47 protein-coding genes, 1 tRNA gene and 1 other RNA gene (1 of these 49 running past the window's edge) are annotated in these 57,671 nt (G+C 44.1%); 29 read left to right on the forward strand and 20 right to left on the reverse strand.

Annotated features, from left to right (window positions below; genetic code table 11):
* Window positions 1-67: transfer RNA gene (locus tag R7P67_RS06905), tRNA-Tyr, on the reverse strand.
* A gap of 292 nt (window positions 68-359) precedes the next feature.
* Here R7P67_RS06905 and R7P67_RS06910 point away from each other — a divergent pair.
* The 3 genes from R7P67_RS06910 to R7P67_RS06920 all read left to right on the forward strand — a co-directional run bounded on the left by R7P67_RS06910 (window position 360) and on the right by R7P67_RS06920 (window position 4,986).
* Complete coding sequence (locus R7P67_RS06910; RefSeq protein WP_005389959.1) at window positions 360-1,454, forward strand: efflux RND transporter periplasmic adaptor subunit; 1,095 nt, start codon at window positions 360-362, stop codon at window positions 1,452-1,454.
* Window positions 1,454-4,567, forward strand: a complete 3,114-nt coding sequence (gene vmeF / locus R7P67_RS06915) for a multidrug efflux RND transporter permease subunit VmeF (protein WP_053349418.1) — start codon at window positions 1,454-1,456, stop codon at window positions 4,565-4,567. The genes R7P67_RS06910 and vmeF overlap by 1 nt, the downstream gene beginning before the upstream one ends.
* Before the next feature lie 221 nt (window positions 4,568-4,788).
* Window positions 4,789-4,986, forward strand: a complete 198-nt coding sequence (locus tag R7P67_RS06920) for a type II secretion system protein (RefSeq protein ID WP_031781369.1) — start codon at window positions 4,789-4,791, stop codon at window positions 4,984-4,986.
* 90 nt (window positions 4,987-5,076) lie between these two features.
* Here the strand turns inward: R7P67_RS06920 and R7P67_RS06925 are convergent, their stop codons facing one another.
* The gene (locus R7P67_RS06925) at window positions 5,077-5,652 is read right to left on the reverse strand and encodes a porin family protein (RefSeq protein WP_053349419.1); all 576 of its coding nucleotides are present in this window, start codon (window positions 5,650-5,652) and stop codon (window positions 5,077-5,079) included.
* Window positions 5,653-5,866: 214 nt separating this feature from the next.
* Between R7P67_RS06925 and R7P67_RS06930 the strand changes: the two genes are divergently transcribed.
* The gene (locus tag R7P67_RS06930) at window positions 5,867-6,184 is read left to right on the forward strand and encodes a DUF1244 domain-containing protein (RefSeq protein ID WP_005378586.1); all 318 of its coding nucleotides are present in this window, start codon (window positions 5,867-5,869) and stop codon (window positions 6,182-6,184) included.
* A gap of 60 nt (window positions 6,185-6,244) precedes the next feature.
* Here the strand turns inward: R7P67_RS06930 and R7P67_RS06935 are convergent, their stop codons facing one another.
* Window positions 6,245-7,339, reverse strand: coding sequence for a PLP-dependent cysteine synthase family protein (locus R7P67_RS06935; protein ID WP_005389952.1), 1,095 nt, complete (start codon window positions 7,337-7,339; stop codon window positions 6,245-6,247).
* 138 nt (window positions 7,340-7,477) lie between these two features.
* Here R7P67_RS06935 and R7P67_RS06940 point away from each other — a divergent pair, with 138 nt between their 5' ends.
* Together R7P67_RS06940 and R7P67_RS06945 are read left to right on the forward strand one after the other, a co-directional pair.
* Entirely contained in the window at window positions 7,478-7,942 is a 465-nt protein-coding gene (locus R7P67_RS06940; RefSeq protein WP_053307491.1) for an Lrp/AsnC family transcriptional regulator, read from the forward strand.
* Between the two features lie 456 nt (window positions 7,943-8,398).
* Window positions 8,399-11,440 carry a cadherin repeat domain-containing protein gene (locus tag R7P67_RS06945; protein ID WP_318085925.1) on the forward strand — a complete coding sequence of 1,014 codons (3,042 nt, stop codon included), beginning with the start codon at window positions 8,399-8,401 and terminating at the stop codon, window positions 11,438-11,440.
* Window positions 11,441-11,508: 68 nt separating this feature from the next.
* Here R7P67_RS06945 and tesB read toward each other — a convergent pair whose 3' ends face one another.
* Window positions 11,509-12,369 carry an acyl-CoA thioesterase II gene (tesB, locus tag R7P67_RS06950; RefSeq protein WP_005378575.1) on the reverse strand — a complete coding sequence of 287 codons (861 nt, stop codon included), beginning with the start codon at window positions 12,367-12,369 and terminating at the stop codon, window positions 11,509-11,511.
* A 240-nt stretch (window positions 12,370-12,609) separates the two neighbouring features.
* Between tesB and R7P67_RS06955 the strand changes: the two genes are divergently transcribed.
* Window positions 12,610-13,044 (forward strand): YbaY family lipoprotein, encoded by a 435-nt coding sequence (locus R7P67_RS06955; RefSeq protein ID WP_262652538.1) that lies wholly within the window; start codon window positions 12,610-12,612, stop codon window positions 13,042-13,044.
* A 30-nt stretch (window positions 13,045-13,074) separates the two neighbouring features.
* Here R7P67_RS06955 and R7P67_RS06960 read toward each other — a convergent pair whose 3' ends face one another.
* Window positions 13,075-13,377: a DNA base-flipping protein gene (locus tag R7P67_RS06960; protein ID WP_005378570.1), complete on the reverse strand. Its 303-nt coding sequence runs from the start codon at window positions 13,375-13,377 to the stop codon at window positions 13,075-13,077.
* A 257-nt stretch (window positions 13,378-13,634) separates the two neighbouring features.
* Here R7P67_RS06960 and R7P67_RS06965 point away from each other — a divergent pair, with 257 nt between their 5' ends.
* From R7P67_RS06965 to udp, 7 genes are all read left to right on the forward strand, one after another.
* The gene (locus R7P67_RS06965) at window positions 13,635-14,378 is read left to right on the forward strand and encodes a hypothetical protein (protein ID WP_005378568.1); all 744 of its coding nucleotides are present in this window, start codon (window positions 13,635-13,637) and stop codon (window positions 14,376-14,378) included.
* Between the two features lie 152 nt (window positions 14,379-14,530).
* A complete protein-coding gene (locus R7P67_RS06970) occupies window positions 14,531-16,534 on the forward strand; it encodes a GGDEF domain-containing protein (protein ID WP_262652537.1) in 2,004 nt (667 codons plus the stop codon).
* 137 nt (window positions 16,535-16,671) lie between these two features.
* Window positions 16,672-16,768, forward strand: an RNA gene (gene ffs, locus R7P67_RS06975) — signal recognition particle sRNA small type.
* A 212-nt stretch (window positions 16,769-16,980) separates the two neighbouring features.
* Window positions 16,981-17,715 (forward strand): RNA methyltransferase, encoded by a 735-nt coding sequence (locus R7P67_RS06980; protein ID WP_005378485.1) that lies wholly within the window; start codon window positions 16,981-16,983, stop codon window positions 17,713-17,715.
* Between the two features lie 244 nt (window positions 17,716-17,959).
* Window positions 17,960-18,379: a CBS domain-containing protein gene (locus tag R7P67_RS06985; RefSeq protein WP_005378483.1), complete on the forward strand. Its 420-nt coding sequence runs from the start codon at window positions 17,960-17,962 to the stop codon at window positions 18,377-18,379.
* A 172-nt stretch (window positions 18,380-18,551) separates the two neighbouring features.
* Window positions 18,552-20,858: a zinc/cadmium/mercury/lead-transporting ATPase gene (locus R7P67_RS06990; RefSeq protein ID WP_262652536.1), complete on the forward strand. Its 2,307-nt coding sequence runs from the start codon at window positions 18,552-18,554 to the stop codon at window positions 20,856-20,858.
* A 314-nt stretch (window positions 20,859-21,172) separates the two neighbouring features.
* A complete protein-coding gene (udp, locus tag R7P67_RS06995; protein ID WP_005378479.1) occupies window positions 21,173-21,931 on the forward strand; it encodes a uridine phosphorylase in 759 nt (252 codons plus the stop codon).
* Between the two features lie 157 nt (window positions 21,932-22,088).
* Here udp and R7P67_RS07000 read toward each other — a convergent pair whose 3' ends face one another.
* Together R7P67_RS07000 and R7P67_RS07005 are read right to left on the reverse strand one after the other, a co-directional pair.
* On the reverse strand, window positions 22,089-23,249 hold the full coding sequence (locus tag R7P67_RS07000) for a DUF1887 family protein (protein ID WP_005378476.1): 1,161 nt from the start codon (window positions 23,247-23,249) through the stop codon (window positions 22,089-22,091).
* A 163-nt stretch (window positions 23,250-23,412) separates the two neighbouring features.
* Window positions 23,413-25,404 (reverse strand): methyl-accepting chemotaxis protein, encoded by a 1,992-nt coding sequence (locus R7P67_RS07005; RefSeq protein ID WP_262652535.1) that lies wholly within the window; start codon window positions 25,402-25,404, stop codon window positions 23,413-23,415.
* Window positions 25,405-25,673: 269 nt separating this feature from the next.
* On the opposite strand from R7P67_RS07005, the gene hinT reads away from it, so the two are divergent.
* The 7 genes from hinT to R7P67_RS07040 all read left to right on the forward strand — a co-directional run bounded on the left by hinT (window position 25,674) and on the right by R7P67_RS07040 (window position 31,887).
* Window positions 25,674-26,024: a purine nucleoside phosphoramidase gene (hinT, locus tag R7P67_RS07010; protein ID WP_262652534.1), complete on the forward strand. Its 351-nt coding sequence runs from the start codon at window positions 25,674-25,676 to the stop codon at window positions 26,022-26,024.
* 69 nt (window positions 26,025-26,093) lie between these two features.
* Entirely contained in the window at window positions 26,094-27,491 is a 1,398-nt protein-coding gene (locus R7P67_RS07015; protein ID WP_025766940.1) for a COG3014 family protein, read from the forward strand.
* Window positions 27,491-27,883 (forward strand): YcfL family protein, encoded by a 393-nt coding sequence (locus R7P67_RS07020; protein ID WP_005378469.1) that lies wholly within the window; start codon window positions 27,491-27,493, stop codon window positions 27,881-27,883. The genes R7P67_RS07015 and R7P67_RS07020 overlap by 1 nt, the downstream gene beginning before the upstream one ends.
* Window positions 27,884-27,949: 66 nt before the next feature.
* Window positions 27,950-28,540: a penicillin-binding protein activator LpoB gene (lpoB, locus tag R7P67_RS07025; RefSeq protein WP_005378467.1), complete on the forward strand. Its 591-nt coding sequence runs from the start codon at window positions 27,950-27,952 to the stop codon at window positions 28,538-28,540.
* Window positions 28,541-28,564: 24 nt separating this feature from the next.
* The gene (gene thiK / locus R7P67_RS07030; RefSeq protein WP_213870119.1) at window positions 28,565-29,446 is read left to right on the forward strand and encodes a thiamine kinase; all 882 of its coding nucleotides are present in this window, start codon (window positions 28,565-28,567) and stop codon (window positions 29,444-29,446) included.
* Between the two features lie 75 nt (window positions 29,447-29,521).
* Window positions 29,522-30,064 (forward strand): alpha/beta hydrolase YcfP, encoded by a 543-nt coding sequence (gene ycfP, locus R7P67_RS07035; protein ID WP_258658692.1) that lies wholly within the window; start codon window positions 29,522-29,524, stop codon window positions 30,062-30,064.
* A 533-nt stretch (window positions 30,065-30,597) separates the two neighbouring features.
* Window positions 30,598-31,887: an NAD(P)/FAD-dependent oxidoreductase gene (locus tag R7P67_RS07040; protein ID WP_005378463.1), complete on the forward strand. Its 1,290-nt coding sequence runs from the start codon at window positions 30,598-30,600 to the stop codon at window positions 31,885-31,887.
* A gap of 76 nt (window positions 31,888-31,963) precedes the next feature.
* Here R7P67_RS07040 and R7P67_RS07045 read toward each other — a convergent pair whose 3' ends face one another.
* The 4 genes from R7P67_RS07045 to R7P67_RS07060 form a co-directional block, all read right to left on the reverse strand.
* Window positions 31,964-32,512 (reverse strand): GNAT family N-acetyltransferase, encoded by a 549-nt coding sequence (locus tag R7P67_RS07045; RefSeq protein ID WP_005387823.1) that lies wholly within the window; start codon window positions 32,510-32,512, stop codon window positions 31,964-31,966.
* A 160-nt stretch (window positions 32,513-32,672) separates the two neighbouring features.
* Window positions 32,673-33,440, reverse strand: a complete 768-nt coding sequence (locus R7P67_RS07050) for a peptidoglycan binding protein CsiV (RefSeq protein ID WP_021707672.1) — start codon at window positions 33,438-33,440, stop codon at window positions 32,673-32,675.
* Window positions 33,441-33,447: 7 nt separating this feature from the next.
* A complete protein-coding gene (gene mfd, locus R7P67_RS07055; protein WP_262652533.1) occupies window positions 33,448-36,909 on the reverse strand; it encodes a transcription-repair coupling factor in 3,462 nt (1,153 codons plus the stop codon).
* Window positions 36,910-36,914: 5 nt separating this feature from the next.
* Window positions 36,915-37,484, reverse strand: a complete 570-nt coding sequence (locus tag R7P67_RS07060; RefSeq protein WP_017634743.1) for a hypothetical protein — start codon at window positions 37,482-37,484, stop codon at window positions 36,915-36,917.
* Between the two features lie 249 nt (window positions 37,485-37,733).
* On the opposite strand from R7P67_RS07060, the gene lolC reads away from it, so the two are divergent.
* From lolC to lolE, 3 genes are read left to right on the forward strand one after another with little or no spacing between them, the layout of a single operon-like run.
* The gene (lolC, locus tag R7P67_RS07065; protein ID WP_175413435.1) at window positions 37,734-38,942 is read left to right on the forward strand and encodes a lipoprotein-releasing ABC transporter permease subunit LolC; all 1,209 of its coding nucleotides are present in this window, start codon (window positions 37,734-37,736) and stop codon (window positions 38,940-38,942) included.
* The gene (gene lolD / locus R7P67_RS07070) at window positions 38,935-39,642 is read left to right on the forward strand and encodes a lipoprotein-releasing ABC transporter ATP-binding protein LolD (RefSeq protein ID WP_054700735.1); all 708 of its coding nucleotides are present in this window, start codon (window positions 38,935-38,937) and stop codon (window positions 39,640-39,642) included. Before lolC ends, lolD begins: the two co-directional genes overlap by 8 nt.
* Before the next feature lie 2 nt (window positions 39,643-39,644).
* The gene (lolE, locus tag R7P67_RS07075) at window positions 39,645-40,889 is read left to right on the forward strand and encodes a lipoprotein-releasing ABC transporter permease subunit LolE (protein ID WP_033905042.1); all 1,245 of its coding nucleotides are present in this window, start codon (window positions 39,645-39,647) and stop codon (window positions 40,887-40,889) included.
* A 148-nt stretch (window positions 40,890-41,037) separates the two neighbouring features.
* On the opposite strand, the gene R7P67_RS07080 is transcribed toward lolE, so the two are convergent.
* Window positions 41,038-41,547, reverse strand: coding sequence for a DUF2062 domain-containing protein (locus tag R7P67_RS07080; protein WP_005387834.1), 510 nt, complete (start codon window positions 41,545-41,547; stop codon window positions 41,038-41,040).
* 8 nt (window positions 41,548-41,555) lie between these two features.
* On the opposite strand from R7P67_RS07080, the gene R7P67_RS07085 reads away from it, so the two are divergent.
* Genes R7P67_RS07085 through kdsB form a run of 5 tightly spaced genes read left to right on the forward strand, consistent with a single transcriptional unit; the run spans window position 41,556 to window position 47,519 of the window.
* Window positions 41,556-43,811, forward strand: coding sequence for a DNA internalization-related competence protein ComEC/Rec2 (locus R7P67_RS07085; protein ID WP_262652531.1), 2,256 nt, complete (start codon window positions 41,556-41,558; stop codon window positions 43,809-43,811).
* Window positions 43,812-43,842: 31 nt separating this feature from the next.
* Complete coding sequence (msbA, locus tag R7P67_RS07090) at window positions 43,843-45,591, forward strand: lipid A ABC transporter ATP-binding protein/permease MsbA (RefSeq protein ID WP_042522131.1); 1,749 nt, start codon at window positions 43,843-43,845, stop codon at window positions 45,589-45,591.
* Window positions 45,592-45,596: 5 nt separating this feature from the next.
* Window positions 45,597-46,604 carry a tetraacyldisaccharide 4'-kinase gene (lpxK, locus tag R7P67_RS07095; protein ID WP_053303249.1) on the forward strand — a complete coding sequence of 336 codons (1,008 nt, stop codon included), beginning with the start codon at window positions 45,597-45,599 and terminating at the stop codon, window positions 46,602-46,604.
* A complete protein-coding gene (locus R7P67_RS07100) occupies window positions 46,585-46,764 on the forward strand; it encodes a Trm112 family protein (protein ID WP_005378451.1) in 180 nt (59 codons plus the stop codon). The genes lpxK and R7P67_RS07100 overlap by 20 nt, the downstream gene beginning before the upstream one ends.
* Entirely contained in the window at window positions 46,764-47,519 is a 756-nt protein-coding gene (gene kdsB, locus R7P67_RS07105; protein ID WP_017820020.1) for a 3-deoxy-manno-octulosonate cytidylyltransferase, read from the forward strand. Before R7P67_RS07100 ends, kdsB begins: the two co-directional genes overlap by 1 nt.
* A 78-nt stretch (window positions 47,520-47,597) precedes the next feature.
* On the opposite strand, the gene R7P67_RS07110 is transcribed toward kdsB, so the two are convergent.
* The 8 genes from R7P67_RS07110 to pflB form a co-directional block, all read right to left on the reverse strand.
* Window positions 47,598-49,157 carry a SpoVR family protein gene (locus tag R7P67_RS07110; RefSeq protein ID WP_005378449.1) on the reverse strand — a complete coding sequence of 520 codons (1,560 nt, stop codon included), beginning with the start codon at window positions 49,155-49,157 and terminating at the stop codon, window positions 47,598-47,600.
* 11 nt (window positions 49,158-49,168) lie between these two features.
* Window positions 49,169-50,440, reverse strand: a complete 1,272-nt coding sequence (locus tag R7P67_RS07115) for a YeaH/YhbH family protein (protein ID WP_005378448.1) — start codon at window positions 50,438-50,440, stop codon at window positions 49,169-49,171.
* Between the two features lie 47 nt (window positions 50,441-50,487).
* On the reverse strand, window positions 50,488-52,422 hold the full coding sequence (locus R7P67_RS07120) for a PrkA family serine protein kinase (protein WP_005378447.1): 1,935 nt from the start codon (window positions 52,420-52,422) through the stop codon (window positions 50,488-50,490).
* 492 nt (window positions 52,423-52,914) lie between these two features.
* Window positions 52,915-53,415: a YfbU family protein gene (locus R7P67_RS07125; RefSeq protein ID WP_005378446.1), complete on the reverse strand. Its 501-nt coding sequence runs from the start codon at window positions 53,413-53,415 to the stop codon at window positions 52,915-52,917.
* Window positions 53,416-53,551: 136 nt separating this feature from the next.
* Window positions 53,552-54,217, reverse strand: coding sequence for an energy-coupling factor ABC transporter permease (locus R7P67_RS07130; RefSeq protein ID WP_193843899.1), 666 nt, complete (start codon window positions 54,215-54,217; stop codon window positions 53,552-53,554).
* Window positions 54,218-54,371: 154 nt separating this feature from the next.
* Window positions 54,372-55,112: a pyruvate formate lyase 1-activating protein gene (gene pflA / locus R7P67_RS07135; protein WP_005378444.1), complete on the reverse strand. Its 741-nt coding sequence runs from the start codon at window positions 55,110-55,112 to the stop codon at window positions 54,372-54,374.
* 211 nt (window positions 55,113-55,323) lie between these two features.
* Complete coding sequence (locus tag R7P67_RS07140; protein WP_213970504.1) at window positions 55,324-56,301, reverse strand: lipid A deacylase LpxR family protein; 978 nt, start codon at window positions 56,299-56,301, stop codon at window positions 55,324-55,326.
* A 153-nt stretch (window positions 56,302-56,454) separates the two neighbouring features.
* Window positions 56,455-57,671 carry the 3' portion of a formate C-acetyltransferase gene (pflB, locus tag R7P67_RS07145; RefSeq protein ID WP_005378442.1) on the reverse strand. Its footprint extends 1,060 nt past the window's final position, so the window shows 1,217 of its 2,277 coding nt (coding positions 1,061-2,277); the start codon falls outside the window, past its right edge — the gene reads right to left on this strand; its stop codon occupies window positions 56,455-56,457.

Genomic DNA, 57,671 nt, shown 5'->3' on the forward strand with positions numbered 1-57,671 from the left:
GGACGGATTCGAACCATCGAAGGCAGTGCCGGCAGATTTACAGTCTGCTCCCTTTGGCCACTCGGGAACCCCTCCAGAGGATTTTTATACTTAGTAAGATGTTTTCCCAACTCATCTCCCAAGTGCGGAGCGAATCATAGCAAACTCGCTCAGGCTGTAAAGCGTTTTTCTTACGTTTTTACGTTGAATGCTGTCTTTTTGGGCAAAGATGGTAGAAAGTCAGCGTTTTGTTTGTCCTTTGAACAGAAGAGAAGCGCGCTTTTTACTTGAATTTACACTACTTGACGTTAAACACCGTATCTACTGATAAACTGTAAGCAGTTTAATGACATAAGTTTATTCGTTTAGAAGTCAATATCATGAGCATGAAAGCCACGTTATCGTTATCTGTTTTAACGCTTTCTATATTACTGAGTTCTCCATCGGTTTGCGCTGCGATGCGAGGAGGCTCAGCGGTTACCGTTGTGACTGAACAAGTAGAAACGCACGAGATCAATCAATCCTTAACTCTTATCGGCAAATTAAAGGCAGCGGAGTCTGTGGTTGTCGCATCGGAAGTCGCCGGCAAAGTGAATCAAATCGCTGTTAAAGCGAATCAAAATGTTCAGCAAGACCAGTTATTAATTAAGTTAGATGACGATAAGGCTCAAGCCGCTTTGATTGAGGCAAAGGCGTATCTAAAAGATGAACAGCGTAAGTTAAAAGAGTTCCAACGTTTGGTTAAGCGGAATGCGATTACTCAAACTGAAATCGATGCACAAAAAGCCAGTGTTGAAATAGCACAAGCGAGGCTAGATGCTGCTCAAGCCAATTTAGCTGATCTCCATATTACTGCTCCATTTTCTGGCACTGTTGGTTTTATCGATTTTAGCCGCGGCAAAATGGTCAGTGCGGGTACTGAACTTTTGACGTTGGATGATCTTTCCGTCATGGAACTGGATTTACAAGTACCGGAGCGCTATTTATCGATGCTTTCTATTGGTATGGAAGTCATCGCTAAAACCAGTGCATGGGGTAGCCAGATCTTTACTGGTCAAGTCACAGGTATTGATACGCGTATCAGCGCCGAAACACTGAATCTTCGCGTGCGTATTGAGTTTGATAACCCAGAAAATCAATTGAAGCCGGGCATGTTGATGAACGCTTCACTAGCATTTCCTGCTATTAAGGCGCCAATCATTCCTGTTCAAGCGCTTGAATACTCCGGAACTAAACGTTTTGTATATGTAATTGATGAAAACAACAAAGCTACTCGTCAAGAAGTGTCGCTAGGTGCTCGTGTTGGTAACGAGGTGGTGATCGAATCTGGTGTTGAGATTGGTGACAAGATTGTGGTTCAAGGCATTGTTAACATGCGTGATGGTGTCGAAGTGAAAGAAATTGTCGCGCCACTAAAAGCGAACACCACGGATGTGACACGCAATGACAGTGAATCGGATGAGGAAGAAAACTAATGTTACTGTCCGACGTTTCAGTTAAACGCCCTGTCGCGGCGTTGGTTCTGAGCATGCTGTTGTGTGTGTTTGGCTTTGTGTCATTCACCAAATTAGCCGTTCGTGAAATGCCTGATATAGAAAGCCCAGTCGTTTCTATCAGTACGCGTTATGAGGGTGCATCGGCGACTATTATTGAAAGCCAAATTACCTCCGTTTTGGAAGACCAGCTTTCTGGGATCAGTGGAGTTGATGAAATTAGCTCCACTACTCGTAACAGCATGTCGCGTATCACGATCACGTTTGAATTAGGTTACGATCTCAACACAGGTGTGAGCGACGTGCGTGATGCTGTGGCTCGTGCTCAGCGCTCGCTACCTGATGAAGCGGATGACCCTATTGTTTATAAGAACAATGGCTCGGGAGAGGCGTCGCTCTATATCAATCTCAGTTCTGCAGAGATGGACCGTACTCAATTAACCGATTATGCCGAACGTGTATTGATGGACCGCTTTAGCCTGATCTCTGGGGTTAGCTCCATTGATCTCTCCGGTGGTTTGTACAAGGTAATGTACGTGAAGCTTAAGCCAGAACTAATGGCTGGACGTTCAGTTACAGCTTCGGACATTACATCAGCTTTGCGAAGTGAGAACCTAGAAAGCCCAGGTGGTGAAGTTCGCAACGACTCAACGGTAATGTCCGTGCGTACGGCTCGTACTTATAACACGCCTGAAGATTTTCAATATCTTGTCATTAAACGCGCAAGCGACAATACACCTATCTATTTAAAAGATGTAGCAGATGTCTTCATTGGTGCAGAAAACGAAAACTCAACCTTCAAAAGTGATGGTGTAGTAAACATCAGTCTTGGTGTGGTACCGCAGTCAGACGCAAACCCGTTAGAGGTTGCGAAGCTGGTTAGGTCTGAAGTCGATAACATCCAGAAGTTCTTACCAGAAGGTACACGTCTTGCGATAGATTACGACGCGACAGTATTTATCGAGCGTTCAATCGAAGAGGTGTACAGCACGCTATTTATCACGGGCGGCTTGGTGATTTTGGTGTTGTACATTTTCATCGGCCAAGCTCGTGCAACCTTAATTCCTGCGGTTACGGTACCTGTTTCTCTGATTTCTTCGTTCATTGCCGCGTACTACTTTGGGTTTTCTATCAACTTGATCACCTTGATGGCGTTGATATTATCGATTGGTTTGGTGGTGGATGACGCAATTGTGGTTGTAGAGAATATCTTCCACCATATTGAACGCGGTGAATCGCCATTACTCGCCGCATATAAAGGCACAAGAGAGGTTGGTTTTGCTGTTATAGCAACAACATTAGTGCTGGTGATGGTGTTCTTACCGATCTCCTTTATGGATGGCATGGTAGGTCTACTATTTACAGAGTTTTCTGTATTGCTGGCTATGTCGGTCATATTCTCCTCTTTGATTGCCCTGACGCTGACTCCTGTATTAGGTAGTCAGATTTTGAAAGCGAATGTAAAACCAAATCGATTCAATGAAGCGGTTGATCGCTTGTTTAGCAAGCTTGAGAGTGGTTATCGCGCATTATTGAAAGGCACATTGAAAGTACGTTGGGCTGCTCCGCTGGTGATTCTAGCTTGTTTGGGCGGTAGCTATTTCTTGATGAATCAGGTACCGGCCCAACTGACCCCACAAGAAGATCGCGGTGTGATATTCGCGTTTGTGCGCGGTGCAGATGCTACGTCATACAATCGTATGTCAGCCAATATGGATATTGTCGAAGACCGATTGATGCCATTACTAGGGCAAGGTTATCTGAAGTCATTCAGCATCCAAACGCCAGCGTTTGGTGGCCAGGCAGGAGACCAGACAGGCTTTGTGATCATGATTCTAGAAGATTGGAACGAACGTGATATCACGGCTCAGCAAGCCCTTAACAAAGTACGTAAAGAATTGGCAGGTATCCCAGATGTTCGAGTGTTCCCATTTATGCCAGGTTTCCAAGGTGGTTCGAGTGAGCCAGTTCAGTTCGTATTAGGCGGCTCTGATTACGATGAGCTCGTTGTTTGGGCTGAAATGCTAAAGAACAAAGCAGAAGAATCACCAATGATGGAAGGAGCAGAGATAGATTACTCGGAAAAAACGCCTGAGTTATTGGTTACAGTTGACCGACAGCGTGCCGCAGAGCTAGGAGTCAGTGTTCAAGACATTTCTGACACCCTAGAAATCATGCTCGGTGGTAAAAGCGAAACGACTTATGTTGAGCGTGGCGAAGAGTACGATGTGTATCTTCGCGGTGATGAAAATAGCTTTAATAATGCTGCAGATTTAAGTCAGATTTATCTGCGCACGAATAGCGGTCAGCTAGTGACGTTAGATGCGGTCACAAAAATTGAAGAAGTGGCGGCCTCTATTCGTCTTTCTCACTACAACAAACAGAAGTCCATCACTATTACTGCCAACCTGTCGGAAGGTTATACATTAGGAGATGCGCTGAATTACCTAGACCAGGAAGCCATCGACAACTTACCGGGTGACATTTCGGTGAGTTATTCGGGGGAGTCGAAAGACTTTAAAGAGAACCAAGCGAGTGTTGCTGTTGTGTTTGCATTGGCACTACTAGTGGCGTATCTCGTGTTGGCGGCTCAGTTTGAAAGCTTCGTAAACCCGTTAGTGGTCATGTTTACGGTGCCGATGGGTGTATTTGGTGGCTTCCTTGGTTTGGTTATTATGGGCCAAGGTATGAACATTTATAGCCAGATTGGCATGATCATGTTGATTGGTATGGTGACGAAAAACGGTATTTTGATCGTAGAATTTGCCAATCAGCTACGTGATCGTGGCGTTGGGTTTGAAAAAGCGATCATTGATGCAGCTGCGCGACGTCTACGTCCAATCTTGATGACTGCGTTTACCACACTTGCTGGCGCAATTCCGTTGATCGTATCGACAGGGGCGGGTTATGAGAGCCGTATTGCCGTGGGTACGGTTATCTTTTTCGGGATGGGGTTTGCGACATTGGTGACCTTGTTTGTTATCCCGGCAATGTACCGATTGATTTCGGCGAAAACACAAGCACCAGGTCATGTAGAAGCAGAGTTAAACAAAGCAATTAGCCATGATACGAAGGGCCGTGTTGCCCACCCCTAGCAGTAGCACGTAAAGCTTTGATTGAAAACGCCGGGCAATTTTTGTTCGGTGTTTTTTTATATAGATAGTGATTACTTATAGATTTAATGATTATTTTTGTTTATTATTTCGTCACTTCTTCGAGGGGCACAGGACTCGCTCATCGTTTTGACTGAATGTTGGGTCTTGTTAGGTTTAATGCTAGGAAAGCAGCCTATGCCTATTATTATTGAGGTGTTTCCTTGAAAAAAGTACGTGGTAGTTACATGGTCGAAATGGTTTTAGTTGCAGGTGTTATGGCGTTGCTAGCAACTACCGCACTTCCAACGTTGACGAATGCATTAAAAGATCGTCAAGATGGTATTTTACATTCTCTCGATGCTGGTCAACCAAGCAACCATGTGAACAAAGAGGCAACAGAAACGTTCTCTGTTCAGTAAGTGACGACATACTATAGAATCTAAAAGAAGCCGAGGCAAAACTCTCGGCTTCTTTGTTTTTCAATTATGGAAACTTGGTGCTATCTAATGTTAGAAGCGTTTCCCTAGGCTGATTTGTACACCTTCGTAGCTGTCGTAAAAATCTTCAAAACCCATATCCGCGACATTATAAATGTACTCTGCGCGTAGCCAGATATCTGTACTCATATCCCAATGGACACCAGCACCGATGTTGAATAGTGCGCCTGAGTCATCTGTGACTTTTTGTTCGTTTGGTACGTACATTTCGGCTTGAGTGCCAAGCGCTGTTACGCGACCGAATAGTGATAGGGGCGTATCGCCTAAGTCATCACTCGTTACAACAGCAGACATACCTGCTTGGTAATAGTGAAGATCTAAGTCAGTTTTTAGAGCATCGTTCTTAAGTTCATTTTGTGAATAGCGCAGAACCCCTTCAAACGCGAGGTATTGGTTTACATGGTAACCCCAGCCAACTGTGATATGTGGTGTTGACCACTCATTGTCTCTATCCGAGCCGAAGTACGGTGTATCAAAACCAACGTTACCAGTACCCAGATAAAAATAAGATTGATGAGCTTGTTCTTGAGCAGCTAAAGTTGGCACGCTAATGGCCAAGGCAGACAATAATAGAATGGCGTTTTTCATAACTAGACGATAACCTTGGTAAAAGACCGTTGTAATGATTTGTTTAAATGTTAATTTAATCAATAGGATGGATGGTAATTATCATATCAGCTTTTATCAAAGGTAGTGATTTTAGAATGGGAATTGTTGCGCTAAAGCATACTTCTTACTCATGACTACCGACTAACTAGATATGGTGACGAAAGCTAGCTAAATAAGAGAGAAGGAAAGGAAAGTGGCTGAATTCAAATACAAAAACTTGACTCAAGAAGAACAAGATAAGTTAGACGCGGCGACATTTCGCCGTTTATTGGCGCATTTAGATGCCAACAAAGACGTACAAAACATCGACCTGATGATCCTTGCGGGCTTCTGTCGCAACTGCTTTAGCAAATGGTATAAATCTGAGGCTGAAAATCTCGGTTTGGATTTAGATATTGATGACGCTCGCGAACGTGTTTACGGCATGACTTACGATGAATGGAAACAAAATCATCAACCAGCGGCAACGCCAGAACAATTGGCTGCGTTTGAAGCGCGCCAGAAAAAGTAAAGCCCAGCGATAAAAACAGCCCGCATGAAGTTGGGCTGTTTTTAAAGTCCAGTTTGCACGTTAAGCGTTAGTTGAGCCGCAACAAGCTGGCTCAACGCAACCTTTTGCTTGAATGACTTCGAGTTGAGCTAAGTAAGGTTGAATATCGCCGATGTTCTCTTTTACCCATGTTAAGTCATAATACGTATCTAGGTAACGCTCTCCAGAATCACATAGAAGCGTCACGATAGAACCCTTCTCACCGCGTTGTTTCATCTCACAAGCCAATTGCAGCACACCGTAAAGATTGGTGCCTGTTGATGCGCCGACTTTACGCCCAATCAGCTGAGATACCCAATGGGCAGTTGCCACACTGGCTGCGTCTGGAATTTTGCGCATTTCATCAATGACACCAGCAATAAAGCTTGGTTCGACACGTGGTCGCCCGATACCTTCAATTTTGCTGCCAGTATCGCCTTTCAATGAGTGATTTCCTGACTGGAAAGCATCGTAAAACACTGAGTTTTCAGGGTCTACCACGCAAAGCTTGGTGTCGTATTTTTGGTAACGAATAAAACGGCCAATGGTTGCTGATGTGCCGCCTGTTCCAGGACTCATCACTACCCAGCTAGGAATCGGGTGATCTTCTAACTCCATTTGGCTAAAGATAGAGTTCGCGATGTTGTTGTTACCGCGCCAGTCAGTAGCGCGTTCAGCATAAGTAAACTGGTCCATGTAGTGACCATTTAGCTCTTGAGCCAAGCGTCGAGACTCGTCATAAATCTGATCTGATCGTTCAACAAGGTGCGCTTTACCACCGTAAAATTCAATTTGTTCGATCTTTTTACGTGCAGTGGTTTTCGGCATGACGGCAATGAACGGTAAGCCAAGTAAACGCGCAAAATACGCTTCCGAAACGGCAGTGCTGCCTGAGGACGCCTCGATTACAGTGGTTTCAGGACCAATCCATCCATTACAAATAGCGTAAAGAAATAATGAGCGCGCCAATCGATGCTTAAGAGAGCCTGTAGGGTGCGTACTCTCATCTTTTAGATAGATATCGATACCATCAAGAGAAGGTAGTTCGAGTTTAAATAAGTGAGTATCAGCAGAACGTTGGAAGTCTGCTTCAATTTTACGCACTGCATTGTTGATCCAATTGTGGTCAGTACACATGGCGTCTCTCCTTGGAAATCGATAGATAAGCATTAGATGGGAATAATTTACCTATAATACGAGAGAAAAACTTTGCTATAGTTGCCGGTAATGACTATTTTGATAGAAAAGTTTTCTACACTTCGTGGGTTTTATAGGATGAGTTTGGATCGGGTCGATAAACAGCTGCTTGCGTTGTTACAAACCGACAGCACCTTGTCATTAAATGAGTTAGCAGAGCAGGTAAATCTGACAACGACGCCATGTTGGAAGCGTTTGAAAAGGTTGGAAGAAGAGGGCTACATCGAAAAACGCGTGGCGTTGTTAAGTGCAGAAAAGCTCGAGCTATCTTTCATTGCATTTGTTCAGTTAAAAACGATTGATCATTCCGAAGGTTGGTATCACCATTTTGTTACAACTGTGAGTGACTTTCCTGAGGTAATGGAGTTTTATCGTATGGCTGGCGAGTATGACTACATGATGAAAGTACTAGTCAAAGATATGAAGTGTTTTGACGAATTCTATAAGCGGTTAGTTAATAGCGTAAAAGGGCTATCTAATGTGACTTCAACATTTGCTATGGAGTCCATTAAATACACAACAGAGTTACCAATCCTAAAATAACTCGCCCTATAAGAATTCTATCTAATGTTAATTCTACCTTTTAGTATTTTAAATGTTAAAAGGTAGTTTGATTATGCTTTTAAAACTATTTCCTACCAGATTTTTATAAATATAAACGATATTTATTCTCTCTTCTATTTTTCATTAACCATTTGTTTTTGCAGTCCATTAATCCTATACATCATAATGAAAGAAAAAATAACGCAATTTTTTCTCTTTATTTTTCATGTTTTATTTTATTGAATATTAATTTTTACTAAATTAATGGAAGAGTTTGATTTAAACGTTTGCTTTTTGTGTTTTCATGTAATTTGGTCGCTATTTTTGAGTATTTATTTTTAGGATTAATACAGTAGCAATTACTTAAGTAATAAAGTACTCAAAAATGGGGATAGTGATTAATAAAACATCGTATTATTATCGCCCCATCTTGTATGTAACAAAGTATTACTAAAAATGAACAGAAATTACTATTTGCTTTTTCTCGCAGCTTTACTCGCTGGCTGTGGCGGTGGGGGAGACTCTAAGCCGAACAATACGAAGACACCAACTACGATAACAAAGCAGAACCGTCCGCAATTAAAAGTTGAAGACACGGTATTGAAGTTTGAAGGAGTGGGAACGGTTACTGAAGCAAAACTGAGCAATGTACATGGGTCGGTATCTTACCAAGTCATTGACTCTAATCCGCCAAATGTCGTGAAAATTAATGACTCAGGAATACTACAAATTCTGCGCCCAGGAACGGCGACTATTCTTGCTACAGATAGTAGCTCTGCTTATGAGTCTTCTGAAGCAAGATTTTCTGTCACTGTAGAGCGAGGCATCAATACTGAATTTTCAGTGAGTGATCTGAATTTCAATGCGATTGAGTCAGAAGGAAAAGCGTTGATCGTCCGTGGCCAAAAAGGCGAACTGAGTTATGAGGTAGAAAGTGGTCATAACTTGATTCGTGTTGATGAGAACGGTTCGGTATATTCATTAGGTTCAGTTGGTCAGGCATCGGTGCTGATTACTGATTCAGGTAACGACTTTTACTTGCCGAAACAAGTTCGCGCTACGGTTAAACTGCATGCAGTAGCTCCGGGGCAATTACAGTTCGCTTTGCTTGAAGACGAGTATCGAGAAGGGTTGACGTTAGAACCAGTGCGTCTAGATAAAGCTCAAACGCAACGTATTTCTTACAAAATTATAAATAGCGTACCAGACAGCAAGGTGGCCGAGTTGCTAGATCCTGAAACGGGTTTGCTTCTTGTTCATAATGTTGGTCGATTAACGGTTGAAGCGACTGCAACTTACAGCGACGCGTTTCTGGATAAACAGCAAACAGCGCAATTTTTTGTGGATATAAAACAAGGCAAGCGTCAAGAAATCAGCGCAGCGGATATCGTCACAACTTATGAGGAAGGTGGACGAATTTTCCCTAAGGTGACGAACGCCTACGGTGACTATGAGCTGAGAATCATTCGTGGTGAAGACGTTGTCGCTAAAACTGAAAATGGTGAAGCATTACTGATCAAAGGTGTTGGTGCTGCTGAAGTGGAAATTTACGAGCATGACATGCGTAATTATCCTGCAAGCAAAACTCGTTTTGATCTTGAAGTTAATCGCGCGCCTCATCCCGTTATAAAAGACATTGAAATGCCGCTTACCTATCAACCAAATCTTTCAATCCCTCTGGCGTTTAAAGGGCAAAAAGGTAACGTAAATCTAGTTAGCAGCTTACCTAATGGCTTACGAATGACTGACGGCAAGTTGGAGGTAGTGACTGCGGGTGAGTACGACCTTAAGTTTGAAGACGATGGTGGGGAGTTCTACCAACCTATTCAATTTAATGTCGTCATCAAAGTTGCAAAGGCTGAAGGCCAACCGATGGCAACACACGATTATGACGTTGTATACAGCAACAAATACAGTTTTGATCTTCACCGTGATTTTGGTTTGAGTGCTGACGAGCAAATTGAGATTGTAGATAACACCGCACCAGATGTTGTCGGTGGTTTTAGTGAAGGACGTCTCCATGTGTATAAAGCGGGTAAAGCGACGCTAACTGTGCGCAGAAAAGAGAGCGCGAATTATACCGTTGGTCCTGATCAAAAAGTCTACGTGACAATTTTGAGTGCGCCGAGCCGAATTGAAGTTCAATCCGATGTGGAAGAGATTTGGAAGGTTGGCCAAACATTTGTTGCGCCGAAAATCTCTGGTACGGTTGGGGAAGTTACGTACCGATTTGCAGACAACGCAGCAACAGATGTGGTTTCCTTAAACAGCCAAACGGGTGCCATGCAAATTCTTAACGCGGGTAGCACAAAAATTATTGTTTCGGATGCGGGGGACGACAAAGTGGATCCGGGTGAAAGTAGTTTCTCGGTCACGATTAAACAAGGCACAAACCCTGTATCGGTTACTTACCCAACGGTAGAATTCTCCGCTGGTAGTGTTATCTCACCAGTGATGAGTGGTGGGACTGCGAAGGCAAGTTACCGTCTTATTAACCAAAAAGACCCTGTGGTCGAGCTAGTTTCTCCTGATACAGGGCGTTTGAAAATCCTGCATGCAGGCACGTACCAATTAGAGGTTACCCTTACTGGGCGCAACTACAAAGCTAAAACAATCGTCGTAAATGGCACTATTAACAAAGCGAATCACCCTGGTTTAAGTACTTCTACAATGAAGGTGGAATTTGAACCATTTAAAAAGGTTAAGCTAGACTTTGGTGCACCAATAGGAAACCGCAGCTATCAAATATCCAGCTCAACAATTAAAGGAGTCGCTTCATTAGATGTTGATAAGGAAGAGCTGACGTTACTTGACCTCCCACCAGTAAAAAGACGTTGGATTTCTCTCGACGTTTCGGAAGGAGAATCTCGAGATTACAAAGCGTTGGAAAGTAAGAAAGTCCAGCTGTATCTAAGCTTTGCAGATGAAGGTGTTGCGGATCAATATACATTGCTTGAAACTGAACAAACAGTATTGTTTAGCACGCTAAATGCACGTGAGTTTTCTAACTTAGAAGAAAGTGAGTTTGGTTTGATGAACGTTCGTTCAGTGCGTGAGCCAACGGACGAAGAATTGAAATTATACGGCAAAGGTAAGATTGCACTACTTGCATTCAAGCCGGTGGGTAACGATGACCAAACTCTAATAAAAGGAGCGTGGGTACACTTAGCTCGATTTGATGGATGTACATCAGAGCTGTTCGAAGATGATCTCAAGCCTTTTGAAGCAATTGACTATGATGACCCAGGGTACTGCACCAGCGGCAGCACGATTCGTATGACTCGGTTCTTAATAATTGATGACTCGAAGATGGAAAAGGTAGAGTATGAGTTAGTTGCACCTGTGATTACTTACCGTCGTGGGGTTCGTGAATTTTTAGCAACGAATAAAGGTGGATTCTATGCCGACCCAAATGTCATTTACGGGAAAGGTGAATATGGTTACCCGAAATCACTTTACGAATGGTCGGTTGTTAACATGAAGTATCAACCAAATTAATCATCGTTTGATACCCATTAAAAAAGGAGTGCGGAACAGCACTCCTTTTTTCGTGTAACGAACACGAGCTATTTCGTGTAGCGCATCACCCCTTCTTGCACGGCGGTCGCCACTAAGTGACCTTGCTGGTTGTATATTTCGCCACGGACCAACCCACGAGTATTGCTCGCCGTTGGGCTCTCTATCGCATATAGAAGCCATTCATCCATCTTAAACGGGCGATGGAACCAGATAGAGTGGTCAATGGTGGCCACTTGAAAGTTAGGCGTCATTAATGAGACTTCATGTGGATGCATTGCTGTTACAAGGAATCCCCAATCGGATGCGTAGGCCAGAAGGTACTGGTGAATTAGCTGATTCTCTGGCATTTCACCATTAGCACGAATCCAAAGGTACTGTTTGGGTTCTGCTTTTTTGGGCTTCAAAGGGTTGATAACCGTAACGGGGCGAGTTTCGATTGGCTTTTCCCCGCAAAATGTTTTGCGTAAGCGTTTGGGTAGAAATTCTGCAATATGGCTTGCGAGCTCACTCTCTGAGGCAAAGTTTTCTGGACCAGGGATATCTGGCATTTCTTTTTGATGATCAAACCCAGGTTGATCGCCATGGTAGGATGCGGTTAGGTAAAAAATAGGGCGTCCATTTTGAATTGCCTTTACGCGTCTAGTGCTAAAGCTACGGCCATCTCTCAGATTTTCTACATCATAAATAATAGGTTTTTCTGGATCGCCAGGGTACAAAAAATAGCTATGGAAGGAGTGTACCGTGCGTGTTTCTTCAACGGTGTAGCGCGCAGCAGAAAGTGCTTGCCCAATTACTTGACCGCCATAAACTTGAGGCAAACCTAGGTTTTCACTTTGGCCACGAAACAAGCCTTCTTCTAATTTTTCGAGTTGTAGTAGGCTGAGCAATTCTCGTAGTGGTTTACTCATTGTGTCTCCTCACCGTTGTCTTTCATTCCAAGTTACCTCAACAGCCTCACTCTTGTGAAGTGGCATAGTTAAGAACTATTGAGTAACTTAGAAATAGTATTGTTCCAATTATGAAACAAAATCAATTGTTTGATAAATTCTAACTCAGTCAAACTATTGTCAAATAAAGTGACAGGAAGCAGACAGTTTTATATTCCACACCTATAATTGCCTCGGTTTAATGCTCTTTTCGAGGAATATATGAAAAAAACACTACTACTTGTTACTTCTCTACTCTTTGGGGCTGCGTTAGTGGGTTGCCAAACTTCTCAAACTACAGAAATGGAATCTACAGAAGCGTCAATGAAGACGATTACAGGTACAGTGGCTTATCGCGAGCGGATTGCCTTGCCACCAAACGCAGTGGTTACTATTGCGTTAGAAGATGTGTCCTTGGCGGATGCGCCAGCAAAAGTGTTGGCGAAACAGACATTCGAAACGGAAGGTAAGCAAGTTCCTCTTTCTTTTGAGTTGAGTTACGACAGCAATGAAATCAAACCAAACCATCGTTACAGCGTTCGTGCTCGCATTGAGGTAGATGGAAAGCTGCGTTTTATCAGCGACACACATAACGGTGTTATTACAGATGAAGCACAAACTCACCAGTTAGATATTCGTCTAGTTGGCACACGTTAATACGACGTAGTGAGAACAAAAAATGGCAGCTTAAGGCTGCCATTTGTATTTTTTAAGTGAAGTTTTGCCAACTTCCGATACTTCAATCCCTTCTGCTTCTAATTTCTTTTTTTGTCGCTCTAAGTCTCGGCCTTTTAAAGATATTTTTCCTTGGCTATTTACCACTCTAAACCAGGGGAGTTTACTGCCTTCTGGTAAGTTGCCCAGTGCTTTACCAACATGTCTCGCATAGCCCGGATAACCGGCCATTTTTGCAATTTCCCCATAGGTGGATACTTTTCCTTTTGGAATTTGGTGAATTACAGCAAAGATTTGCGCTAAAAATTGGTCCATACTCAAAAGTGTCTATTTTGGATTACTAAGGAATGGTAAACCATTGGACTTGTATATTGCTAACGGTTCTTAACCCTTGTGTTATCAGCGACTCACTTTGAAGAATTACATTTTCTGTTCTGTAGTGTCGTTGGTTGATGAACGTTAAACAGCATGAAGCAAACGCAAGCTAAGCTTGAATCTAGACCCTCTCAACGACTTTCAATCCCAGTTTTTGCCGTTGAGTTACCAAGTAGGTGGGGAAGCCAGGAGGCGCTATGATTTTATCGACACTTCAATTTTTCGTTACGACCTTACTCGCTGTTGTCTGTGTTCGGGCGATGAGTTTGAGCGAGGGTGACATTCCCGTTCTTGCACTTATGATCCCCGCGCTGTGGGTTCTGCCACAAGGTGGGTTCGCTGGCCTAGTATTACTGGGCGCGATGATGGCTTTTGGTGCGACACTCTCAATGCAGCCAATTGCTTTGTCGGTTGGTGTTTTGATCCTTTTCCCACTTTTAATGGTGGTATTTTCTCGTAGAAGCTCTTTAGGTGTGTTGCTCACCGCTGGTCTTATTGTACTTACACTGCAAGTTGGTCTTATGGTCACACAGCAAGGCGGTAAGCTGGATGGTTTTGCTTGGGTTACAGTGGTTCAAACCATTGCGGTTATGGCGATGTGGTGGTCGGCTGCGCATTGGACGCCATCCAATAAACACAGCTGGTGGCCGTTGTTTTTGTTGCTCCCATTGTGGATTGCAGGCCTACCGTACGCCGTTCTTATGGCGTTAAGTTTGACGGGAATGTTAGCGTCAATGGAAGCACTTGCGAAGCTTCAACATACCATTCGTTGGAGCAAATTATTATGTTGGACATTGCCGACTGTGGGTTTTGCCGCTTTAGTCGTCAGCCCGACCACGGATGTGCCAAACCCTGTTTTCGTGGTTTGGATCTGTTTGTTAGGGACGGCTTGGATGACTGACTATATTTTACGTAGTAGCGATGAACAGGCTGAATTATGAGTTTTTAGTCAGGTAAAAAGTGACATGTGCGGCAGAGTATCGAATTGGTTGTGGAACAAAATGGAGATTAGTATATGTTCTTCATTTCATATTTAATACACTTCCAATAATAATAACCACAATATAAGTGGTTGATTTAAGATAAGTTTGTCATGACAACTTTTGCTCGAACACTGTTGCTTTTTGCATGTTGCCACTTGAGTTTGAATGTAAAAGCCGAAGCCCCTTTAATTGCTCATTATAAAGTCGCGACTGAAGCGGATGATGTCGTCACTCGTGTTCTTTTCAATGCTGCTTCAGAGGAGTTTGGCTTTACCGTTCAATACGTGAACTACTCCAGCTTTGATGCCATTCTAAATTCAGTAGCGAATGGGGAAGCGGACTTTGCTGCGAATATCACTTACACACAAGAACGTGCTCAACGTTTTAGTTATTCCCGCCCAACAAATATCGAATATACCTACCTCTTTGGCTTAAAAGATTCGACGTTGAGTGATATTTCGCGTGTTGGCGTCCCCAAAGATACAGTTTATGCCCAATTACTTAAACAACACTACCCTGAGCTAGAACAGATCTCTTATCAAGGTCACGAACAAGCAGTAACACTGCTACGTTCAGGTGCTGTGGACGGCGTTGTCGATGCCATTAACCAGCTCAAGCCGATGCTGATGGAGGGGTTTGACGCCAAGATGCTCAATGATCAGATTTCGATAAAGCCCGTATCCATCATCAGTAAAAAAGATCATCATCTTGAAGAGTTGGACACGTTCGCTACGTTTATTCACGGGGAAGCGGTGCAAAAGCAGCTTCGCGAAGAAATTTCCCAGTATCAATTTGAATTAAGGCGAGCGGCGTTGCGTGATTCTATTTGTTTATTGCCCCTTGATTTTAATGAACCAATACGGATTAAGCTCGAATCTATCTTTCCATATGTTGTATACAACGCAGATGGTAGTGTCGAAGGGATGACGGCTGATGTAGTCCTGAGAAGCTGTGAGATCTTGGCTTTAAACTGCTTGATCATTAGTGAGCCTGGTGAAAGCTGGGGTTCTATGTACCATGAGTTTATCCAAGGTAATTTCGAAATTTTGGCGCCATTAACGGTCAGCCGTGAGCGGCGCGCATTTAGCTACTTTCCAAAGTCCCATTACGCGCCAGCATCGGTGATGGTCAAGCGTTTAGGTTACAAACCGAGCACATACTCTCATGTTTCACAGTTGATATCTGAGCGGATTGGCGTAGTTAAGGATGACTTTTTCGATCAAATGATGACGCAACTGTTACCGCTAAAAGAACTCAAACGTTATCGTACCCAACAAGAGCTCATTCAGGGGCTACTAAATGAAGAAGTCGATTACATTCCGATGGATACGGCGATGCTCAATCATTTTTTACGTCTCAGTGAATTGGTTCCGATAGAGCAGGATACCGCTATTGGCGAGTTTTATGAGTCACAACTCTCTGTTGGATTGGTCGCGAATGAAAAAGGAGCCATGCTTGCGCCTTTCTTCAGTCGAGCGATAGCGATGTTAGAAGTTGATAAGATCATTGCTCAGTACGATGTACGCCCAGATTGGCGTACCGCACTTGAATATGAGATTCGATTAGCGACGCAAACACAAGCTGTGTTTATCTTTGTGTTATTGTTTGCTATTTGTGTTTCGCTTTATCTTTACCGTCAATCGAACACTGACAACTTAACAGGGTTAAGGAACCGTCGTGCGTTGCAAGTAAAGTATCGAAAAGGAGTAAACAAAGATCTATCCATACTTTACTTAGACATTAATCATTTCAAACGAATCAATGACACTTATGGTCATCGCGCTGGGGACGAAGTTTTACAACTACTGGCGCTAAAAATTCATTATGTCTGGTCGGGAAGATGTTATCGAATTGGAGGGGATGAGTTCATATTGCTGGGTTATCCAACGCAAGCCGAGTTAACCAGAGCAATGAGAGAGCTCAGTAGAATCGATGTGAAAGGCAAATTATGTAGTGATTTGGAGTCTATAAGTATCTCTATTGGTTTCTCTGCAAAAAGGGAACGGCACATGAGCTTAGAGCAAGCGATGCATTTGGCTGATGAAGACATGTACATGAGTAAGCAGTCCTCACGGCACGACTCCTCTTATCGTGACTGCACGGTTTCATCATAAAGGAATGAATTGATCGAGTTTTGTTCAAACGGTAATGAAATGATGAAATTCAAGGTTTTTGCTCTTGCATTATGAGAGCTGATACTGAATAATCGCCCCATCGATTGAGGCAAGACCTCTCGAAAAGAATTATGGGGCTCTGGTCCTCTCGCAACAATAGCTCGTGAACTCGGTCAGGTCCGGAAGGAAGCAGCCGCAGCGTGTGACTTGTGTGCCGGGATGTGGCTGGGGTCCCACCCTTTGAAAGCCCTGCGTTATCGCAGGGCTTTTTTCGTTTTTGAACTTTCTTTTATTTTGGCTACGCTTGGTGTTCAACGTCTTCTGATGATCAAGCTTCTTGAGGTTATTTAGGTATAATTTATAATCTCATCCGCTCGATACCGAACTGTCGTGAAGATTGTTTAGGGTACGCTCGCCGAATAACCATTTTCACCTGGGATACTTTAATGATTTCAAAAAACCAATTAAAACTGCTTCGTGCTTTAGGTCAAAAGAAACAGCGTAAAGCGCATGGCTTATTCCTAGTTCAGGGTGAAAAGAACGTACTAGAGTTAGCAAGTAGTTCATTGAAGGTGAAGCAGGTTTTTGCAACAGCGGCATTTCTCGAACAAAATGCTGGTACGCTAAATCGTTTTGATTGTGTTGAAGCATCGCTTGATGAATTGACCAAAGCGAGCACGCTTGTGAGCAATAATGCGGCCATTGCTGTGGTTGAAATTCCGAGTGTAAAAGAGCCTCAAGCGAAAGGCTTGATGATTGCGCTAGATGGTGTATCCGACCCTGGTAATCTAGGTACGATTATTCGTGTTGCAGACTGGTATGGCATCAAGCACATTATTGCGAGTACAGATTGTGCTGATCCTTATAATCCTAAAACGATCAGTGCGACTATGGGCAGCTTTGGCCGCGTACAAGTGAGTTTGGTGGATTTGCCAAGTTACTTGGAACACGCCAAATTGCCAGTATATGGCGCGTTTTTGGAAGGAGAGAGCGTTCATAAAACGGATTTCGCTGCTGAAGGTATTTTGTTGATGGGCAGCGAATCTCATGGTGTGCGTGAAGCCGCAGCAAAATTCGTGACAGATAAGATCACGATTCCGGCGTTTGGCGGTGCCGAATCACTGAATGTCGCGATGGCGACTGGCATTATTTTAGACAACATGCGCCGTCAACATAGCTAACGCAACAATTACATAATAACAAAGCCAGTCAATTGACTGGCTTTGTTGTATTTTGCCTAGAAAAATCAGCCTGGCTGAATCTTGCGTTTAACGAAATACAGTGAATGTTGTTCGGTGAGTTAATTTTGTTTTAGTTCAATAGGCTGTGCCTATAAATAAAATTACTCCTTTCCATTTAGTAAAATCAGGAAATTAGGCGACACTTATCTAAAGGCCGCAATAAAATGCCCTTAAGGAGATAAGAATGCATTCATTAAAAGTAAAAGATTACATGACGTTGCAAGCGGTGACTTTCACGAAAGATATGTCACTTTCGGCAGCTTTAAACAAAGTAATGCAAAGTGTCACACTAGGTGGCCCTGTCATTGATGAAAATGAAAAAGTGGTTGGGTTTTTATCGGAGCAAGACTTATTAGATAAGTTGGTGAAAGCAAGTTATCACTGCCAAGATACACATACGGTACAAGAGTGTATGCATGATGATGTCTTATCTGTTTCTCCAGAAATGTCAGTAATTGAACTGGCTGACATGATGAAAGTTGGAAAGCCGAAAATGTATCCAGTGGTGGATGGCAAAGGTAAGTTGGTTGGTGTTATCACAAGAAGAGACGTGCTGCGTGCCATAGGAATGACATTAAATGAGTGTTTTAAGCATCCCGTTTAACCTCTTTGTTTAAACTTTACGGAATATTGCTTTTAAACTGGTTTGGAAAGACGCTTCGGCGTCTTTTTTATTTTCTATCGCCGAACTGTACAAATTTATCTTGACCTTGGAGCTTACTCTAAGGTTTATCCTTAGCAATAGGTAAATAACCGATACCAATAAGGAAAAAATTATGTGTACAAAACATCAAGGTTGCCAATCTAGCAAAATCAAAACTGCGGTGCCGCTTGGTGCAAGCGAGTCATGCTGTGCGCTAGTAAAATCTTCGCTCAATATCTCTCAGGCCAGTGTTGATGTTTCTGAAAGCTCTTGCTGTAGTGGAGGAGGCTGCAGCGTTGACACAGGCGAGGAAGACGATCCCACAAGGGAGAGTAATTCCTCCGTTCGGAACGCTTGGCTTGTGTCAGGTATGGATTGCCCATCTTGTGCGCAAAAGCTTGAGAAAGCCATTACGTCTTTACAAGGCGTCAGCCAAGCCAAGGTTTTGTTTGCAACAGAAAAACTGGTCGTCGATTTTGATGGTCTAGAGCTGATAGCTACGATAGAGCAGACAGCCCAAAAAACGGGTTTCCCGCTCTCTTCACTTGATGCTCCAAAACCAAGCACTACAAAGAAAGGCTGGCTTGGCGTCATAAGAGACAACATTCAAATTCTCTCGATTGCTGGTGCAATGGCTACTGCGGCAGTAATTTCTAAGATCGACCCTCAAATAAGCGCTTGGTTATTCACTTTGACGTGTTTACTTGGTTTATACCCAATCGCGCTCAAAGCATTTAAGTTGGCGCGTAGCGGTACGCCTTTTGCGATTGAAACGTTAATGAGTGTAGCGGCGCTCGGCGCTTTATATTTAGGTGAAACCGCCGAAGCCGCAATGGTGTTATTGCTTTTCCTTATTGGTGAAAAGTTAGAAGCATATGCATCATCTCGCGCGCGAAGCGGTGTCCAGGCGTTAATGGACTTAGTCCCAGAAAATTCAATTTTAATTATTGATGGAGAGCGTAAAGAAGTACCAGCTGCTCAGCTTAAACCAGGGGATATCATAGAAGTCGCACCCGGAGGTCGTTTGCCTGCCGACGGTGTTTTGCAAGATGCGCTTGCGAGTTTTGACGAAAGTGCGTTAACGGGAGAATCTGTTCCCGTTGAACATCAAACCGGTGGCAAAGTGATGGCCGGGGCTGTGGTTGTCGATAAAGTGGTTCGCTTACAGGTGACTTCCCGTCAGGGCGAGAATGCGATAGACCGAATTCTTCATTTGATTGAAGAAGCCGAGTCTCGTAAGGCACCATTAGAACGCTTTCTTGATAAATTTAGCCGTTGGTATACGCCGCTAATGATGCTGGTGTCTCTGATGGTTATCGTTACGCCGCCATTACTATTTGCCCAACCGTGGGAAACGTGGATCTATCGAGGACTCGCCCTTCTGTTGATTGCTTGTCCATGTGCATTAGTAATTTCAACGCCGGCGGCGATCACTTCTGGCTTGGCGGCAGCTGCTAAGCGGGGCGCATTGATCAAAGGTGGTGCGGCGCTTGAGTTGCTTGGCAAGGTTGAGTCTGTCGCATTTGATAAAACTGGGACACTGACGCAAGGTAAACCAGAAGTGACTGACGTCTTTGCTTTTGATATGGATGAAGACAAGTTACTTAGCCTAACTGCGTCAATCGAGGTTGGTTCAAGTCATCCTCTAGCGGTTTCTTTAGTTACCAAAGTGCAAGAGCAGGGGCTTACTATTCCTGAAGCGTTGGATAAAACCGCGCAAGTAGGCTCTGGTGTCACTGGTTACGTCGATGGAAAAATGGTCCAAGTGGTCACGCCTTCAAAGGCAGACTTTCCACTTTCTCAGGAAGCCAAAGAGCAAGTGGTTACGTTGGAACAACAAGGTAAAACGGTTGTCATTGTTCGTTACGATGACGAGGTCATTGGCGTGATCGCATGGCAAGATACATTGCGCTCAGATGCCCAGCAAGCCATCGCAATGTTGAAGGAACTTGGGGTCACGTCGGTGATGCTAACGGGTGACAACCCGAGAAGTGCAGAAGCAATGGCAAATAGAATAGGCTTGGATTATAAAGCGAGTTTGTTACCTGCAGACAAGGTGCATTACGTCGAGAAACTATCACAACAACATACCGTTGCGATGGTGGGAGACGGTATCAATGATGCTCCAGCCATGAAAGCTTCGAGCATTGGTATTGCGATGGGAGGCGGTACGGATGTTGCGCTCGAGACTGCTGATGCGGCGTTAACACACAACCGGTTGATTGAGCTACCTGCCATGATAGAACTGTCGCGTGCGACGCTAAGTAACATTCGTCAGAATGTCGCGTTAGCGCTAGGTTTGAAAGGTGTATTCTTAGTGACAAGTTTACTTGGGGTTACTGGGTTGTGGGTTGCAGTATTAGCTGACAGTGGTGCAACAGCACTGGTGACATTGAATGCGTTGAGATTACTTCGTTTTGAGTCCAAACAGATCAAATAACTGACCTAACCAATGATCCCACTCATTAATAGCCCGAGGCATTCGTGTATCGGGCTTTTTTTAACCGTATTCACCTGATGCGATCAGACGTTTTTCTCGTCCTTGAAATCACGCATTGCTATGCAACAAAATGATTTAACGCTCCTTAAAGTGTGATCAATACCAGTTTTGTTTGAAATTTCATTTTCATTACATTTTGTCATTGTGATTGTGATCACTCTATGTTGGTGAAAGGTTCGCTACAGTGCATCTGTACCCAATAACTGATTAATGAGCTTATTGTTCATAAAATAAGCCACAATAAGGAGCGACTTATGTCTCAAGCTGTATTCCATTTAGGTGTTACTGAAGCTGATCTTAATGGTGCGACTCTAGCGATCATTCCTGGTGACCCAGCGCGTGTTCAAAAAATCGCAGAACAAATGGAAAATCCAGTATTTCTAGCAAGCCATCGTGAATACACGCTATACCGTGCAGAGCTAGACGGTAAACCTGTTGTGGTTTGTTCTACAGGTATTGGTGGTCCTTCTACCTCTATCGCAGTAGAGGAATTGGCACAGCTTGGTGTTCGTACTTTCCTACGTGTTGGTACAACGGGTGCAATTCAACCGCATGTAAACGTGGGTGACATGATCGTAACGACGGGGTCAGTTCGTCTTGACGGTGCGAGCCTACACTTTGCTCCTATGGAATTCCCAGCAGTTGCTGACTTTGAAGTAGCAACCGCAATGAAAGCAGCGGTAGAAGAGTCTGGCGCTACAGTTCACATGGGTGTGACTGCATCAAGCGACACGTTCTACCCTGGTCAAGAACGTTACGATACGTTCTCTGGTCGTGTTGTTAAGCGTTTCCAAGGCTCTATGCAAGAATGGCAAGACATGGGCGTACTTAACTTCGAGATGGAGTCTGCAACACTGCTAACAATGTGTGCGAGCTCTGGTTTAAAAGCGGGTTGTGTGGCAGGTGTTATCATCAACCGTACACAAAAAGAGATTCCAGATCATTCAACTCTGAAAGAAACGGAAGCGCGTTCAATTAAAGTGGTTGTAGAAGCAGCGCGTAAAATGCTTTAAGCCCCTATAGTTGGCATTTAAACAAACAGAAAAAACCAGAGGCTAACCTCTGGTTTTTTTCTAGTTATAGAAATGCGTACAGCTAAAATTTAGGTATAAAAAAAGCAGCATTAATGCTGCTTTTTATCGTTGTGAATTTTAGCTTTTCTTAATGGCACTATATCTCGTCTGAACCGCCCGCGTCTTTAAACCAAGCAGTTAAGTGCGTTCTTAAATCTTTAAGCTCATCAGGGCCAATCAGGGCTAGCCCTAAGTCTTCAGCACGAGTAATGTCATTGTGACGAAGAGGACGGAAGCTCACCAACATTGCGCGCGCTTGTAAGCCACCTAATAGATCGCGAAGCGATTCTAACTTATATAAAGTATCGTCGCCGTCATCTCTCATGCCTTTGGTTTTGCACTCGATGATGTGCAGCTTGTTGTTTACAACTGTTGCGACATCTAACTCATTGCGTACTTCACTTTCACCAAGTTTGCGATAAACCTGAACATTTAACGATCGATCTTGGATCGTCGGCATGGTGTCTTGGATTTGCTTCACGGTGCTGTGAACCAAAGTTTCTAACCACTCACCGTTTGAAAAGCGTCGAGCATCTTCATCTGCAAACGTTAAAACGCCATTCTCATAGGTGGCGATTTCTGCTTCTACTAAATCTGAAAGCAACATGTTGAGCTCACGGTAGCCCTGCTGTTTTTCGGAGAGCTCGACATCAAGCTTTTGTTCTTTGCGGCATGTGGTTGCAAGGTAGTTAAGTGTTGCTAGACCTGGCCCAAGTTCAAGCGCATTTGAGGCCCATCGTTCACCAAGTTCATACAATTTTTTATCAAGAAGAGGTGGTAAATCAACGTGGTGAAACTCGCCGCGTGCACCAAAGATAGTGAGGTAATCTGCAATCGTAATGTGATCTTCGACTTGGGTATCTTCTTTGCCATCAGGGTATAACCAACAAAGCTTATCGCTACTAGGCTCAACCACAAAAATTGGCCAGCGATAGGTACGGAAAACTTCGTACACCGACAACAAGCGATGACGAAGACCACAGCTCGCGTTCAATTTTACATCTTCGCCGCGTTCATGGAGGTCTTTTGCCAGTTTTTGAATTGCTTGTTTGATCAGAGATGTATTAACAGCGGATGGAATTTCAAAAAATTCAGAAGTAATTTCTCGTTGATCTAAAACGGCACTCAGTCGGTCAAATATATCTAACTGGCTCTTGTCTCCGATGAAGACGATATGTGTGCTTAGCGTACGATTATCTAATAGAGGAGTGACCAATCTCACTGGGTCTTGGTCGATAATACCAACATGAACAGCCATAGATTTTCCTTTTTATGAGGCCGCTCGAAAAGAGTTGTGCAAGGGGATGAGCTGGCCTTATTAATCATATGTAGACATTGCCGACAAAAAACAAGGGCGACTTAACAAAAAGTCGCCCTTATACAGTTGATTGCACTAATTAATGCTTTAAGTTATAAAGTATTTATAACTTAAAGCGGTGGACCAATTCATTTTGCTGATGAGCCAAGTGGGTCAGTGATTCACTGGTTTGTGCGATACTCGACATGGCTTGGAAACTTTCATCGGCGATGTTGTTAATATCTTCAATGCTGCGAGCAATGTCTGTTGATGTTTCACTTTGCTCTGCTGCTGCTTGTGAAATGTGCGTACTCATTTGGCTGATCTCAATGATTAGCGACTGGATCTCTTCCATTGAGCTGTTCGCTTTTGACGCTTGCTCAACCGACATCTCCATATCGCTCATACAGCTTTGTATGACTTGGTTTGCCGATTGTGAGCTAGATTGCAGATTACTGATCATAGATTCAATTTCAGTGGTTGATTGAGTCGTTCTTGATGCGAGTACTCGTACTTCATCTGCCACTACCGCGAAGCCGCGACCTTGTTCACCAGCGCGAGCCGCTTCAATTGCCGCGTTCAATGCCAGTAGGTTGGTTTGCTCCGCAATGTTGCGGATCACATCAAGGATAGATCCAATTTGACCACTCATCTTTTGTAGCTCAGAAACTGCGGAAACCGATTCGTTCAAACGTGTTTCTAGTTGATTAATGGTTGAGATGTTACTGCTCATAACATTTCTACCTTCTTCAGAGGCAGATTCGACGCGTTGCACCATTTCTAACGAGCCTTGCGCACTTTGCGCGACTTCCTGCACTGAATGAGACATTTCTGTCATCGCGGTAGCGACGTTTGCTGTTTGTTCGCGTTGAGAGCTCAATTTAATTTGTGCTTGCGAAGAGGTGCGTTCGTTGGTTGTCGCGGTTGACGATAGGTTTTCTGACGCTTCGTTGAGTTTCACCAAGATCTCGTGAAGGTTGTCGGCGAGTGAGTTAATGTGTCCACTCACACGGCTGAATTCGTTGTTATAGCGAATATCGATACGCTGTGTCATATCACCTTCAGTCAGGCCTTCTAACACTTTTAGAATACGAGTCAACGGTTCGCGAACGCTTTGTGCGATGTGGTAGCCAATCGCTGTCGCGAGTAAAACGACAATAACACCAATGATGATGGCTTTCGTTACACCCGCTGAATATATGTCACCTGCATCTGCCAATGATTCATTGAGCTTATCTGTTGCGGTTGTCGTGAACTGCTCAAGAATCGCCATGGTTGAATCCACTTTATTTGCTAGGTTGGCGATATTGTTATACAAAGCGGCGCGAGCATTGAGGTAATTATTATGTTGGTCTAACACACCGCCACGCATACCAACGTCGCGAGTAAATTGCTCTACAGATTCGCCAAATGCTTTTTCTAGCTCAGGAAGTTGAGTCACCAACCCGCGGAATGCGTAATTCAAGTGCGTTACTGCTTTGCGGTTTTTAGCTACGGCTTGCGTAACAAACTCAGGATTGGAACTGGCGAGGGCATCAGAGGTAATTACTTCGGCATCTTTTAACTTGATAAAGTAGCTCTTTGCCATGACTTTGACAGAAATGCTGGTTTGATCTGCCACATATTCTTTAAGACCAACCGAAAGTTCGGTATTCAGTTTTTGGAAGCGGCGTGAGGATTTTTGCACTTCTTCTTGAGCCGCAAACATTGCTTCGTAGTTGTCCATGGCCTCTAGAGCTTCTGTAAAATAGCTCTGCTCTAACGTTTTTAACTGTGAAAACGGTTCGGCAAGAGAAGGGTAGATTTGGCTTGCGGTTTTCAGTTGAGCCAATGTGGATTCGAAGCGTTGTTGAGATCTAGCAAATTCCTGACGCATTTCATCCATGCGTTGTTTATTCTCTGTCGTCAGGAAGTCTTTAAATGATTTGTCGGCAGAAAGCAGCTCAACACTGGTTTGATTAGATAACGATACCAACGGTAGGGATGATTTAGAAACCGTGCCAAATTTTCCGTGAATATCACTCATTCCTCCCATCATAATGGCAATTGTGACGGCAAATAGGATGATGATCAGTGCAAAGCCGGCATACATCCTTTTAATAACTGAACCTCGCATAAGTGAGCTTCCTCTCCCAAAAATAGACAAGCTACCCAAGCATTTTTGAGTTTACTTGGGTATAAAAATAATAATTGTCTTAAAAAAGTAACAAAATTCATTGGATTGTATTCAGTTTGTGACGCGCATTTTATGACGCACACGACAAAAAAAGCTTCGTTAATTAGCATTTGATTAATAATGTTAAGTGAACACTGTTTTTATTGAGCTCCGCTTTTGGTTGGCGCATACTAACTGGGGTCTAATTACGTTTATAAAATGGAGTCCTCATGGCGGAAGAAACGATCTTTAGTAAAATTATTCGCAAGGAAATCCCTGCCGATATCCTTTATCAAGATGATTTGGTGACTGCGTTTCGCGACATTAACCCTCGCACACCAAGCCATATTCTCATTATTCCGAATAAACTGATCCCAACAACGAATGATGTAGAAGCTGAAGATGAAGCAATGATGGGGCGTTTGTTCACTGTTGCTAGAAAGTTAGCGAAAGACGAAGGTATTGCTGAAGACGGCTATCGCCTGATCGTTAATTGTAATCCACATGGTGGCCAAGAGGTTTACCATATTCACATGCACCTACTAGGCGGCCGCCCTCTAGGTCCAATGGTATTGAGCTAAGCTTTTAAAAGTGGGTGGCGATTCACCCACTTCTTTTTCCTGTCGAATGACACATTTGTGGAGATAAATGTGAAACTAGGTGTAAAGCTGTTAGGGCTGATGAGCTGGGCTTTAATGGCCTCTGGCTGCGCGAATTTATCTGCGGGCAATCTGTTTAGTCATTACAGCAACCAGAATCAAGAAGTTTATCAAGCCGTTGTTGCAGGGGAATATGCCAAAGCAAAACAACTTCAATCAAGTGAAGTGGGTGGCGAGATACTTGGCAATTTTGAAAAAGGTCGCATCTCTTTTCTTGCTGAAGATTACCCAACAAGTTTGAATGCGCTAGAAAGCAGCGATCGTGCCGTACGTGTTCAACAAGATCGAGCGACGATATCTGTGTCAGACACGGCAACGAGCGTCGGCTCTCTCGCAGTGAACGACAATCTCCAAGACTATCATCCCGCCGATTACGAACTTGGCTTTTTGCACCTGTATCTAGGACTAAATTACTTACAGAAAAACGATTTAGAAGGAGCACTAGTTGAAGTGCGTCGAGCTAATCAAGTTCAGGAAGCGGCAAGAAAGGCGCGTGAAAAAGAGCTAAAAGCAGCAGAGAAAGACCTTAACAAGCAAGGCATGTCTGCCAATTTAGGCAGTGTGTTAGCGAACTACCCTGATGCTGGTAAAAAACTAAGCGCGGTACAAAATGGTTATCTGTTCTATCTTTCTGGCTTGTTATATGAAGCGTCGCGAGACTTAAACAGTGCTTATGTTGATTACCGACGAGCACTCGCTGTAATGCCAGACAACAAGCAAGTTGTGGAAAGCACCTTATACGCTGCTAAGAAGCTGGGCATGCGTGAAGACTTGCGCATGCTAGAGAAGCGGTATGGTAAAGCACCTTCTGGATTAACTCAGTCACAAGGGCGAGTCATCGTTATTGATGAGCAGGGTGTTGTTGAGGCGATGAAAGGGTGGCGTATTGATTTACCAATTTACGACAGTCGCGATAATGGCGCGATTTATTCGTTGGCGCTTCCTTATTATCAGAACCGAGGTGCTCAACGTTTTAGCGATGTTGTTTTAAATGGTCAGGTATTGCCTTCCAGTACGCTGACTGATGTTAATGCGATGGCGCAAAACGATCTTAATGAACGTCTTACTACAATAGTGATCCGTCAAGCTCTTCGTGTTTGGGCAAAAGATCGAATCCGAAAAGAGGCGGCGAAAAAAGGCGATGATGTGGGCAACATACTTTTCAATGTATGGAACACATTGACCGAACAGCCAGATACGAGAAGTTGGCAAACATTGCCAGCGCAAGTGAAAACGGCTTCAAAAATCGTGAAACCGGGAACACAAAGTTTAAACTTGGGTGATCAAACCTATCAGTTTGAAGTGCCTGCACAGCAGACTACATTGGTATGGGTATCTCGTCAGGGAGCACACTCAACCGTGTGGCATAAACAGCTAGGGAGACTGTAATGAAAGCATGGCTTGTTTGTTTAGCAATGGCTATTGGTTTAGTTGGATGCGCCGAAAACACGGCTGGTATTCGAATTGATGGCCAAACGCAAAAAGTATTTTTTAATGATAACGTTTTAGGTAGTCGCTTATTAGTTGACAACATCACCACCACTTACGTTGATGATCGCCCACGAGGAGTCGTGCAGCTGAGTAGCAATTACAAAGGTGATCAGCACATTCTTTACCGATTTTATTGGTATGACAACAATGGTTTAGAAGTGAATACCAAACCTGGTCCGTGGCGAAAAATGATTGTGCGAGGATTTGAGCAAGTCACGTTATCTGAAGTTACTGTGAATCCAAATGGCACAAAATTCCGTGTGCAAATTAGAGAAGCACAAGACGATTAATCTTAACGGCTCTGCCGAAGCTGCCGCGCTAACGATGCGCTGGTATTGAAAAACTAAGGAACTCTCATGAAAAAAAGTATTATTGCTCTTTTAGGTCTTGCCGTCATTTTAGGTGGCTGTTCTAACAAAGTCTCTTACGGCGATGCGCAAGCAACAGAAACCACGACTATCGATTTTGGCTCAACAGATTTACAAAAAATCGCGGCTGAAATGGTGGATAGCATGATGATGTCGGGCTCTGTAGCAGCAATTACTCGTGACCAACGTCCTATCGTTTTTGTTGAGCGAATTAAGAACAAAACCAGTGAACATATTGACACTGAATCCATTACTGACACGATCTCTACTAAGATGTTGAACTCAGGTAAGTTCCGCTTTGTTGATATGGATCGTGTTGAGTCTGTGCGTGAACAACTTAACTTCCAAAACACGGATGAGCTTGTTAACCAAAGCACAGCGATCCAATTTGGTAAAATGGTTGGTGCTCAATACATGCTTTACGGCAACCTATCTAGCATTGTGAAAAATGCAGGTAGCGATAAAGATGTATACTACAAGATGACCATGCGCCTAATGGACCTAGAAACAGGTTTGATTGAGTGGGCGGATGAAACTGAAATTCGTAAAGCGCAATCTAAGAGCCTATTCGGTCTTTAATCGAACAGGGTGGAGAAGTCATCAATGGCATGGTTTTCTTGGCAACAAGCAAAACAGTTAGATCCGAGTCTTAACGCTCTCGATGGCTTCTTTACGGAGCCTCCGGTAAAAGTACAAACTGTTACCGGGGGGCTAACCAACCGCTGTTGGCGGTTGGAATCTTCTCAAGGCCTTGCATACATCTGGCGACCGACCAGTCATGTCTGCAAGGCTTTTTCAATTTCTCGTCACAGTGAATATCAAGTGCTGAATGCAGTCTCTTCATTGGAAATTGGCCCCAAGCCAGTTTTTATTCATGAGCAAGGGTTGCTGGTGGAATGGATAGAAGGAGAGGCACTGACGGAGTCAGGCTTAGCACTAAGCAATTTATTATCCATTGCGGCGAAGATTCATCAATATCCGATAAGCGCAATTCCTTTGGTTCCATTTTCATATATTTCTCGCATCGATCATTATTGGCTTGAGCTTGATGGTCAGTATGTGGGGACGGAGTTTGATGCTTTGTACATGAAATGGCGCACGGAACCGAACGTTGAACTTGTTCCGCTTGCCCTATGTCACTTCGATCTGGGGTGTTATAACCTAGTGCGAGGGGAGAGTGGGGTGAAAGTCATTGATTGGGAGTATGCCGGGATTGCTGACCCTAGGCTAGATTTGACCTTAACTATTCAGGTCGCGAATGCGCCTGTGGAAGAAGCGGTAAAGCAGTATTGCCAAATTCGAGGTATCGAAGATGTGTCTCTTTGGCTGAGAGGTGTACACGCTTGGCAACCAAGAACCTTGGTGATGGCGATGCTCTGGTATCTACTTGCCTATAAATTGTGGGGAGATGAACAATACTTAAACAGTGCGTATGAGTTGAAAGGCTCATTGTGTATGGAAGATCACTGTTTTGAGAACTCGTGATATTTTCCCCTTTAACAGTAAGGAAATAGTGGTAGTTTTAATAAAAGTACCAGATACACACAGGGAGAGGTACACATGATTATTTACTTACACGGCTTTGACAGTACAAGCCCGGGTAACCACGAAAAAGTTCTTCAACTGCAATTTATCGACGACGACGTTCGTTTTATCAATTACAGCACCCTTCACCCAAAGCACGACATGCAACACTTGTTAAAAGAAGTGTCTAAAGTTATCGATCAATCTGATGACCCAAACCCGTTAATCTGTGGGGTAGGTTTAGGTGGTTACTGGTCTGAGCGAATTGGTTTTCTATGCGGTATCAAGCAAGTGATGTTCAACCCGAACTTGCACCCAGAAAAAACGATGGCTGGTCGAATCGATCGCCCAGAAGAGTACGAAGATATCGCAACAAAATGTGTTGATCAGTTCCGAGCGAAAAATCAAGCGCACTGCTTAGTGATTCTCTCTAAAGATGATGAAGTGCATGACAATTCGAAAACGGCAGCTGAGCTAGAAAAACACTATCAAATCATTTGGGATGAAACTCAGTCTCATAAGTTCAAAAAAATCTCTCATCATTTACAAGCGATAAAGGTATTTAAAAATACTTATTAATGTTGAGTGTAGACAGTAAAGCGGCGTTTTTATCGGCTGCTTTGCTGCGATTCCTTCTCTTGAGTATGCCGAGCCACTGTCTCTTTGAAAGGCACATTTTCTTGGTTTAACGCTTTGAATATTGTGTTCTCCTTACCGTTTTCTTACTTCCCTCCTATGTAGCACGAACACCTTGTTGTAGAGTAGTCGAAAAGTAGTCAATCCGTACTCGTTACACGGATTTTGGTTGCCTTCAAAGTTGGTCTCTATATAATGAACCGGACTAAAATAATTTGATAAATATCAAAAAAAATTGAGAGCGAGTAATAAACTTGCCCAAAAAATTCTGGCGTCGTATGCGTACCAGATAAACATGCCAAACCCTGACAAGTCATTGATAGATAAAGAATCAAGGTGAGTGGCAGTTTTTTAATCCAAGTAATTGAGACACCTCTAAGAACCAAGAATTCATCGGTTGGATGGATGCCACAAATGTTTGTGAGTCATGCATCGAGCTGAACCCCATATATTCATTTTTGTAGAGGAAAATCATTGTGACACGCATTATCGTTGTAGGCGGCGGTGCAGGTGGTCTTGAGTTGGCAACTAAGCTTGGTCGAACTCTAGGTCGCAAAAACCGTGCGCAAATTACGCTAGTCGATCGAAAAGCGAGCCACTTGTGGAAGCCATTATTGCATGAGGTTGCTACAGGTTCTTTGGACGAAGGAGTAGATGCACTGAGCTATCGAGCTCATGCCAAAAACCACAGCTTCGACTTCCAAATGGGTAGTCTTCAAGACATAGACCGTGAACGTAAAGTGATCATCTTAAGTGAGCTTAAAGACGAACACGGTGAACTTCTTATGCCAAGCCGTGAGCTAGAGTACGACATTCTAGTGATGGCAATTGGCTCGACATCAAACGACTTCAACACGCCTGGCGTTCGTGAAAACTGTATTTTCCTAGACAGCCCTGAGCAAGCACACCGTTTCCGTACAGAAATGAACAACGAGTTCCTAAAGCTGCACGCGAAAAACGGTAACGGTACGGTCGATATTGCTATTGTTGGTGCTGGTGCAACTGGCGTTGAACTATCAGCTGAGTTACATAATGCTGTTAAAGAGCTGCGCACTTATGGCTTCGGTGATCTTGATTCTAGCAAGTTGAACGTCAATCTGATTGAAGCAGGTGAGCGTATTTTACCAGCGTTACCTCCACGTATTTCTTCTGCTGCTCATCAAGAGTTGGTGAAGTTGGGCGTAAACGTGCGCACCGCCACTATGGTGACTAAAGCTGAAAAAGATGGCCTTACTACAAAAGATGGTGAGAAGATCCCAGCTCAAATCATGGTTTGGGCTGCAGGTATCAAAGCTCCAGACTTTATTAAAGATATCGCTGGCTTAGAAACGAACCGTATCAATCAGCTTGTAGTGAAAAACACACTACAGACAACACGAGATGATGACATCTTTGTTATTGGTGACTTAGCACAATGTACCCAGTCTGACGGTTCGTTCGTGCCGCCACGCGCTCAAGCTGCACACCAAATGGCAAGCCAGGCATTTAGTAACATCGTCGCTAAGATCAACGGGCGCGAGTTGAAAGACTACGTATATAAAGATCACGGTTCATTAGTGTCTCTAAGTCGCTTCTCAACCGTTGGTAGTCTGATGGGGAACCTAACTAAAGGGTCGATGATGGTAGAAGGCCGTATTGCTCGTGTCGTTTACATCTCGTTGTATCGCATGCACCTAATGGCGTTGCACGGTGTATTCAAAACCGGTCTGATGATGCTCGTCGGCCGCATTAATCGCGTGCTGCGTCCAAACCTTAAGCTGCACTAAGGTTTTAAATCCACTCTGTGTGGATGTGTTGTATCTTAAAAAATGCAGAAGCCACCGCAAGTCGGTGGCTTTTTGTTTATGTTAGATCTGTCGGTAAAAGTGAGAACACAACGCCATCTTTAGGCTTACCCTGAAAAATAAACCGGTTTCTGGCGATGGCTTCTTTTTGTGCACCGACGGACTCAATTAAGGCTTGGCTAGCTTCGTTGTCGGGGTCACAAACAATCTCTAGTCGAGTTAAACTTAGCTTTGCGAAGCAGAATTCTGCTAAGGCTTTAACGGCTTCTTGGGCATAGCCTTGCCGTTGATAGCGGTCGGCAACCCAGTAACCAATACTCGCCATATTAAACGTATGATATAACTCATTAACCGCTGCCATTCCAACCAAAGTGTTACTTTGCCGCTCATAGATACCGAAACCAAAAGCCTCAGTTTTGACCCAGTTAAGACGGGTTGCCAACAGAAAGTCCTGCGCGGTTTTCAATGTGACGTTTTTATCACACCAGTCAAGCCATTGGTGCAGCGAAGGGGATTCTGCAAGTAATCGTTGTAGTGAATGTGCTTCTTCAGCAGGGATGAGCTTGAGCGCTAAGCGGGGCGCAATGATTTCAAAGTCTGGACTCATGAACTAATACGACTTCCATGTTGAGTGTAAGTAAATTGAAAGCTGTCTATTTATACTTGAACGCAGCTATTTTCCTTGCTCTGCGTTGGTTAGGAATAACTGAGGTATAGCAGATAAAAACAAAGCGCAGCTTTGCTGCGCTTTGTCGAACTGCTCGTGCTTATCGAACCCGACGAACTTGAATGATCATACCCATCAACGGGTTATCTAGGTAATGAGTCTCGCTGCTACGCATACGACGTTTTTGATCCATTCGATAACTCTTCAGGAATTTCTCTTCGGTTACTGTCGGCGATATTTCTGCCAAGTTACCGACTTGGACGTTACCATCTACTTCACCTAAGTCATCCGCCAATTGCTCTGTTGAGGTTGGTTCAAAACGCACCTCTCTAACACTTGGTTCGCGCAGATCTAGTGTTGTTTCGGCGAAGAGGTAATGCTGTACGTATATTTGGAATCGACCATCTAGTTCATATAAAGGGCCATTGACCGTCTCTTCACTGTAACCGTCGCTGGAAAATGTTTGATTGCCATTGATTGGGCGGCCATCTGCTTGATAAGAATCAGAGAAATCTCGCCCGCCAACGATGCGGAAAATTGGGGCGCTAGATTTACCTCGGTCACCTTGACGCCAGGCTACGTGTTTAAGCACTTTAAAGCCGGCATGATTATTTAGTGCCGCTTCTTGCGCGTTGAGACGGAAAGAAGAACTTGGCAAAAGTGTCACGCCTTTAGAGCGGCGGTAGGATTCACTCTCTAGGCTACCGACATTTTCCATATCGATTTTTGGCAGTTGATTCGGCCAAGATTCTGTTGTGCTTTCAGCGTCGACTGCTCGCTTGAAAATGATCACTTCAATATCAAATTGGCGCTGTGCCCAAGAGGGCATTGAGACACATAGAAGCAATAACGGGATCAGTATTCTCATTCGACTATTAGCTCGTTGGTAATAAATTCTGTTTAAAATCATTCAGTAAGTCTTGAACAAACTGAATGCGTTTACGTCGGTCCACCAATGGTACGCTAAACTTGAACTTAGTTGGACCTTCCATTGCAAATTTTTGCGGCTGTGATTGCAGCAGTTTAACTAAATACGCTGGATTTATGTCAGCATCAGGGTAAAACTCGATAAATCCACCTTTATCATGGGCTTCTATCTTTTTCGCTTTTAAACTACCAGCCGAAATTTTCAATTCTGAGACGGCAAGTAAGTTCTTTGTTGCGTCTGGAAGCAAACCAAAGCGATCAATCAGTTCCACTTTTAGCTCTGATAGTTCATCACTGCTTGTGACACTCGCAATGCGTTTGTACATCGACAGTCGTGTGTTTACATCCGGAATGTAATCATCTGGTAAGAGCGCTGGGATTCGCATTTCCACTTCAGTTTGCTCACGAAGCAGCTCATCCAAAGATGGCTCCTTGCCTTCTTTTAATGCTTGCACTGCTTGTTCCAGCATTTCCATATAAAGTGTAAAACCAACGGATTGAATTTGCCCACTTTGCTCATCACCAAGCAGCTCACCAGCACCACGGATTTCTAAATCGTGGGTTGCTAACGTAAAGCCAGCACCTAAGTCTTCCAGTGAAGCAATCGCATCAAGACGCTTGATGGCATCTTTGGTCATGGCTTTTGGATGTGGCGTTAATAAGTAAGCATAGGCTTGATGGTGCGAACGTCCAACACGGCCACGTAATTGATGCAACTGCGCCAAGCCAAGATTGTCCGCACGATCCATGATTATGGTATTCGCCGTTGGTACGTCGATACCGGTTTCGATGATGGTTGTACACACCAACACATTAAAGCGCTGATGGTAGAAGTCATTCATGATTCGCTCAAGTTCGCGCTCGCGCATTTGACCATGAGCCACGGTAATACGTGCCTCTGGGATGAGTTTCTGTAAGTCTTCTGCCGTTTTTTCAATGGTTTCAACCTGATTGTGCAGGAAGTAAACCTGACCACCACGCATAATTTCACGCAGTACCGCTTCACGGACCACTGGCTCTTCTTTTTGTCGAACAAAGGTTTTAATGGCTAAACGGCGTGCAGGAGGTGTCGCGATGATCGACAGGTCTCGCATGCCACTCATTGCCATATTCAGTGTGCGTGGAATTGGTGTTGCGGTGAGGGTAAGAATGTCCACATCCGCACGCATTGCTTTGACCTTTTCTTTTTGACGAACCCCAAAGCGGTGTTCCTCATCAACGATCAACAAACCTAAATCTTTGAATTTAATGTCGCTCGAAAGCAGCTTATGCGTACCAACGACAATATCGACTTTACCATCGGCAACGTCTTGCAAAATGACTTTTTGTTCTTTGGCAGATTTAAAACGAGACAGTACTTCAACTCGGATTGGTAAGTTGGCAAAACGGTCACGGAAGTTTTCGAAATGCTGCTGAGCAAGCAAGGTTGTTGGTACGAGTACGGCGACCTGTTTACTATTATCCGTTGCGACAAATGCTGCGCGCATAGCGACTTCCGTTTTACCAAAGCCCACGTCACCACACACTAAGCGATCCATCGCTTTTGCCTGGCACATGTCTGACAATACGGCATTGATGGCCATCGCTTGGTCATCTGTTTCTTCAAACGGGAATGTTGCTTTAAATGTTGCGTATTGCCCACGATCTAGCTCAAATTTGAAGCCAGGTTTTAATTCTCGTTTAGCATACACATCCAGCAATTCTGCTGCGACATCACGCACTTTTTCTGCCGCTTTACGACGTGCTTTTGCCCACGCTTCACCACCTAATTTATGCAGTGGCGCACTCTCTTCAGCGCCGCCAGAATAACGGCTGATAAGATTCAGTGATGAAACTGGCACGTAGAGCTTGGCATCGTTTTGATACTCAAGGGTGACGTATTCCGTTTTCATGCCACCGGCTTCAAGTGTTTGTAAACCGATGTAGCGGCCAATACCGTGATCAATATGAACCACAGGTTGACCGGGTTTTAGTTCCGCAAGATGGCGAATAACGGTGTCACTGTTGACGGCTTTTTTATCTTTGCGGCGTCGCTGGAGAACACGGTCACCGAGTAGATCACTTTCACAGACCAGAGCGAAGTTCAGCTCTTCGTGAATGAAACCATGCTCTGCTGCGCCTAAGATCAAGCTGAATCGATCACCCGAGTCTAGAGCTTGGTAAAGTGAGCCATGTACGACCGGCCGAACTTTGATGCCTTGCAACAGCTCCGTTAGTGCTTCACGACGACCTTCTGACTCTACCGAGAAAACGATTTTTCCGCTGAATCGCTCACTAAACTGACGAAGGCGCGAGAGCGGCTCTTTATTTTGTTGCTGAACGCCAAGCTCGGCTAACGATTGTACGGGTAGGTTTTGACGACCGGCACGCTTAACCACTTTATCTAGGCTCAATTGAGCGATAGGGAGCTGTTTTAGTTGACTGAAAAGTTCGTCTTTTTTCAACCAAAGCTGTTCAGGAGTCAAAAGAGGACGCAGCGGATCAACTTTTTTCTGGTCGTATCGATATTCGACATCGGTTAAGAAAGTATCGACCGCAGATTCGATATCACCATATGTGATGACTTGAGAGTCTTCTGGCAAATATTCAAATAAAGTCTCGGTATGGTCAAAAAACAGCGGCTGCCAATACTCAATACCAGCGGGCCACGTGCCTTTGGTCACTTGCATGTAGATTGATTCAGGCTCGCGGCGTGCGTCGAACTGGGTGCGCCAACGTGTACGGAAATCTTCAATCGCTTCTTTAGTGGTTGGGAACTCATGTGCAGGCAGCAATTGGATTTGCTGAATATCGTCGATAGAGCGTTGGTTCTCTGGATCAAACGTGCGAATGGTATCTATTTCATCATCAAAGAAGTCGATGCGGTACGGGTCATTGCTGCCCATAGGAAAGAGATCCAGAATAGACCCACGACTTGCATATTCACCTGGCCCAAATACTTGATCTACATGGCGGTAGCCTGAATTTTCAAGTTGTACACGTAACTTCTCTAGCGAGATTCGATCACCAGTTTTCACCATTAAAGTGTGTTGCAACAAAAAATCACGTGGCGATTGGCGTTGCAATACTGTACTGACCGGGACGATGGTTATGCCATCACGTTGACTTGGCAGTTGGTATAGGCGTGCGATACGTTCAGAGATGATTTCTTGATGCGGAGAAAAGTTATCGTAAGGCAGCGTTTCCCAGTCGGGGAATAGGCTTACCGTTTGGTCGGTGAATTGCTCAATCTCTGCCTGAAGCTTTAAAGCGATTTGCGGGTCAGGCACAACGAGTAGCGAGTGACTCGAATGCTGCTTGGCTAGCTCTGCAATGGCTAGAGGTAGAGCTGCGCCCGGCAAATTACCTAGCTGTTTTTTGTCGCCACGCTCTGAAGGGTTGGTGACGGAAAGAATCGTTGCTTTTGTCATAGGAATTATTTTTTATCTCGCTCCATCGAGCGCTGACGTAAAAGTTTTTGTTGTTGATACAGTGCCGCCTTTATCAGTAAATCTTGATCAGATTCTCGGAGCATCTTGTATCTAAGCGTGATAATGAAATCTTGCTCTGAAGCATCACATTCTTCTACTTGAGCGTAACAGTAAATCGCCGCAGCAGGGTGATCGAGGAACAGTTTAACACGAACGAGTTGTTGAGTAGTTAACGCTGTATCTGAGCGGAAACTGAGTTGACTAGCACCAAACTGCGTCGTTTGATAGCGAATGGAGGCGTCATCTTGTTGTGAAAGCATAAAGCTCAACAAGAGGTTAAGTTTCGCGTTTTGCGTATCAAGCAAGTTGATCACATGCTTTAACTCTTTGTTTTTCAGCTCTAGACGCGCGTTGTCTGCCAACATATCTAAGTGACTAAATTCACTGGCGACAATAAATGGTGCTGGAATTTCGGAGGCAAATGTTTCTTCATCTGGCAAAGCAAAGTCCGCACTCAACGTTTCGACGTTGATGGTGAGGTTATGATGGACGGTAAAGTATTCTTGCTCTGTCATATAGTCGATCCTTTTGCCAGTGAGCGCTCCTTGCTCACTCAACAAACAAAGAGAAATAGGGCACTGATTATCGCTAACTGAATGAAGTTATCAAGTTTAGCCGATTTGTCCTTGAACTTTTTGCCCTAAATACAGACTTATTGCATGTCGTTGACAAATTTAGCGATTCTCTTGTCTTCTTAATGAGAAGAGTAAGGTAAGATAATCCGCTAAAGCTTTATATCAAAACAACCAGTTGGTTTGTCTTATATGTATCATCCTATCTCATTGTTTATTGGCTTAAGGTATCTTCGGGGACGCTCTGGAGATAGGTTCAGCCGATTTGTTTCTTATATGTCGACGGCGGGTATTACGATCGGTGTAATGGCGTTGGTGACGGCTCTTTCTGTGATGAACGGGTTTGAATCGCAGTTAAAAGAACGCATTTTAGGTGTGCTACCTCATGCCGTTGTTTCGCAACACGATGGAAAAACGCCTATGACCGAGTCTGCCCCTCCATTTGTTCAAGCGATGTCGAGTGAATCCGAGCCGGAACCTATCGTTAGAGGAGAGGCTGTTATTCAGAGTTCTGCACAGCTGACGGCTGGTTACCTCATCGGTATTGAACCTAAGAAAGGCGATCCGATTAGCAACCATTTGATTGCCGGACGATTATCGTCACTTCAAGCAGGTGACTACAATGTATTTTTGGGTCACAGTTTGGCACGTTCACTAAAGGTCTCAATCGGGGATAAAGTACGCTTGATGGTGACCAACGCGACGCAGTTTACCCCACTTGGTCGTATTCCTAGCCAGCGAAACTTCACTGTCTCAGGCATTTTCAATACGGGATCGGACGTTGATGGTCAATTAATGATTGTGAACATGACGGATGCATCTAAGCTGATGCGTTTCCCTAAATACACGGTTTCTGGTTGGCGTGTCTTTTTCTCTGACCCATTTATGGTGACGGATTTTGCTGACCAACCCATGCCTGATGGATGGGAATGGAGTGATTGGCGCGAACAGCGTGGTGAGCTTTTCCAAGCGGTGAAAATGGAAAAGAACATGATGGGACTTATGCTAGGTCTAATTGTGGGTGTCGCTGCATTCAATATTATCTCCGCTTTGATCATGGTGGTAATGGAGAAACAATCAGAAGTCGCAATATTGAAAACTCAAGGCATGACTCAATCTCAAGTGATGACCATTTTCATGGTGCAAGGTGCAAGCAGTGGTGTAATTGGCGCGATTGTTGGTGGCGCTGCGGGCGTGATCTTGTCACTTAATCTAAATGCGATTCTTGAATCTGCTGGTGTGGCGCTATTCAGCTTTGGTGGTCATCTACCCATCTTGATTGATTCAATGCAAATTCTTTTAGTGGTGGTGTTGGCGATTGCTCTTAGCCTTGCTGCTACGCTTTATCCTTCTTATCGAGCATCTTCTGTTAAACCTGCTGAGGCACTTCGCTATGAATAAGCTATTAGAATGTCGTGATATTCGTAAAGTCTACCGAGAGGGTTCGTTAGATACGGAAGTGTTGAAAGGCGTAAGTTTCGATATCGACAAAGGGGAGTTGGTTTCTATTGTTGGCTCTTCTGGTTCGGGAAAAAGTACCTTATTGCATATTTTAGGTGCGTTAGATGACGCAACTCATGGTGAAGTTGATTTTCTAGGGCAAAACTTATCAGCTTTGAGCTCGAACAAACAGGCGGCATTACGCAACAAGCACCTTGGTTTTGTATACCAGTTTCATCACTTATTGGCTGACTTTACTGCGCTTGAAAATGTGGCGATGCCACTGATGATTGGCGGTGCTAAAGTAGCGGATGCAAAACAGGCGGCTAAAGCGCTGTTAGATAAAGTTGGTTTGAATCATCGGATGCAACATAGACCCTCCGAGTTATCGGGCGGTGAGCGTCAGCGTGTTGCGATTGCGCGTGCATTGGTGAATAAACCTGATCTGGTCTTGGCTGATGAACCTACGGGGAACTTAGATCACAATACGGCACTGTCTATCTATGATTTGATGCGCGAGCTCAATAAAGAGTCAAACATTGCATTTTTGGTTGTCACGCATGACAAAGAGCTGGCAGCAAAAATGGATCGTCAAATGCACATGCAAGATGGTTTGCTCGTAGATCGTTTTGTGACTGATACAGCATCTGCGGAGGGCTAGTTTTGTTTACCTCTTTAGCTTTGATGATTGGTGGTCGCTTCAGTCGAGCGAAAAAGCGCAACAAGATGGTGTCTTTCATATCGCTTTCTTCGACCATTGGTATTGCGGTTGGCGTTGCTGTGATCATTATCGGTTTGTCTGCAATGAATGGCTTTGAGCGCGAGCTGCAATCGCGTGTGTTGTCTGTGATTCCACACGGCGAGTTAGAAGGTGTTAATGGACCACTTCAGGACTACACCAAAACGATGAATCAAGCTCTAAAACATGAACATGTTGTTGCGGCAGCACCGTACGTTCGTTTTACGGGCTTGGCAGAAAAAGGCAGTAAGCTAAAAGCGATAGAAGTTCGTGGTGTAGAGCCTACTTTCGAGCAAGCGGTGTCGAGCTTATCGAATTTTATTGACCAAGCAGCTTGGCAAAACTTTTATGCCGGTCAGCAGCAAGTGATCTTAGGCCGAGGTGTAGCAAACGAGCTAAATGTCGCCGTGGGGGATTATGTTACGTTAATGATTCCGCAAACAGGCGGCGCAAATAAAGTGCAGGCTCCTAAGCGTGTGCGCGTGAAGGTGTCAGGGTTCTTAACGTTGAATGGCCAAATCGACCACTCTCTAGCGTTAGTACCATTAGCTGATGCGCAGCAATACGCGAGGTTAGGGGAAGGGGTCACAGGCATTTCACTAAAAACTGACGATGTTCTCAATGCGCCTTCTATTGTTCGCGAGGTTGGTAGCATGGTTGATGTTTACGTGTATTTGAAAAGCTGGCAGCAAAAGTTTGGTTTTTTGTATCGCGATATTCAGCTCGTGCGCACCATTATGTACTTGGTGATGGTACTGGTGATTGGCGTGGCATGTTTTAATATTGTGTCTACGTTGATGATGGCAGTGAAAGACCGAGCGGCGGAAATTGCAATTTTGCGAACAATGGGAGCAAAAGATAGCCTAATCAAACGGATCTTTGTTTGGCAAGGTGTATTCTCTGGTGTATTTGGCAGTCTCGTCGGCAGTGTTATCGGTGTCTTAGTGGCGTTAAACCTGACTCCGTTAATTAAAGGGTTAGAGAGCTTAATTGGTCATCAGTTTTTATCGGGTGATATTTACTTCGTCGACTTCTTACCATCACAACTACACTGGCCAGATGTGGCATTGGTGTCAGTGACGGCGATAGTGCTTAGTTTACTTGCGACGTGGTATCCTGCTTCGCGTGCCGCAAGGTTGAATCCGGCGGCTGTACTGAGTTCTAAATAGCTGATTGTTTTACAGTATGCGAAAAACAAAAAGGACCGAATTCGGTCCTTTTTTGTATTTATCCGACTTGAGTAACATCGCGTTTCATTCTAACTGTTAGATGCCCCTCAACTGATAGCTCAAATGCTGATTTTTACGCAGTAAGGTCTTATCTTATTTTGCGTTTTTGCCAGCTCCGTACCACTGAGTAGCGCCAAAGCCCTCGAATTCCGAAGTAGCCAATAATCGCGGATACAACCCCACAAATTGCGCAGCCCAATAGAAATGGAGGTCCAATGGTGCTCATTTGCTGCATGATGAATTCCCACGATAGTTCAAAGTGAAAAGGTTGCGGGGGAAGACGCATCACTAGAGCACCTAGCTTGTACGCAAAGTAAAATAGCACAGGCATAGTGATAGGATTGCTGATCCATACCAAAGCGACGGAGAGGGGCAGATTGACACCCAACATAATGGCCAAACCAGCGGCCATGATCATTTGGCTCGGCAGCGGAACAAAAGCCATAAATAACCCGACAGCAAAAGCCCCTGATGCCGAGCGGCGGTTTAAGCACCACAAGTTTGGGTTGTACAACACATTGCCGAAGACCTTCAATGCTTTTTGGCGTTTGATCAATTCATGATCTGGCATGAAGCGTTTTATCAGCTTTCTAGGCATAGGACAGCATGACTCTCTCAGAAAAAAGTTGGACCTTGGCGTTATTTGTAGCGAGCGTAATCTCGTCAGCTTGGTGGCCGACAATACCAGATTGGCGTTGGTTGCTGCTGGGAATAATAACCACTGGCTCAATAATCAAATTACGTCGTGGCTTAATTAGCATAGGCGCAATTGCGGGCTTTATGGTTGTCATCGTCCACGGCAATGTATTGGAGTCTCAGAGACAAGCCCTTTTTCAAGCAGGGGAGAATATTACCATAATTGGTAAAGTTGACAGCCCTTTTACGCAAATAAGTCACGGTTATGAAGGTATTGTCGCGATAGAAGCGGTAAATTCTCAAACTCTGTTACCTTTTCTTAAACCTAAAATCCGTCTTATTACGCCTTTTCCACTCGATGTTAACAGTGAGTTTACGACATCCATCTCGTTAAAGCCGATTACAGGTCTACGCAACGAAGCTGGCTTTGATGCTGAAAAGCACGCGATGGGTAAAAATATTATCGCCCAAGCGGTTGTTAACAAAGATGCTAAGTGGATTGTTCGTTCTAATGTATCTCTGCGTCAATCCATTATTGCCGATGTCGCTGATGATGTGTCTTCCCTTCATCATTTCTCGTTAATAAGTGCGTTAGTTTTTGCTGACCGTTCTTGGTTGTCTAAGGAAGATTGGCAAGCGCTCAGGGACAGTGGTTTACTGCATTTGGTCTCCATTTCTGGTTTACATATTGGTATGGCGTTTACTTTTGGGCTAGTCGTGGGCGGTACCGTTCGTTATCTATTACCCCAATACCAGTTGTTACCTAGCTTATATGGGCTGATCTTCGCTGTTGCCTACGCTTGGTTAGCGGATTTCTCTCTGCCTACTACGCGAGCAGTGTCGGTATGCGTTGTTTACGTTCTCCTGAAGTATACTCTGGTGCACTGGACTTCTTGGCGAGTTCTTTTGCTTGCAGTATCTCTACAACTGCTTGTCCAACCTTTTGCATCCTACAGTATGAGCTTTTGGTTATCATACCTCTCCGTTTGTGCGGTATTGTTCGCAATTAATTTGATTCGACATCAAAGGGGAGGTTGGAAAGCGCGATTAAAAGCGTTATTGCTTACTCAATTGATGTTGAGCGCTTTAATCGTACCTGTTAGTGGCCATTTCTTCTCCGGTTTTAGTTTGTCCTCAATAGCCTACAACTTGGTATTTATTCCTTGGTTCGGATTTATCGTTGTACCTTTGATGTTTCTAGCCCTGTTCTCATCTTTGTTTCTTGAAATGATAGCGAAGCCTCTGTGGCATTTGGTGGACTGGTCATTACAGCCATTGAGCACGTCAATACAGTACGCAATAGGTTCTTGGCAACCTATTAGCATGGAAATGACAATGCTGGTTATGGCGATAGTGGTTTGCTTAATATTTCAACGGTTCATGTCTCAGTACGCGTGGTATTTGTTACTCGGCATCGTTATTAGTATCAAGCTTGCATCGGAGTATGAACCGCATTGGCGTATCGATGTATTAGATGTAGGTCATGGCCTTGCAGTGGTTGTAGAAAAAGACGACAAGGTGTTGCTGTATGACACTGGTAAAGCATGGCAAAGCGGCAGTATCGCAGAGCAGGTCGTCACTCCGGTTTTGCATCAACGAGGTTATGAAAGCATAGGTACACTGATTCTAAGCCATTCCGATAATGATCACGCAGGCGGCCGCTTTTTCATTGAAGATGCCTTTTCTCCACAACGTAAACTTAGTAGTCAATTCTTTATCGAATATGAGCCTTGCACTAGAGGCGACCAATGGAAATGGCAAGGATTAAACATGGAAGTGCTCTGGCCTCCTGCACTTGTTCAACGTGCGTATAATCCGCACTCCTGTGTATTACGACTTACTGACCCTATTTCTAACTTTAGTATGCTTTTTACTGGTGATATTGAGGCCATTAGCGAGTGGATTTTGCTTAGAGAACCCGGAAAGTTACAAAGCGATGTGATGCTAGTCCCTCATCACGGGAGCAAAAGTTCATCGAATCCTCGATTTATCGAGGCGGTGAGCCCGAGTGTGGCGGTTGCTTCTTTAGCAAAAAACAATCGATGGGGAATGCCAGCGGAAAATGTCGTTGCTTCATACCGAAAGCTTGGCATTACTTGGCTTGATACTGGTGAGGGTGGTCAGGTAAGCTTCTTTATTCACCGTGATAATTGGCGCTCAGAAACCAAACGTAGCGATACATTTGAGCCTTGGTATAGGCAGATGCTGCGTAAGGGAGTAGAATGAGAGTCTTAATGTAAGAAAATAAAGCACTTCTATGTCGATAAATACTGATGAAACGACTTGGCAGACGTTTAAGCGTCTATGGCAATTTATTCGCCTTTATAAGTCAGGTCTTGTCGTTGCAGTCATTGCATTAGTTATTAATGCCATATCAGATACCTATATGATTTCCCTGCTAAAACCACTACTCGATGAAGGTTTTGGGAACGCTGAATCTGATTTTTTACGCACGCTTCCATTGATTATTTTTGCCATGATGTTCATCCGTGGCATAAGTGGATTTGTCTCCACCTACTGTTTGAGCTGGGTATCTGGCAACGTAGTTATGCAAGTCCGTCGCATGGTGTTCAATCACTTTATGCATATGCCAGTGTCTTACTTTGATAAGGAAAAGACGGGCAATTTATTGTCGCGTATAACCTACGACTCAGAGCAAGTGTCAGCGGCAACTAGCCAAGCGTTGGTGAGCATTGTCCGTGAAGGTGCAAGTATCATTGGTCTGTTAGTTTTGATGTTTTACAACAGCTGGCAATTGTCGCTAGTGCTGTTTGCTGTTGCTCCCGTTGTAGCATGGGGTATTGGTGTTGTTTCTAAACGTTTTAGAAAAATATCCAAAAATATGCAGACCATGATGGGTAACGTAACTGCATCAGCAGAGCAGATGCTGAAAGGCCATAAAGTTGTGTTGAGCTATGGCGGCCAAGACATCGAACGTAAACGATTTGAAAAAGTCAGCAACCAAATGCGTCAACAAAGCATGAAGTTGGTGACGGCTCAAGCGGCGGCTAACCCTATCATCCAAATGATTGCATCACTTGCAATTGTTGCCGTTCTTTATTTAGCAAGTATTGATTCGATTAAAGAGCAACTGACTCCAGGTACATTTACTGTTGTGTTCTCTGCAATGTTTGGTCTGATGCGCCCACTTAAAGCGCTGACTAACGTTACTTCTCAGTTCCAACGTGGTATGGCCGCGAGCCAAACGCTCTTCGCGTTAATTGACCTCGAGCCTGAGAAAAACGAAGGTAAGTTGACAGTTGAACGCGCAAATGGCGATGTTTCAGTTAAAAACGTAAGCTTTACTTACACTGGTGCAGAAAAACCAGCATTGGAAAATGTCAGCTTCGATATTCCAAGAGGAAAAACGGTGGCGCTAGTTGGCCGTTCTGGCTCAGGTAAAAGTACCATCGCGAACTTGTTCAACCGCTTCTATGATGTTGACAGTGGATCTATCACATTAGATGGGCATGATATTCGTGATTACGAGCTAAAGAATTTACGTCAGCAATTTGCACTAGTATCGCAAAATGTTCATTTGTTTAATGACACGATAGCAAACAATATTGCGTACGCAACGGATGGTCAATACGAGCGCAGTGATATCGAGAAAGCGGCAACACTCGCGCATGCGATGGAGTTCATCGGCAAAATGGATGATGGACTTGATACCATGATTGGTGAAAATGGTGCTAGCTTGTCTGGTGGTCAACGCCAACGTGTTGCGATTGCGCGAGCTCTATTGCGTGATGCTCCAGTGCTGATTCTTGATGAGGCAACTTCGGCTTTGGATACCGAATCCGAGCGAGCTATTCAAGCTGCACTTGATGAGCTGCAAAAAGACAAAACGGTACTTGTAATAGCGCACCGCTTATCCACAATCGAGAAAGCCGATGAAATTCTTGTGGTTGATGATGGTGCCATCATTGAACGTGGCAACCACGCTGAGCTTATTGAGAAAAATGGTGCGTATGCACAATTGCACCGTATTCAGTTTGGTGAATAAGCGCGGTGATTGAAAAAATCTGGTTTGAAAACCATCCAATAAAATACCTCTTGTGGCCGCTTTTGTGGCCACTGAGTTTATTATTTGGAGCGATAAGCAAGTCAAAGCGAAAGCAATACCAAACTGGCCGCAAGCAAGCTTATAATGCGCCTATACCTGTTGTTGTGGTTGGCAATATCACTGCTGGTGGCAATGGTAAAACACCAGTTGTTGTGTGGCTTGTTGAGCAACTACAGCAAATGGGCTTTAAGCCGGGGGTTGTTTCTCGTGGTTATGGGGCAAAGGCTCCTGCCTATCCGTTAGTGCTAAAAGAAGATACGCCAGCGAAGCATTGTGGCGATGAACCTAAGTTGATTCATCGCCGTACAGGAGCACCTGTTGCGGTAGATCCTGTGCGTTCAAATGCAGTGAAAGCACTGCTAGATTTGGATGTGGATATCATAATTACGGATGATGGATTACAACATTATGCGTTAGGCCGTGATATTGAGTTAGTGATTGTGGATGGGAATCGCCGGTTTGGGAATGAAAGCCTGATTCCATTAGGTCCTTTACGTGAAGGTATTGAGCGACTTAAAGAAGTCGACTTTATCATCACCAATGGCGGTCAAGCGCATACGGGCGAAATCGCAATGGCTTTAGCACCCTCTAAAGCTATTAATCTTAAGACTAAGCAACATGTGGATGTCTCGGAGTTGAAAGATCTCGTCGCATTTGCGGGCATTGGGCATCCTCCGCGTTTTTTTCATACACTAAACTCGATGAACGCAGATGTTAAAGTCACAAAAGGTTTTGCTGACCATCAAGACTTTGATCAACAAGAATTAGAAGCATTGGCTCAACAAGGGACCAATGTGATTATGACCGAGAAAGATGCCGTCAAGTGCAGCCATTATGCGCAAGATAATTGGTGGTATCTGCCTGTATCTGCCCAGTTTGAATCAAACGATGCAGAGCAAATTTTAAATAGAATAAAAGAGGTTAAAGCGGCTTATGGATCACCGTCTACTTGAGATTGTAGCTTGCCCTGTTTGCAAAGGTAAGCTGACGTACGATAAAGATAATCAAGAGTTGATCTGCAAATTGGATCGCCTTGCTTACCCGATCAAAGAGGGTATTCCAGTTCTGCTAGAGCCTGAAGCTCGCACTATGAGCATGGATGAGGGACGCTAATGTCTTTTACGGTTGTCATCCCTTCGCGCTACGCATCGAGCCGTTTGCCTGGTAAACCGCTAGCGGATATTGGTGGTAAGCCTATGGTTCAGTGGGTTTATGAACAAGCGCTACAAGCGGGTGCGGAAGATGTCATCGTTGCAACTGATGACGAGCGTGTTGCGAAAGCGGTTTCGTCATTTGGTGGTAAAGTTTGTATGACCTCTCCCCACCACGAATCAGGTACGGAGCGTCTTGCCGAAGTTGTTGAAAAGATGGCTATTCCGTCAGACCACATTATTGTTAATGTGCAAGGGGATGAGCCTTTGATTCCGCCGTCCATCATTCGTCAGGTTGCTGATAACTTATCTGGGTGTGAAGCCCCGATGGCGACGTTAGCTGTAGAAATAGACTCGGAAGAGGAAGTGTTCAACCCGAACGCTGTTAAAGTTGTCGCAGATGAGCAAGGCTATGCGTTGTACTTTAGTCGAGCAACCATCCCTTGGGATCGCGATAACTTTGCTAAACAAGACAAAACTATTGCCAACCCATTAATGCGTCATATTGGTATTTATGCTTATCGAGCTGGTTTCATTAATACGTATGTCAACTGGGCACCAAGTGCATTAGAGCAGATTGAGTGTCTTGAGCAACTGCGAGTGCTTTGGTACGGTGAAAAAATTCATGTGGCGGTAGCGAAAGAAGCACCAGCGGCAGGGGTTGATACGCCCGAAGACCTAGAAGCCGTGCGCGCGATTGTTGAGAAGCAAGCGTAACAAATGCTCATATAGATTTAAGAATAAACAAGGCTCCTGAATTAGGAGCCTTTTGTTTTACTTGTATCGCGGTATTAGTTAAATGTTAGTGTCGTATTGGTTCCGTTTAGGGCAGGTCGCTAAGACTTCTCGGTGACCGGTGTCTTTCACTTCTTGGAGAATGACATCAAAGCCCCATAATCGATACACGTGCTTTAGAACTTCTTCGTAACTATCATCAAGTGGGATGCGGTTGTGAGGAACGTACTGCAACGTAAGCGAGCGATCACCACGGACATCGACATTAAACACCTGAATGTTTGGCTCAAGATTAGATAAGTTATACTGAGCGGCTAGGGTTTCTCTAATGCGTTTATAACCCATCTCATCGTGTATCGCAGCGACTTCAATAAAGTTCTTATGATCATCATCGTTGATCGCAAACAGCTTGAAATCACGCATTAATTTCGGAGAAAGGTATTGGCTAATAAAGCTTTCATCTTTGAAATTATGCATCGCGAAATGCACTGCATCTAACCAGTCGGTTCCTGCTAGGTCTGGAAACCACTCTTTGTCCTCATCAGTTGGTTCTTCACAGATACGCTTAATATCTCGGAACATGGCAAAGCCTAACGCGTAGGGGTTAATGCCATTAAAGTAAGGGCTGTTATAAGGTGGCTGAGCCACGACACTGGTGTGGCTATGTAAGAACTCTAGAATGAATTTTTCAGACACCAAGCCCTCATCATAAAGATGGTTGAGTATGGTGTAGTGCCAGAACGTTGCCCAGCCCTCATTCATAACTTGCGTTTGTTTTTGCGGATAAAAATACTGACTGATCTTACGGACGATCCGAACAACTTCACGTTGCCACGGCTCTAGCAACGGCGCATGTTTTTCGAAGAAGTAGAGCAAGTTTTCCTGAGGCTCGCTTGGGAATCGCTCTTTAATGTCTTCCTCTTTCGTCTTGGCTGTTGGTACCGTGCGCCAAAGCTCATTAACTTGAGATTGTAGGTATGCTTCGCGTTCTTCTTGTCTTGCTTTTTCCTCTGTAATTGAGATTTTCTCTGGACGCTTGTAGCGGTCTACACCAAAGTTCATTAACGCGTGACAAGAGTCGAGCAGTTTTTCCACTTCTTTTACGCCATATCGTTCTTCACACTCGGCTAAATACTTTTTGGCGAACAGCAGATAGTCGATAATAGAGCTGGCGTCAGTCCACGTTTGGAATAGGTAATTACCTTTGAAAAAAGAGTTATGGCCGTAACACGCGTGCGCTATCACGAGTGCTTGCATTGTTACCGTATTTTCTTCCATCAAATAAGCAATACAAGGGTCGGAGTTAATCACAATCTCGTAGGCTAACCCCATTTGACCATGTTTATAGTTCTGCTCTGTTTGAATGAATTTTTTACCAAATGACCAGTGGTTGTAATTGATTGGCATGCCGATACTTGAATAGGCATCCATCATCTGCTCTGAAGTAATCACTTCTATTTGGTTAGGGTAAGTGTCTAGGCGATAATGCTCCGCGACACGCTTAATTTCTTTGTGGTATCGCTCTAACAGCTCAAATGTCCAATCTGGTCCATCTGGCAACACTTTACTGTTACGCTTCTTAGGCGCCTCTCCTGAGAGGTTTCTCGTTGCGGTATTCATCGCTAGCCTCCTTACGCCGTTTCTTTTTGGAATAGTTCACGAAAGACTGGGAAAATATCCTCCACAGAGCGAATGTTTTTCATTGCGAAATTAGGAAACTCTTCAGTGAGTTTTTCGTACTCATGCCATAGAGTTTGGTGCGAGCGCCGCGTGATCTCTATGTAAGAGTAGTACTGACAGTTTGGAAGTAATTTGTTCACTAACAGATCCCGGCATCTTGGCGAATCATCTGCCCAGTTGTCACCGTCGGATGCTTGAGCTGCATATATGTTCCACTGACCAATCGGGTATCGCTCTTTTACTATTTCATCCATTAACTTGAGCGCGCTAGATACAATGGTACCCCCGGTTTCTTGTGAGTAGAAAAATTCGTGCTCGTCCACTTCCTTCGCTTGGGTATGGTGGCGGATAAAGACGACTTCGACATTCTCGTAGGTACGAGTTAAGAACAAGTACAAAAGAACATAGAAGCGTTTTGCGATGTCTTTCGTTGCCTGGTCCATCGAACCGGATACGTCCATTAGACAGAACATGACCGCTTGGCTCGATGGTACCGGGCGTTTCTCATAGTTCTTGAAGCGTAAGTCGAAGGTATCGATGAACGGCACGCTTTCGATTTTCTTGCGCAGTTCTTCAATTTCAGCCTTCAAGCGGTTCTCTTCAAACTGCTGAGCAGGTTCAATATTTTTGATGCGAGCAAGTTCGTCTTCTAACTCTTTAAGAAGTCGTTTCTTACCAGCAGTCATTGCAGTACGGCGCGCAAGAGATTGTTGCAGAGAACGTACTACGGCGATATTGGAAGGGATACCGGCAGTTTGAAAGCCTGCACGGTGTGTTTTCCATTCAGTGATTTTGGCAATTTGGTTTTTTTCTAGATTAGGCAGCTCGAGATCTTCGAACAAAATATCGAGGTACTCATCTTTTGATATTTGGAATACAAATTCGTCTTGGCCTTCTCCATCTGGACTGGCGTTCCCTTCTCCTGAGCCGCTACCCTGACCGCCACCTTTGGGACGCTCAATTTTATCACCAGTAATGAATTGGTCGTTACCGGGATGAACTCGTTCGCGAACACCACCTTTGCCTTGATGAAATATAGGCTCGTTGATGTCTTTGTGAGGGATAGAGACGTCTTCGCCCGTTTCCGTATTCGTAATCGAGCGTCGATTCACTGCGTCTGCTACCGACTCTTTTATTTGCTCTTTGTGGCGCTTCAAGAAGCGCTGTCGATTAACAGCGCTCTTGTTCTTGCCATTGAGCCTTCGGTCTATAAATTGCGCCATGAAATAGCCCTCTTCATGTTTCACAAGCGACCTAACTCAATACTGGGTTAGGATGACTTACGTACTCGTAGGTACCACTCAGAAAGTAGGCGAACCTGTTTCTCGGTATAGCCTTTTTCCATCATGCGAGCGACAAAGTCGTCGTGCTTCTTCTGATCTTCAGAAGAGGTTTTCGCATTAAATGAGATAACCGGAAGTAGCTCTTCGGTATTGGAGAACATTTTCTTCTCGATTACTGTGCGCAGTTTTTCGTAGCTGGTCCAAACCGGGTTTTGACCATTGTTATTCGCTTTCGCACGAAGCACAAAGTTAACGATTTCGTTTCGGAAATCTTTCGGGTTAGAAATACCAGCTGTTTTTTCGATCTTCTCTAGCTCAGCATTCAGTGAAGAGCGATCAAATAGCTGACCAGTTTCTGGATCTCGGTACTCTTGGTCTTGAATCCAGAAGTCTGCATAGGTGACATATCGATCGAAGATGTTTTGGCCGTATTCAGAGTAAGACTCAAGATAAGCGGTCTGAATCTCTTTACCGATAAATTCAACGTATCGAGGTACTAGGTAGCCTTTCAAGAACTCGAGATATTTCTCTGCTGTTTCAGCAGGGAACTGTTCGCGCTCAACCTGTTGTTCAATCACATAGAATAGATGTACAGGGTTGGCTGCCACTTCGGTTTGGTCGAAGTTAAATACGCGTGACAAAATCTTAAAGGCAAAACGTGTTGAGAGACCGTTCATGCCTTCATCGACACCAGCATAATCACGATACTCTTGATAGCTTTTTGCCTTTGGATCCGTATCTTTCAGCGTTTCACCGTCGTATACGCGCATCTTAGAGAAGATGGACGAGTTCTCAGGCTCTTTAAGTCGAGAAAGAATACTGAATTGTGCCAGAGTCTCGAGCGTGCTTGGTGAACAAGGGGCTTGAGACAACTCACTGTTTTCAAGAAGTTTTTGGTAGATTTTGACTTCTTCTGAAACACGTAGACAGTAAGGTACTTTCACAATATAAACACGGTCCAAGAACGCTTCATTGTTCTTGTTGTTACGGAAGGTCTGCCACTCAGATTCGTTTGAGTGAGCCAGAATCATACCGTCGAATGGAATCGCAGAAAGGCCTTCTGTGCCGTTGAAGTTGCCTTCTTGCGTTGCTGTTAACAGCGGGTGAAGCACTTTGATTGGTGCTTTGAACATCTCAACGAATTCCATTAAACCTTGGTTTGCTTTACACAGCGCACCGGAGTAGCTGTAAGCGTCTGGATCGTCTTGCGAATAGTGTTCAAGCTTACGAATATCGACTTTACCAACCAATGATGAGATATCTTGGTTGTTTTCATCGCCTGGTTCAGTTTTGGCAATACCGATTTGGTCAAGGATAGAAGGGCGTACTTTCACTACTTTAAATTTGGTGATATCACCACCAAACTCGTGAAGACGTTTAGCGGCCCAAGGAGACATTATCGAGCGAAGATAACGGTGCTCGATGCCATATTCTTTTTTCAAAATATCGCCATCTTCTGTGGCTTTGAATAGGCAGAACGGATGGTCATTCACTGGGCTGCGTTCGCCGTTAGCAGTAAGAACATAAATAGGCATCTGTTCCATCAGAGCCTTAAGCTTTTCTGCAAGCGAAGACTTACCGCCACCTACAGGGCCGAGTAAGTAAAGAATCTGCTTACGCTCTTCTAAGCCTTGCGCCGCATGTTTTAGGTAAGACACAATTTGTTCTATGGCATCTTCCATGCCATAAAAGTCTTTAAAGGTTTCATAACGAGAGATAACACGATTCGAGAAGATTCGGCTTAGTCTCGGATCCTTTGCCGTATCGATTATCTCTGGTTCACCAATCGCCATCAGTAGGCGTTCTGCTGCATTAGCATAAGCGCTTTTGTCATCTTTACACAGGGCTAAAAACTCCTGTAACGACATCTCTTCATCTTTTGCAGCTTCATATCTTGATTGATAGTGGTCGAAAATACTCATGTCGCTTTCCCCTTTAATAGTCAGTCTACCGACGAACGTTGATTCAGGCTTTCCACCAACAGTTATGCTCGTTGTTGTTTGAATATACGTCCTGTTATCACATTTGGTTCGTACAGAATGTAAGATTGGCGACACCAAAGACTTTGCTTTATGGACGGTTTTTCGTTACAACGGTGAGCGGTGGATATGAATTTTTCAATCACAGCCTTTCTCTACTTAAGCCTAGTCGGGGATTTGCAATTTTGCTTAACAATTATGAATTTATTGTAAAAGTGACATTTGAATCACTCTTTTATTAAGGACGAAGTTATGTCGTGAATAGGTGCAATAGAAATCAAATATTTGGCAAAGACAGAAGAGTCTCAGTGATTCGTTGTTCTACATTGAGCAAGGTAAGTGAAAGAGGTAGGAAGAGAGCAAAGTCTTAGATAAGTTTGTGACAGGGTAAATAACAAGGAGAGCGGGCGCTCTCCTCATTCTTAGACGACCATTTTATGCGCTGAAGATTTGCGCTAGTTCGTTTTCACATAAATGATACTGACGAGGGCAGTTACGCCAAGTTTGCAGCATACGGCGGTATTTATCTAGCATCGGCATTTGGCTGTTAAAGTGATGATCTGCCTTGTCAAACTGAGGGTACAAACCTTCAGAATCGATGAGAAAACGTACGTAATGTACTTGTTGCGCTTCTGAAGCAATATCAAATCCCAAGAACTTCAAGCGGCGCTGATCTACGTTGCTGCGATCTTCATCGTCTAGCATGTTGTAAGATTCTTGCATCGCATGATACATCTCCATAACGTCGATGATCTCACGACACTCTGCTTCTGAGAGGCAGCCGAAATCTTTGTTCAACTCTCGCATTTGTAGTTCATAACCACGTTCAACGATCGTTTGTAAGCGTTTGTATTTGGCCGCATTACTTGGATCAAGTTGAGACATAAGGTTGTATTGGTTTGATAGAATCAAACGTTGAGCGTTTGACATTTCCATGGTGACCTCACTAGATATCTAATACATTTTTAATGTGCTTAGGTTAACGCTTAAGACATGAGTGAAACATGATCTCAACACATATTTAATACTAAAAAATGGCAAGAACTGTCACTTTTGACCAGTTTGAAAACACTTATTTATGGTAATGATTGTATATGTAGTCTCGGTCTGAAAATACTCTCAGCCACTCTGGCTTGAATACGGTTAAAACCGCCAGTGCCATACCATTTAATAGACCTTCTGGAAAGGCGAGCAACGGCACAAAAACAAAGTAGTTATGTTGAATGGTTTCCCAATCGTAGTGACCAACTGATAGGTGATAAAAAGAGTTAATGATGAGGTGCAGACTTCCTGTTATCGCGCCATTGAAAAATCCAGCAACGAAGATGAAAACAAAAATGTTTCGTGGCAAGTAGTGGTAACTCAGAAGAAACACTAAGTAACTAATGAAAATCGGAATTAGGGCAGATAGAACTAACGACGTGGGTAAGAGTAGCAAGGACACATCATGTAGTAGGTGGTTGACCAACATAGCGGGAATGCTGAGTAGAAATGCCATGCGCCAACCATACATCATCGTCAGCGTTGTTAGTGCAAGAAAATGAATCTGTAATCCTTCTTTTACACCTGCTTGAGCGGCCCATAAAATACTGAAAAAGAAGAGCGTTGCAAAAACGAGGTGCTGAAATCCTTTTTCTTTTTCCAGTTTGGGCCAAACGACTTTTTTCCAATCTGGTAGGCAGTAGACAGCTACTATCCAAATTGAGACAACAAGAGAGCCTAAGTTAAACAAATCCATGTTACTTCCTTCCTATGCGAACATGACGCAATCATTTCTATCGTTCTTTTTATACCTAAATGACCGCAGAGAAACTCACTGATAAGGCTTAGATATAATCAAAAAAATACCAGCAATAAGCTGGTATTTTAAAGAGGTTAGTCTTGCGGTTCACTTAGTATTTTACGTTATCGTTGTATTGAGCAAGAATGGATTGAATTTCATCCATGGTTTCTTTCGGTGGCGGGTTTACGCCTTCGAGTGGGTATTCTAAGCCTAACGCTTCCCATTTATGAGCCCCTAATTTGTGGTAAGGAAGTAACTCGACCTTTTCAATGTTATCCATGTCTTTAATAAATTCACCAAGCATGTGTGCTGCTTCTGGGTCATCTGTGTAACCAGGCACGACGACATAGCGAATCCATGTTTTCTTTCCGATTTTTTGCAAGTAACGAGCAAAGTCCAATGTGCGTCGGTTGGATACACCGATGAGATCTTGGTGCACTTCGTCTTTCATGTGTTTGATGTCAAGCATGACTAAGTCTGTTGCATCCAGTACTTCATCGATAACATCAGTGTGCTTACGAACATAACCGTTAGTATCAAGACATGTATGAATGCCTTCGGCTTTAGCAGCGCGGAAAAAATCACGTACGAATTCCGGTTGAAGCATCGCTTCGCCGCCAGAACAAGTAACGCCACCGCCTGATGCATTCATGAAGTGGCGGTAACTTTTCGCTTCGGAAATGATTTCTTCAACCGTGACTTCTTTGCCATCATGCGTGTCCCAAGTATCGCGGTTATGGCAATACTTACAGCGCATTAAACAACCTTGCAAGAAGACGATAAATCGAATACCAGGTCCGTCTACGGTACCACATGACTCAAATGAGTGAATACGACCAGCTGTTGACATCTTTTGCTCTCATTACTAGTAAATTCTAGCTGTTATTTTATTACAAAAAGCAGGGTTAAAACAGCTTTGTCGGTACTAAAGGCAAGGTTATTTGAAGAAAGAAAATAGATGGAGCCAATCTACATAAACGCTTGAACACGAGGTGGTTAATACCTACCCCGAGAACTTGCCGTGTATCTAGATTGACTTCGATGCTGGGATAATCCAGTTTTTAGAAAAAGGCGAACACGGAGAACGAGCCTGTCCCATAAACATCGGTTTGGGCTTCTTCATAATCCGGTGTTTTAATCGTAAAGGTGATGCTTGCACCGTAATTTTGGTTGTACCAAGATACCCCCGCGACGGCACTTGCTTGCCAATTTTGCAGTGTGACGTCGTATGGCGCTGACGGTTCAGGAATGCCAGGACGATCTCCTTCGATAGTCATGTCATTAAAGCGGTAACGACCTTCAAACCCGGTGAACAAGAACCAACTCGACGTGCTCTGAGCGATCATACTTGCTGAAAAAGGGCTTTCGACACTGATATTGGCGGCTCCGATGCTATTCGCTAGGTTTGTACCCCAACGAAACATGACGCCTTGAGAGACATCACTACGGAAGTTACCCGCATTGATGTCGTTAATGTTGGTGATCTCCCATTGTGTTTTTTGTTCTTCGCTGCGCATCAATTTGTTAAATACGCGGTAACCAAGGCTGAACGCAACTTTATCTTCAATCTGGTAATCCCAACCTTGAGGGTCCGTCGATCCTGTTATGCCGTGAACGATTTCTTGCGCCTTTTCTGATAGCGAACTTTCACCCGTAGCTCCTATGGTGAAATTGTACCGTACAGCTTTGTCACTCGTTAGGGAAAGGTAGTTGATTTCGGTGTGTAGGTAACCAGCATATGGGCGATCATTGATTAGTGGATAATCGGCTTCAATGTCGCTTGGAGTCCACATTTTGTGGCCAAGAACCAACTCTATTTTATCGATATTGGCGTGCTCTGAGTTAGCTAGACTCAGCCATTTCCATTGGCTTTCTTGTATCAGTTGGCCTGTCGCGTAAGAAAGGAAAACACCATTCGTATAGTCTTGATCGACGCCAAAAATACCATCGTTGTCGATGGTAAAAGAAACCGTAGACTTAGTGGATGCTATTGCAACTGGAGAAAGAAGGGTAAGAATAATTAATTTACTAAATCTCATAGACTTTATTTGCTAACTTTTTTCGCATCATACGTAAGAATGCGGGCAAAAGTCTTTCGCGATATCACAACTTTCATTCAAGAAATAAAAAAAGGCTGATGCTACTTAGCATCAGCCTTTGTTGTATTACTAGAACGTTATTTCGCTATAGTCTTATAGAGACTCAGTGAATGTACGCGCGATTACGTCAGCTTGTTGCTCTGCAGTTAGAGAGTTGAAGCGAACAGCGTAACCAGATACACGGATTGTTAGCTGAGGGTATTTCTCTGGGTGCTTAACTGCGTCTTCTAGAGTTTCACGGTTAAGAACGTTCACGTTTAGGTGTTGACCACCTTCGATACCCGCTTCGTGGTGGAAGTAACCATCCATCAGACCAGCAAGGTTAGCGCGTTGTGAGCCCTCATCTTTACCTAGTGCGTTAGGTACGATAGAGAATGTGTAAGAGATACCATCTTGTGCGTCAGCAAACGGCAGTTTAGCAACTGAAGTTAGTGATGCTACAGCACCTTTCTCGTCACGACCGTGCATTGGGTTTGCACCTGGAGCAAATGGAGCACCAGCACGACGACCATCAGGCGTGTTACCAGTTTTCTTACCGTAAACCACGTTTGAAGTGATAGTAAGAATTGATTGAGTAGGGATTGCGTCACGGTAAGTCTTAAGCTTACGGATTTTGCCCATAAATACAGAAACAAGTTCACATGCAATGTCATCAACGCGTGGGTCGTTGTTACCGAATTTAGGGTAATCGCCTTCGATTTCGAAGTCGATTGCTAGACCGTCTTCGTCACGAATTGGCTTAACTTTTGCGTATTTAATTGCAGATAGTGAGTCAGCTGCAACAGATAGACCAGCAATACCACAAGCCATAGTACGTTTAACGTCACGGTCGTGTAGAGCCATTAGTGCCGCTTCGTAGCTGTACTTATCGTGCATGAAGTGGATAGCGTTTAGTGCAGTCACATATTGTTTCGCTAGCCAATCCATGAAGTGGTCCATTTTCTCCCACAGTTCATCGTAGTTAAGAACATCGCCTTCGATCTTAGGCATTTGCGGGCCAACTTGGATTTTTAGCTTCTCATCCACACCACCGTTGATGGTGTAAAGCATTGTTTTCGCAAGGTTCGCACGAGCACCGAAGAACTGCATTTGCTTACCAACAACCATTGGAGATACACAACATGCGATCGCGTAGTCGTCAGAGTTCATGTCTGGACGCATTAAGTCGTCATTTTCGTACTGAATAGAAGAAGTATCGATAGATACTTTCGCACAGAACTTCTTGAAGCCTTCAGGTAGTTGCTCAGACCAAAGAACAGTGATGTTTGGCTCTGGAGAAGGACCCATAGTGTATAGTGAGTTTAGGAAAC

This window comes from Vibrio sp. Vb0937 (genome assembly GCF_033338855.1).

Coding starts and splice junctions, on each gene's coding strand:
- R7P67_RS07140 (WP_213970504.1), bottom strand. CDS start 56,301: ATGAGATTTAGTAAATTAATTATTCTTACCCTTCTTTCTCCAGTTGCA.
- R7P67_RS07125 (WP_005378446.1), bottom strand. CDS start 53,415: ATGGAAATGTCAAACGCTCAACGTTTGATTCTATCAAACCAATACAAC.
- R7P67_RS07115 (WP_005378448.1), bottom strand. CDS start 50,440: ATGGCGCAATTTATAGACCGAAGGCTCAATGGCAAGAACAAGAGCGCT.
- R7P67_RS07110 (WP_005378449.1), bottom strand. CDS start 49,157: ATGAATACCGCAACGAGAAACCTCTCAGGAGAGGCGCCTAAGAAGCGT.
- R7P67_RS07005 (WP_262652535.1), bottom strand. CDS start 25,404: ATGCGAGGTTCAGTTATTAAAAGGATGTATGCCGGCTTTGCACTGATC.
- R7P67_RS06945 (WP_318085925.1), top strand. CDS start 8,399: ATGAACAGAAATTACTATTTGCTTTTTCTCGCAGCTTTACTCGCTGGC.
- pflA (WP_005378444.1), bottom strand. CDS start 55,112: ATGTCAACAGCTGGTCGTATTCACTCATTTGAGTCATGTGGTACCGTA.
- R7P67_RS07130 (WP_193843899.1), bottom strand. CDS start 54,217: ATGGATTTGTTTAACTTAGGCTCTCTTGTTGTCTCAATTTGGATAGTA.
- R7P67_RS07050 (WP_021707672.1), bottom strand. CDS start 33,440: ATGAGAATACTGATCCCGTTATTGCTTCTATGTGTCTCAATGCCCTCT.
- R7P67_RS07000 (WP_005378476.1), bottom strand. CDS start 23,249: ATGGCTGTTCATGTTGGTATTATCGACCAAGACCCAGTGAGATTGGTC.
- R7P67_RS06980 (WP_005378485.1), top strand. CDS start 16,981: ATGATTTCAAAAAACCAATTAAAACTGCTTCGTGCTTTAGGTCAAAAG.
- R7P67_RS07060 (WP_017634743.1), bottom strand. CDS start 37,484: ATGACAGAGCAAGAATACTTTACCGTCCATCATAACCTCACCATCAAC.
- R7P67_RS07080 (WP_005387834.1), bottom strand. CDS start 41,547: ATGCCTAGAAAGCTGATAAAACGCTTCATGCCAGATCATGAATTGATC.
- mfd (WP_262652533.1), bottom strand. CDS start 36,909: ATGACAAAAGCAACGATTCTTTCCGTCACCAACCCTTCAGAGCGTGGC.
- kdsB (WP_017820020.1), top strand. CDS start 46,764: ATGTCTTTTACGGTTGTCATCCCTTCGCGCTACGCATCGAGCCGTTTG.
- R7P67_RS06990 (WP_262652536.1), top strand. CDS start 18,552: ATGTGTACAAAACATCAAGGTTGCCAATCTAGCAAAATCAAAACTGCG.
- ycfP (WP_258658692.1), top strand. CDS start 29,522: ATGATTATTTACTTACACGGCTTTGACAGTACAAGCCCGGGTAACCAC.
- R7P67_RS06940 (WP_053307491.1), top strand. CDS start 7,478: ATGAGTTTGGATCGGGTCGATAAACAGCTGCTTGCGTTGTTACAAACC.
- R7P67_RS06910 (WP_005389959.1), top strand. CDS start 360: ATGAGCATGAAAGCCACGTTATCGTTATCTGTTTTAACGCTTTCTATA.
- vmeF (WP_053349418.1), top strand. CDS start 1,454: ATGTTACTGTCCGACGTTTCAGTTAAACGCCCTGTCGCGGCGTTGGTT.
- hinT (WP_262652534.1), top strand. CDS start 25,674: ATGGCGGAAGAAACGATCTTTAGTAAAATTATTCGCAAGGAAATCCCT.
- R7P67_RS06960 (WP_005378570.1), bottom strand. CDS start 13,377: ATGGACCAATTTTTAGCGCAAATCTTTGCTGTAATTCACCAAATTCCA.
- R7P67_RS07020 (WP_005378469.1), top strand. CDS start 27,491: ATGAAAGCATGGCTTGTTTGTTTAGCAATGGCTATTGGTTTAGTTGGA.
- udp (WP_005378479.1), top strand. CDS start 21,173: ATGTCTCAAGCTGTATTCCATTTAGGTGTTACTGAAGCTGATCTTAAT.
- R7P67_RS07045 (WP_005387823.1), bottom strand. CDS start 32,512: ATGAGTCCAGACTTTGAAATCATTGCGCCCCGCTTAGCGCTCAAGCTC.
- R7P67_RS07120 (WP_005378447.1), bottom strand. CDS start 52,422: ATGAGTATTTTCGACCACTATCAATCAAGATATGAAGCTGCAAAAGAT.
- R7P67_RS06925 (WP_053349419.1), bottom strand. CDS start 5,652: ATGAAAAACGCCATTCTATTATTGTCTGCCTTGGCCATTAGCGTGCCA.
- msbA (WP_042522131.1), top strand. CDS start 43,843: ATGTCGATAAATACTGATGAAACGACTTGGCAGACGTTTAAGCGTCTA.
- lpoB (WP_005378467.1), top strand. CDS start 27,950: ATGAAAAAAAGTATTATTGCTCTTTTAGGTCTTGCCGTCATTTTAGGT.
- thiK (WP_213870119.1), top strand. CDS start 28,565: ATGGCATGGTTTTCTTGGCAACAAGCAAAACAGTTAGATCCGAGTCTT.
- R7P67_RS06985 (WP_005378483.1), top strand. CDS start 17,960: ATGCATTCATTAAAAGTAAAAGATTACATGACGTTGCAAGCGGTGACT.
- lolC (WP_175413435.1), top strand. CDS start 37,734: ATGTATCATCCTATCTCATTGTTTATTGGCTTAAGGTATCTTCGGGGA.
- tesB (WP_005378575.1), bottom strand. CDS start 12,369: ATGAGTAAACCACTACGAGAATTGCTCAGCCTACTACAACTCGAAAAA.
- R7P67_RS06935 (WP_005389952.1), bottom strand. CDS start 7,339: ATGTGTACTGACCACAATTGGATCAACAATGCAGTGCGTAAAATTGAA.
- R7P67_RS07100 (WP_005378451.1), top strand. CDS start 46,585: ATGGATCACCGTCTACTTGAGATTGTAGCTTGCCCTGTTTGCAAAGGT.
- R7P67_RS06955 (WP_262652538.1), top strand. CDS start 12,610: ATGAAAAAAACACTACTACTTGTTACTTCTCTACTCTTTGGGGCTGCG.
- R7P67_RS07085 (WP_262652531.1), top strand. CDS start 41,556: ATGACTCTCTCAGAAAAAAGTTGGACCTTGGCGTTATTTGTAGCGAGC.
- R7P67_RS06970 (WP_262652537.1), top strand. CDS start 14,531: ATGACAACTTTTGCTCGAACACTGTTGCTTTTTGCATGTTGCCACTTG.
- R7P67_RS06965 (WP_005378568.1), top strand. CDS start 13,635: ATGATTTTATCGACACTTCAATTTTTCGTTACGACCTTACTCGCTGTT.
- lolD (WP_054700735.1), top strand. CDS start 38,935: ATGAATAAGCTATTAGAATGTCGTGATATTCGTAAAGTCTACCGAGAG.